General features: G+C 49.3%; 50 protein-coding genes and 9 pseudogenes (2 of these 59 running past the window's edge). 29 read left to right on the top strand and 30 right to left on the bottom strand.

The window, feature by feature from the left end; genetic code table 11:
* From uidA to uidC, 3 genes and pseudogenes are all read left to right on the top strand, one after another.
* Nucleotides 1–739: the 3' end of a beta-glucuronidase gene (gene uidA / locus CRI63_RS21340; protein ID WP_135520708.1), read on the top strand. The gene continues 1,073 nt to the left of window position 1, outside the view; the window shows 739 of its 1,812 coding nt (coding positions 1,074–1,812); its start codon lies beyond the left edge, outside the window; its stop codon occupies nt 737–739.
* Nucleotides 736–2,109, top strand: coding sequence for a glucuronide transporter (uidB, locus tag CRI63_RS21345; protein WP_135405871.1), 1,374 nt, complete (start codon nt 736–738; stop codon nt 2,107–2,109). Before uidA ends, uidB begins: the two co-directional genes overlap by 4 nt.
* Before the next feature lie 38 nt (nt 2,110–2,147).
* Nucleotides 2,148–3,415, top strand: a pseudogene (uidC, locus tag CRI63_RS21350) (glucuronide uptake porin UidC).
* 45 nt (nt 3,416–3,460) lie between these two features.
* Here uidC and CRI63_RS21355 read toward each other — a convergent pair.
* Nucleotides 3,461–4,969 carry a YdgA family protein gene (locus tag CRI63_RS21355; RefSeq protein ID WP_135520710.1) on the bottom strand — a complete coding sequence of 503 codons (1,509 nt, stop codon included), beginning with the start codon at nt 4,967–4,969 and terminating at the stop codon, nt 3,461–3,463.
* 100 nt (nt 4,970–5,069) lie between these two features.
* Complete coding sequence (gene manA / locus CRI63_RS21360; RefSeq protein ID WP_135520712.1) at nt 5,070–6,245, bottom strand: mannose-6-phosphate isomerase; 1,176 nt, start codon at nt 6,243–6,245, stop codon at nt 5,070–5,072.
* A gap of 198 nt (nt 6,246–6,443) precedes the next feature.
* Here manA and fumB point away from each other — a divergent pair, with 198 nt between their 5' ends.
* Together fumB and fumC are read left to right on the top strand one after the other, a co-directional pair.
* Nucleotides 6,444–8,090 (top strand): class I fumarate hydratase, encoded by a 1,647-nt coding sequence (gene fumB, locus CRI63_RS21365; RefSeq protein WP_135520714.1) that lies wholly within the window; start codon nt 6,444–6,446, stop codon nt 8,088–8,090.
* Between the two features lie 142 nt (nt 8,091–8,232).
* Nucleotides 8,233–9,636: a class II fumarate hydratase gene (gene fumC, locus CRI63_RS21370; protein WP_135405875.1), complete on the top strand. Its 1,404-nt coding sequence runs from the start codon at nt 8,233–8,235 to the stop codon at nt 9,634–9,636.
* Here fumC and tus read toward each other — a convergent pair.
* The 3 genes and pseudogenes from tus to rstA all read right to left on the bottom strand — a co-directional run bounded on the left by tus (nt 9,633) and on the right by rstA (nt 12,662).
* On the bottom strand, nt 9,633–10,562 hold the full coding sequence (gene tus, locus CRI63_RS21375) for a DNA replication terminus site-binding protein (RefSeq protein ID WP_130219049.1): 930 nt from the start codon (nt 10,560–10,562) through the stop codon (nt 9,633–9,635). The two genes, fumC and tus, sit on opposite strands and share 4 nt — an antisense overlap.
* 74 nt (nt 10,563–10,636) lie before the next feature.
* Nucleotides 10,637–11,939, bottom strand: a pseudogene (gene rstB / locus CRI63_RS21380) (two-component system sensor histidine kinase RstB).
* A gap of 3 nt (nt 11,940–11,942) precedes the next feature.
* Complete coding sequence (gene rstA, locus CRI63_RS21385) at nt 11,943–12,662, bottom strand: two-component system response regulator RstA (RefSeq protein ID WP_130209325.1); 720 nt, start codon at nt 12,660–12,662, stop codon at nt 11,943–11,945.
* Nucleotides 12,663–12,790: 128 nt separating this feature from the next.
* On the opposite strand from rstA, the gene CRI63_RS21390 reads away from it, so the two are divergent.
* Entirely contained in the window at nt 12,791–13,126 is a 336-nt protein-coding gene (locus tag CRI63_RS21390; RefSeq protein ID WP_130209323.1) for a GlpM family protein, read from the top strand.
* Here CRI63_RS21390 and folM read toward each other — a convergent pair.
* From folM to ydgH, 3 genes are all read right to left on the bottom strand, one after another.
* On the bottom strand, nt 13,123–13,845 hold the full coding sequence (gene folM, locus CRI63_RS21395) for a dihydromonapterin reductase (RefSeq protein WP_135405877.1): 723 nt from the start codon (nt 13,843–13,845) through the stop codon (nt 13,123–13,125). The two genes, CRI63_RS21390 and folM, sit on opposite strands and share 4 nt — an antisense overlap.
* Nucleotides 13,846–13,882: 37 nt before the next feature.
* The gene (locus tag CRI63_RS21400) at nt 13,883–15,265 is read right to left on the bottom strand and encodes an amino acid permease (protein ID WP_135520716.1); all 1,383 of its coding nucleotides are present in this window, start codon (nt 15,263–15,265) and stop codon (nt 13,883–13,885) included.
* 188 nt (nt 15,266–15,453) lie between these two features.
* The gene (ydgH, locus tag CRI63_RS21405) at nt 15,454–16,398 is read right to left on the bottom strand and encodes a DUF1471 family protein YdgH (RefSeq protein WP_135520718.1); all 945 of its coding nucleotides are present in this window, start codon (nt 16,396–16,398) and stop codon (nt 15,454–15,456) included.
* Between the two features lie 522 nt (nt 16,399–16,920).
* On the opposite strand from ydgH, the gene pntA reads away from it, so the two are divergent.
* A complete protein-coding gene (pntA, locus tag CRI63_RS21410) occupies nt 16,921–18,453 on the top strand; it encodes a Re/Si-specific NAD(P)(+) transhydrogenase subunit alpha (protein WP_130219055.1) in 1,533 nt (510 codons plus the stop codon).
* A 10-nt stretch (nt 18,454–18,463) separates the two neighbouring features.
* Nucleotides 18,464–19,852 (top strand): Re/Si-specific NAD(P)(+) transhydrogenase subunit beta, encoded by a 1,389-nt coding sequence (pntB, locus tag CRI63_RS21415; protein WP_135520720.1) that lies wholly within the window; start codon nt 18,464–18,466, stop codon nt 19,850–19,852.
* A gap of 24 nt (nt 19,853–19,876) precedes the next feature.
* Here the strand turns inward: pntB and tqsA are convergent, their stop codons facing one another.
* Nucleotides 19,877–20,911 carry an AI-2 transporter TqsA gene (gene tqsA / locus CRI63_RS21420; RefSeq protein WP_135385943.1) on the bottom strand — a complete coding sequence of 345 codons (1,035 nt, stop codon included), beginning with the start codon at nt 20,909–20,911 and terminating at the stop codon, nt 19,877–19,879.
* 406 nt (nt 20,912–21,317) lie between these two features.
* On the opposite strand from tqsA, the gene mdtJ reads away from it, so the two are divergent.
* Both mdtJ and mdtI read left to right on the top strand, forming a co-directional pair.
* Nucleotides 21,318–21,683, top strand: coding sequence for a multidrug/spermidine efflux SMR transporter subunit MdtJ (mdtJ, locus tag CRI63_RS21430; RefSeq protein WP_130219059.1), 366 nt, complete (start codon nt 21,318–21,320; stop codon nt 21,681–21,683).
* On the top strand, nt 21,670–21,999 hold the full coding sequence (gene mdtI / locus CRI63_RS21435) for a multidrug/spermidine efflux SMR transporter subunit MdtI (protein WP_130219061.1): 330 nt from the start codon (nt 21,670–21,672) through the stop codon (nt 21,997–21,999). Before mdtJ ends, mdtI begins: the two co-directional genes overlap by 14 nt.
* 38 nt (nt 22,000–22,037) lie before the next feature.
* On the opposite strand, the gene CRI63_RS21440 is transcribed toward mdtI, so the two are convergent.
* The 4 genes from CRI63_RS21440 to CRI63_RS21455 all read right to left on the bottom strand — a co-directional run bounded on the left by CRI63_RS21440 (nt 22,038) and on the right by CRI63_RS21455 (nt 25,110).
* Nucleotides 22,038–22,859, bottom strand: coding sequence for a serine protease (locus CRI63_RS21440; RefSeq protein WP_130209303.1), 822 nt, complete (start codon nt 22,857–22,859; stop codon nt 22,038–22,040).
* Between the two features lie 99 nt (nt 22,860–22,958).
* A complete protein-coding gene (locus tag CRI63_RS21445) occupies nt 22,959–23,042 on the bottom strand; it encodes a hypothetical protein (protein WP_000233091.1) in 84 nt (27 codons plus the stop codon).
* A gap of 92 nt (nt 23,043–23,134) precedes the next feature.
* Complete coding sequence (asr, locus tag CRI63_RS21450) at nt 23,135–23,443, bottom strand: acid resistance repetitive basic protein Asr (protein WP_240727875.1); 309 nt, start codon at nt 23,441–23,443, stop codon at nt 23,135–23,137.
* A gap of 413 nt (nt 23,444–23,856) precedes the next feature.
* Entirely contained in the window at nt 23,857–25,110 is a 1,254-nt protein-coding gene (locus tag CRI63_RS21455) for an MFS transporter (protein ID WP_130219065.1), read from the bottom strand.
* 106 nt (nt 25,111–25,216) lie between these two features.
* Between CRI63_RS21455 and CRI63_RS21460 the strand changes: the two genes are divergently transcribed.
* From CRI63_RS21460 to bioD, 3 genes are all read left to right on the top strand, one after another.
* Complete coding sequence (locus CRI63_RS21460) at nt 25,217–26,110, top strand: LysR family transcriptional regulator (protein WP_130219067.1); 894 nt, start codon at nt 25,217–25,219, stop codon at nt 26,108–26,110.
* A 134-nt stretch (nt 26,111–26,244) separates the two neighbouring features.
* Nucleotides 26,245–27,465 (top strand): sugar metabolism global transcriptional regulator Mlc, encoded by a 1,221-nt coding sequence (mlc, locus tag CRI63_RS21465; RefSeq protein WP_135520721.1) that lies wholly within the window; start codon nt 26,245–26,247, stop codon nt 27,463–27,465.
* A gap of 125 nt (nt 27,466–27,590) precedes the next feature.
* A complete protein-coding gene (bioD, locus tag CRI63_RS21470; RefSeq protein ID WP_130209293.1) occupies nt 27,591–28,286 on the top strand; it encodes a dethiobiotin synthase in 696 nt (231 codons plus the stop codon).
* Here bioD and clcB read toward each other — a convergent pair.
* The 4 genes and pseudogenes from clcB to CRI63_RS21490 form a co-directional block, all read right to left on the bottom strand.
* Nucleotides 28,239–29,531: a voltage-gated ClC-type chloride channel ClcB gene (gene clcB / locus CRI63_RS21475; protein ID WP_135520723.1), complete on the bottom strand. Its 1,293-nt coding sequence runs from the start codon at nt 29,529–29,531 to the stop codon at nt 28,239–28,241. The genes bioD and clcB overlap by 48 nt on opposite strands.
* Nucleotides 29,532–29,690: 159 nt before the next feature.
* The gene (gene dmsD, locus CRI63_RS21480; RefSeq protein ID WP_135520725.1) at nt 29,691–30,305 is read right to left on the bottom strand and encodes a Tat proofreading chaperone DmsD; all 615 of its coding nucleotides are present in this window, start codon (nt 30,303–30,305) and stop codon (nt 29,691–29,693) included.
* A 42-nt stretch (nt 30,306–30,347) separates the two neighbouring features.
* A pseudogene (locus CRI63_RS21485) lies at nt 30,348–30,452 on the bottom strand (dimethylsulfoxide reductase); the annotation flags it as partial.
* Between the two features lie 45 nt (nt 30,453–30,497).
* Nucleotides 30,498–30,803, bottom strand: coding sequence for a DUF1161 domain-containing protein (locus tag CRI63_RS21490; RefSeq protein ID WP_135520753.1), 306 nt, complete (start codon nt 30,801–30,803; stop codon nt 30,498–30,500).
* 106 nt (nt 30,804–30,909) lie between these two features.
* On the opposite strand from CRI63_RS21490, the gene CRI63_RS21495 reads away from it, so the two are divergent.
* A complete protein-coding gene (locus CRI63_RS21495; protein ID WP_130209287.1) occupies nt 30,910–31,620 on the top strand; it encodes a YnfC family lipoprotein in 711 nt (236 codons plus the stop codon).
* A 2-nt stretch (nt 31,621–31,622) separates the two neighbouring features.
* On the opposite strand, the pseudogene speG reads toward CRI63_RS21495, so the two are convergent.
* Nucleotides 31,623–32,184 (bottom strand): annotated as a pseudogene (gene speG / locus CRI63_RS21500) (spermidine N1-acetyltransferase).
* 34 nt (nt 32,185–32,218) lie between these two features.
* Nucleotides 32,219–32,560, bottom strand: a complete 342-nt coding sequence (locus CRI63_RS21505) for a DUF1283 family protein (protein ID WP_130219077.1) — start codon at nt 32,558–32,560, stop codon at nt 32,219–32,221.
* 134 nt (nt 32,561–32,694) lie between these two features.
* On the opposite strand from CRI63_RS21505, the gene CRI63_RS21510 reads away from it, so the two are divergent.
* The 5 genes and pseudogenes from CRI63_RS21510 to CRI63_RS24775 all read left to right on the top strand — a co-directional run bounded on the left by CRI63_RS21510 (nt 32,695) and on the right by CRI63_RS24775 (nt 38,462).
* Nucleotides 32,695–33,021, top strand: coding sequence for a YnfA family protein (locus tag CRI63_RS21510; RefSeq protein ID WP_064529976.1), 327 nt, complete (start codon nt 32,695–32,697; stop codon nt 33,019–33,021).
* Nucleotides 33,022–33,240: 219 nt separating this feature from the next.
* Nucleotides 33,241–34,455, top strand: a complete 1,215-nt coding sequence (gene rspA, locus CRI63_RS21515; RefSeq protein WP_135520727.1) for a starvation-sensing protein RspA — start codon at nt 33,241–33,243, stop codon at nt 34,453–34,455.
* Between the two features lie 11 nt (nt 34,456–34,466).
* Complete coding sequence (locus CRI63_RS21520; RefSeq protein ID WP_130224790.1) at nt 34,467–35,486, top strand: Zn-dependent oxidoreductase; 1,020 nt, start codon at nt 34,467–34,469, stop codon at nt 35,484–35,486.
* Nucleotides 35,487–35,543: 57 nt separating this feature from the next.
* On the top strand, nt 35,544–36,911 hold the full coding sequence (ydfJ, locus tag CRI63_RS21525) for an MHS family MFS transporter YdfJ (RefSeq protein WP_130219081.1): 1,368 nt from the start codon (nt 35,544–35,546) through the stop codon (nt 36,909–36,911).
* An 88-nt stretch (nt 36,912–36,999) separates the two neighbouring features.
* A pseudogene (locus CRI63_RS24775) lies at nt 37,000–38,462 on the top strand (mannitol dehydrogenase family protein).
* A gap of 39 nt (nt 38,463–38,501) precedes the next feature.
* On the opposite strand, the gene ydfZ reads toward CRI63_RS24775, so the two are convergent.
* From ydfZ to ydfG, 3 genes are all read right to left on the bottom strand, one after another.
* Nucleotides 38,502–38,705, bottom strand: a complete 204-nt coding sequence (ydfZ, locus tag CRI63_RS21535; protein ID WP_000214710.1) for a putative selenium delivery protein YdfZ — start codon at nt 38,703–38,705, stop codon at nt 38,502–38,504.
* 176 nt (nt 38,706–38,881) lie between these two features.
* Nucleotides 38,882–39,568: a DNA-binding transcriptional regulator rspR gene (rspR, locus tag CRI63_RS21540; RefSeq protein ID WP_130219085.1), complete on the bottom strand. Its 687-nt coding sequence runs from the start codon at nt 39,566–39,568 to the stop codon at nt 38,882–38,884.
* 88 nt (nt 39,569–39,656) lie between these two features.
* The gene (ydfG, locus tag CRI63_RS21545) at nt 39,657–40,403 is read right to left on the bottom strand and encodes a bifunctional NADP-dependent 3-hydroxy acid dehydrogenase/3-hydroxypropionate dehydrogenase YdfG (RefSeq protein WP_130224796.1); all 747 of its coding nucleotides are present in this window, start codon (nt 40,401–40,403) and stop codon (nt 39,657–39,659) included.
* A gap of 136 nt (nt 40,404–40,539) precedes the next feature.
* Here ydfG and dcp point away from each other — a divergent pair, with 136 nt between their 5' ends.
* A complete protein-coding gene (gene dcp / locus CRI63_RS21550; protein WP_135520729.1) occupies nt 40,540–42,585 on the top strand; it encodes a peptidyl-dipeptidase Dcp in 2,046 nt (681 codons plus the stop codon).
* Nucleotides 42,586–42,948: 363 nt separating this feature from the next.
* The gene (locus CRI63_RS21555; RefSeq protein ID WP_135520731.1) at nt 42,949–43,839 is read left to right on the top strand and encodes a diguanylate cyclase; all 891 of its coding nucleotides are present in this window, start codon (nt 42,949–42,951) and stop codon (nt 43,837–43,839) included.
* Nucleotides 43,840–44,057: 218 nt separating this feature from the next.
* Here CRI63_RS21555 and mgtS read toward each other — a convergent pair whose 3' ends face one another.
* From mgtS to ydeE, 3 genes and pseudogenes are all read right to left on the bottom strand, one after another.
* On the bottom strand, nt 44,058–44,153 hold the full coding sequence (gene mgtS / locus CRI63_RS21560) for a protein MgtS (RefSeq protein ID WP_135520733.1): 96 nt from the start codon (nt 44,151–44,153) through the stop codon (nt 44,058–44,060).
* Between the two features lie 107 nt (nt 44,154–44,260).
* Nucleotides 44,261–44,524 (bottom strand): annotated as a pseudogene (locus CRI63_RS21565) (helix-turn-helix domain-containing protein); the annotation flags it as partial.
* A gap of 65 nt (nt 44,525–44,589) precedes the next feature.
* Entirely contained in the window at nt 44,590–45,777 is a 1,188-nt protein-coding gene (gene ydeE / locus CRI63_RS21570) for an efflux MFS transporter YdeE (RefSeq protein ID WP_135520735.1), read from the bottom strand.
* A gap of 194 nt (nt 45,778–45,971) precedes the next feature.
* On the opposite strand from ydeE, the pseudogene eamA reads away from it, so the two are divergent.
* A pseudogene (gene eamA, locus CRI63_RS21575) lies at nt 45,972–46,872 on the top strand (O-acetylserine/cysteine exporter).
* Between the two features lie 30 nt (nt 46,873–46,902).
* Here the strand turns inward: eamA and marB are convergent.
* The 3 genes from marB to marR are packed head-to-tail and all read right to left on the bottom strand — an operon-like array spanning nt 46,903 to nt 47,990.
* Nucleotides 46,903–47,121 (bottom strand): multiple antibiotic resistance protein MarB, encoded by a 219-nt coding sequence (gene marB, locus CRI63_RS21580; RefSeq protein WP_130209257.1) that lies wholly within the window; start codon nt 47,119–47,121, stop codon nt 46,903–46,905.
* 30 nt (nt 47,122–47,151) lie between these two features.
* Nucleotides 47,152–47,535 (bottom strand): MDR efflux pump AcrAB transcriptional activator MarA, encoded by a 384-nt coding sequence (gene marA, locus CRI63_RS21585; RefSeq protein ID WP_130209255.1) that lies wholly within the window; start codon nt 47,533–47,535, stop codon nt 47,152–47,154.
* 20 nt (nt 47,536–47,555) lie between these two features.
* Complete coding sequence (gene marR / locus CRI63_RS21590) at nt 47,556–47,990, bottom strand: multiple antibiotic resistance transcriptional regulator MarR (protein WP_130209253.1); 435 nt, start codon at nt 47,988–47,990, stop codon at nt 47,556–47,558.
* Nucleotides 47,991–48,200: 210 nt separating this feature from the next.
* Here marR and marC point away from each other — a divergent pair.
* Nucleotides 48,201–48,867: pseudogene (gene marC / locus CRI63_RS21595) on the top strand (NAAT family transporter MarC).
* Nucleotides 48,868–48,891: 24 nt separating this feature from the next.
* On the opposite strand, the gene ydeA reads toward marC, so the two are convergent.
* The gene (ydeA, locus tag CRI63_RS21600; protein WP_135520737.1) at nt 48,892–50,082 is read right to left on the bottom strand and encodes an L-arabinose MFS transporter; all 1,191 of its coding nucleotides are present in this window, start codon (nt 50,080–50,082) and stop codon (nt 48,892–48,894) included.
* An 88-nt stretch (nt 50,083–50,170) separates the two neighbouring features.
* The gene (locus CRI63_RS21605) at nt 50,171–51,052 is read right to left on the bottom strand and encodes a LysR family transcriptional regulator (RefSeq protein ID WP_130219101.1); all 882 of its coding nucleotides are present in this window, start codon (nt 51,050–51,052) and stop codon (nt 50,171–50,173) included.
* A 100-nt stretch (nt 51,053–51,152) separates the two neighbouring features.
* Between CRI63_RS21605 and sad the strand changes: the two are divergent.
* The 6 genes and pseudogenes from sad to CRI63_RS21635 form a co-directional block, all read left to right on the top strand.
* Nucleotides 51,153–52,542: pseudogene (gene sad / locus CRI63_RS21610) on the top strand (succinate-semialdehyde dehydrogenase).
* Nucleotides 52,543–52,605: 63 nt separating this feature from the next.
* On the top strand, nt 52,606–53,532 hold the full coding sequence (gene glsB, locus CRI63_RS21615; protein ID WP_130224810.1) for a glutaminase B: 927 nt from the start codon (nt 52,606–52,608) through the stop codon (nt 53,530–53,532).
* Nucleotides 53,532–53,891, top strand: coding sequence for a DUF4186 domain-containing protein (locus CRI63_RS21620; RefSeq protein WP_001191034.1), 360 nt, complete (start codon nt 53,532–53,534; stop codon nt 53,889–53,891). Before glsB ends, CRI63_RS21620 begins: the two co-directional genes overlap by 1 nt.
* A gap of 138 nt (nt 53,892–54,029) precedes the next feature.
* Entirely contained in the window at nt 54,030–55,448 is a 1,419-nt protein-coding gene (locus CRI63_RS21625) for a diguanylate cyclase (RefSeq protein ID WP_135405891.1), read from the top strand.
* Between the two features lie 245 nt (nt 55,449–55,693).
* Nucleotides 55,694–57,145 carry a tagaturonate reductase gene (gene uxaB / locus CRI63_RS21630; RefSeq protein WP_135520739.1) on the top strand — a complete coding sequence of 484 codons (1,452 nt, stop codon included), beginning with the start codon at nt 55,694–55,696 and terminating at the stop codon, nt 57,143–57,145.
* 204 nt (nt 57,146–57,349) lie between these two features.
* Nucleotides 57,350–57,671, top strand: partial view of a bestrophin family protein gene (locus tag CRI63_RS21635; RefSeq protein ID WP_130224816.1) — the 5' end (the start) only. The gene runs 593 nt beyond the window's last position; 322 of the gene's 915 nt are visible here — the first part of the coding sequence; the start codon lies at nt 57,350–57,352; the stop codon falls past the right edge of the window.

Raw genomic sequence — 57,671 nt, forward strand, 5'->3', positions numbered from 1 at the left:
CCTCTCTTTAGGCATTGGATTTGAAGCGGGTAACAAGCCAAAAGAACTCTACAGCGAAGAGGCAGTCAACGGGGAGACTCAGCAGGCGCACTTACAGGCGATTAACGAACTGATTGCGCGTGACAAAAACCACCCCAGCGTGGTGATGTGGAGCATTGCCAACGAACCGGATACTCGCCCGCAAGGTGCACGGGAATATTTCGCACCACTGGCGGAGGCAACGCGTAAACTGGACCCGACGCGACCGATCACCTGCGTCAATGTAATGTTCTGCGACGCTCACACCGATACCATCAGCGATCTCTTTGATGTGCTGTGCCTGAATCGTTATTACGGTTGGTATGTCCAAAGCGGCGATTTGGAAACGGCAGAGAAGGTACTGGAAAAAGAACTGCTTGCCTGGCAGGAGAAACTGCATCAGCCGATTATCATCACCGAATACGGCGTGGATACGTTAGCGGGTCTGCACTCGATGTACACCGACATGTGGAGTGAAGAGTATCAGTGCGCATGGCTGGATATGTATCACCGCGTCTTTGATCGCGTCAGCGCCGTCGTCGGTGAACAGGTATGGAACTTCGCTGATTTTGCGACCTCGCAGGGCATTATGCGCGTTGGCGGCAACAAGAAAGGGATCTTCACCCGCGACCGCAAACCGAAATCGGCGGCTTTCCTGCTGCAAAAACGCTGGACTGGCATGAATTTCGGTGAAAAACCGCAGCAGGGAGGCAAACAATGAATCAACAACTCTCCTGGCGCACCATCGTCGGCTACAGCCTCGGTGACGTCGCCAATAACTTCGCCTTCGCAATGGGGGCGCTCTTCTTGTTGAGTTACTACACCGACGTCGCAGGCGTCGGTGCCGCTGCGGCGGGCACTATGCTGTTACTGGTGCGGGTATTTGATGCCTTCGCCGACGTCCTCGCCGGACGAGTGGTGGACAGTGTGAATACCCGCTGGGGAAAATTCCGCCCGTTTTTACTCTTCGGTACTGCGCCGTTAATGATCTTCAGCGTGCTGGTATTCTGGGTGCCGACCGACTGGAGCCATAGCAGCAAAGTGGTGTATGCATATTTGACCTACATGGGCCTCGGGCTTTGCTACAGCCTGGTGAATATTCCTTATGGTTCACTTGCTACCGCGATGACCCAACAACCACAATCCCGCGCCCGTCTGGGCGCGGCTCGCGGGATTGCTGCTTCATTGACCTTTGTCTGCCTGGCATTTCTGATAGGACCGAGCATTAAGAACTCCAGCCCGGAGGAGATGGTGTCGGTATACCATTTCTGGACGATTGTGCTGGCGATTGCCGGAATGCTGCTTTACTTCATCTGCTTCAAATCGACGCGTGAAAATGTGGTGCGTATTGTGGCGCAGCCTTCGTTGAAGATCAGTCTGCAAACGCTGAAACGTAATCGCCCGCTGTTTATGTTGTGCATTGGGGCGCTGTGTGTGCTGATCTCGACCTTCGCGGTCAGTGCCTCATCGTTATTTTACGTACGCTACGTTTTGAATGATGCAGGATTGTTCACGGTGTTAGTGCTGGTACAGAACCTGGTCGGTACAGTGGCGTCGGCACCGCTGGTGCCGGGGATGGTCGCCAGGATCGGTAAAAAGAATACCTTCCTGATTGGCGCGCTGCTGGGGACTTGTGGTTACCTGCTGTTCTTCTGGGTATCCGTCTGGTCGCTGCCGGTGGCACTGGTTGCGTTAGCCATTGCCTCAATTGGTCAGGGCGTTACCATGACGGTGATGTGGGCGCTGGAAGCCGATACCGTAGAATATGGTGAATACCTGACTGGTGTGCGGATTGAAGGACTTACCTATTCGCTATTCTCATTTACGCGCAAATGCGGCCAGGCAATAGGAGGATCAATTCCCGCCTTTATTTTGGGATTAAGCGGATATATTGCCAATCAGGTGCAAACACCGGAAGTTATTATGGGGATCCGCACATCAATTGCCTTAGTACCCTGCGGGTTTATGCTACTGGCATTTATAATAATCTGGTTTTATCCGCTCACGGATAAAAAATTCAAAGAAATCGTAGTTGAAATTGATAATCGCAAACAAATGCAGCAGCAATTAATCAGCGATATCACTAATTAATATCCCATAAAAATAATCAGAACATCAAAGGTGCAACTATGAGAAAAATAGTGGCCATGGCCGTTATTTGCCTGACGGCTGCCTCTGGCCTTACCACCGCTTACGCTGCACAACTGGCTGACGATGAAGCGGGACTACGCATCAGACTGAAAAATGAATTACGCAGGGCTGACAAACCTAGTGCTGGCGCGGGAAGAGACATTTACGCGTGGGTACAGGGAGGATTACTTGATTTTAATAGTGGCTATTATTCTAATATTATTGGTGTCGAAGGCGCGGCATATTATGTTTATAAATTAGGTGCTCGTGCTGATATGAGTACCCGCTGGTATCTTGATGGTGATAAAAGTTTTGGCTTTGCCCTGGGGGCAGTAAAAATAAAACCCAAGTGAAAATAGCCTGCTTAAATTAGGTCGCTTCGGAACAGATTATAGTTATGGCAGCTTACCTTATCGTATTCCGTTAATTGCTGGCAGTTCGCAACGGACATTGCCGACTGTTTCCGAAGGAGCATTAGGTTACTGGGCTTTAACGCCAAATATTGAATTGTGGGGAATGTGGCGTTCACGAGTATTTTTATGGACCGATTCAACAACCGGTATTCGTGATGAAGGGGTTTATAACAGCCAGACGGGAAAATACGATAAACATCGCTCACGTTCTTTTTTTAGCCGCCAGTTGGCATGATGATACCAGTCGCTATTCTCTGGGAGCATCGGTACAGAAAGATGTTTCCAACCAGATACAAAGTATTCTCGAGAAAAGCATACCGCTCGACCCGAATTATACGTTGAAAGGGGAGTTGCTCGGCTTTTATGCGCAACTCGAAGGCCTAAGTCGTAATACCAGCCAGCCCAATGAAACGGCGTTGGTTAGTGGACAATTGACCTGGAGCGCGCCGTGGGGAAGCGTATTTGGCAGTGGTGGTTATTTGCGCCATGCGATGAATGGAGCCGTAGTGGACACCGACATTGGCTATCCCTTTTCATTAAGTCTTGATCGTAACCGCGAAGGAATGCAGTCCTGGCAATTGGGCGTCAACTATCGTTTAACCCCGCAATTTACGCTGACATTTGCACCGATTGTGACCCGCGGCTATGAATCCAGTAAACGAGACGTGCGGATTGAAGGCGCGGGTATCTTAGGTGGCGTGAACTATCGGGTTAGCGAAGGGCCGCTACAAGGGATGAATTTCTTTCTTGCTGCCGATAAAGGGCGGGAAAAGCGCGATGGCAGTGCGCTGGGCGATCGCCTGAATTACTGGGATGTGAAAATGAGTATCCAGTATGACTTTATGCTGAAGTGAGAAAAAAACGCCGGAGTGAAAATTCTCCGGCGTTTTGGCCGTGAATTACTGCTGCGGAATTGCCGGTACAGCCGGAACGTTAAGAGCAGGCATCGCAAACATGCCAACAAAATCTTCTAACGACATTTTCTGTCCGTTTAACGTGATCTGACCGTTAGCATATTGCAGGCTGGTGGTGATGGTATTGTCCTGCAAGGTGGTCAGACGGAACATCTGCCCCATTGCTGACGCACCTTCAACTTGCTGTTTCGCCAGTTTTTTCGCTTGATCTTCCTGATATCCTTCCAGCTTCGCTACCTGAGTCATCAGCTCAGTTGCCATATCCACCGGAATGGTCAGTTTCGCATCCAGAGATTTGACCGAGCGGTCCACTTCCTGTGCCAGCGTTTGCGGCGCTTCTTTAGTCGTTGCCGGATCTTTCAGGAACAGCGACAGATTCAGCGCACTTTCACCCTGACTGTTTTTCCAGCTTAGTGGCGCGATAGTAATCACTGGATCGCCTTTCAACATCAGCGGCAGGGCGCTAAAGAAGACTTCCGTCACTTTCTCCTGATAAAGTTCGGGATTGTTGGCGATTTCTGGCTGTGCCAGCAGCGCCTGAGTTTGCGCGTTATACTGCTGGCTAAACTGATGCCAGGCTTCACCGTCGATCTGGCCGACTTTTAAGGTCAGCTTGCCACTGCCCAGATCCTGATTCTGAACCTTCAGGCTATTTAGCGAGTAATCCAGTTGGCTATTGATCGTTTTACCGTCATTGACCAGATCCGATTTACCGCTGATCTCCATGCCTTCCAGCAGTGCCAGTTCTTTGCCTTCCACTGAAATGGTCATTTTTTCCAGCGACATTTTTTGGTTTCCTACGCGCTCACCAAAACTTGCCAGCGTGCTGGAACCGTCAGTTTTCAGATTATTAAAGGTCAACTGTACTTTCTGGTTATACTCATTAACCGCATCCACCCGACCGCTTTGTGCTTCCCCGGACAGGGAGATGGCTTTGCCGTCTCTGTCAGCATTTAACTGGAACTCGCCGCCGCTAAAGGCGACCTTTTCATCCTTTTGCTCGTAATTCAGTGGCTTGAGTGAAATATCGGAACTGGAATCACCGCTGTAACCAATGCGGGAGTTAATCTCAAAAGGCGTTTCACCTTTTGCCATATCAAACAGTGGTTTGCTTACTTCGTTATTGACCAGCGTGGTTTGAATTGATGCCATCGACGGGATCAGGTTCAGTTTTTTAAGCTGGGCAAGGGGGAAGGGACCATGATCAACCGATTCGTTGAAGATGACGCTCTGACCGCTTTTAATCCACGGATTTTCTTTCCCGGCAATGGGTTTCACCACCAGTTGCAACTGGCTGCTGAATACGCCGCGATGATAGTTTTGATAACTTACTTCCAGGTTGGATTCAGGAGCTGTCAGTTTGAGTTGCGCGTTTGCCTGCGCGACCATGTCTTCGAGATGGGTTTCAATCTTCTTGCCTGTGTACCATGCGCCGCCTGTCCAGACTACGCCGAGCGCAACAATGACGCCTACCGCTACCAGCGATTTATTCATAATGATTATCCATAAAATAAAATCAGGCGGACTGGCCGCCTGAAGGTGTTATAAGCCTTTAATAAGCTTAGCAAGAGATGTTAATTTTTTCAGTAAGCTCTTACAGCTTGTTGTAAACACGGGCTAAACGGCCGTGGCCTATGACCGTCACCGGTGACTCGTTGGCGGCAATAAACGCTGATTCACCCGGTTTAAGCTGTAACTGCTGAGAACCTTTACACAGCGTTGCATCGCCCTCGACGCAGAACAAAATGGCGGCACTCTGCTGGCTGATGGTGGTTTCTTGATCGCTAAGGTCATGCAGCGAGAAGGCAAAATCATCCACCGGAATCGGGAAGTCCAGCTCTGAGCCTTGTTTCACCGGCTGGGTCAACAACTGGTTGGCCGGTTTGGCTGCAAACTTCACGTTGGCAACCAGCTCTGGAATATCAATGTATTTAGGCGTCAGACCCGCACGCAGCACGTTATCGGAGTTCGCCATCACTTCCAGAGCCACGCCTTGCAGGTAAGCGTGCGGTGTTTCAGCGAACAGGAACATCGCTTCGCCAGGATTCAATTTCACGACATTCAGCAACAGCGGGGAGAACAGACCGCTGTCATCCGGGTAAAATTCAGAAATTAAACGAATCGTTTGCCACGGTTCGCCCTGCTGACTGTCGAGCGCCGATTTCAAAATCGCCAGCGCGCGGGATTTCTCTTCACCCTGCATATTTAACAGGCTGGCAAACAGTTCGCTTAAACGTTCGGCATTGGGCTGCTGCAAAAAGTGAGCAATGGCCGGATGTGCGCCCGCGACGGGCTGAAGCAGGGAGACAATGTCGGAAAACTCACGAAACGCGTTCATCGCGAGGAAAGGGGTCAGGGCGAAAACCAGCTCAGGCTTGTGATTAGGATCTTTATAGTTACGCTCGGCGGCATTCATCGGAATACCGGCGGCATTTTCTTTGGCAAAACCGATTTCAGAATTGCGTTTGTTTGGATGCACCTGAATGGAGAGCGGCTGGGCTGCGCATAATACTTTGAACAGGAAAGGCAACTCGCCAAAGCGTTTGGCAACGGCATCTCCCAAAAGAGTCGCTTTATCACTCTCAATCACATCACGCAGTGAAACGATATCTCCTGCGGCATCGTGCACACGTGAACTGCTCTTTGGATGCGCGCCCATCCACAACTCGGCCATCGGCTGGCTGGACGGATTTTCCATGCCATAAAGTTCAGTCAACGCCGTTTTGCTGCCCCAGGCATAGTTTTGCACTGAGTTAATGAGTTTTTGCATGATCAATCCCTGTTTAAATGTGGAAATTAATCCCGCTATTAAAGCAAGAATCCTACGGGAAGTAACCTGGAGCCGCAAAAAGTCGTACTAGTCTCAGTTTTTGTTAAAAAAGTGTGTAGGATAATGTAACTCGCTTTTAACAGGGCAATGGAACACCCGCCCAAAGCATAACCAAACCAGGCAGTAAGTGAGAGAACAATGTCAAACAAACCCTTTCATTATCAGGCTCCTTTCCCACTCAAAAAAGATGATACCGAGTACTACCTGCTGACCAGCGAATATGTCAGCGTATCTGAATTTGAAGGGCAGGAGATTTTGAAAGTTGCACCAGAAGCGTTAACTCTTCTGGCGCGTCAGGCGTTTCATGATGCGTCATTCATGCTGCGTCCGGCCCATCAACAGCAGGTAGCCGATATTTTGCGTGACCCGGAAGCCAGCGAAAACGACAAGTATGTGGCACTGCAATTCCTGCGAAACTCCGATATCGCCGCAAAAGGCGTTCTGCCAACCTGCCAGGACACCGGCACCGCGATTATCGTTGGTAAAAAAGGACAGCGTGTATGGACCGGTGGTGGCGACGAAGCGGCGCTGGCGCGCGGTGTCTATAACACTTATATCGAAGATAATCTGCGCTACTCGCAAAACGCGCCGCTGGATATGTATAAAGAGGTGAATACCGGCACCAACTTGCCAGCGCAGATCGATCTTTATGCCGTTGATGGCGACGAGTACAAATTCCTCTGTATCGCCAAAGGTGGCGGTTCGGCAAACAAGACGTATCTCTATCAGGAAACCAAAGCGTTACTGACGCCGGGGAAACTGAAAAATTACCTGGTTGAGAAAATGCGCACACTGGGTACGGCGGCGTGTCCTCCTTATCATATTGCGTTCGTTATTGGCGGAACTTCTGCGGAAACTAACCTTAAAACGGTGAAACTGGCTTCCGCTAAATACTATGACGAACTGCCAACGGAAGGGAACGAGCACGGTCAGGCGTTCCGCGATGTGGAACTGGAAAACGAATTGCTGATTGAAGCGCAAAATCTCGGTCTGGGCGCGCAGTTTGGCGGGAAATATTTCGCCCATGACATTCGCGTGATTCGCCTGCCACGCCACGGCGCATCCTGCCCGATTGGTATGGGCGTCTCTTGTTCTGCTGACCGTAATATCAAAGCGAAGATTAACTGTCAGGGGATCTGGATCGAAAAACTGGAACATAATCCTGGCAAATACATCCCTGAAGAACTGCGTAAAGCGGGAGAAGGCGAAGCGGTACGCGTTGACCTTAACCGTCCAATGAAAGAGATCCTCGCACAGTTGTCGCAGTATCCCGTTTCTACACGCTTATCGCTTAACGGCACGATTATCGTCGGTCGTGATATCGCTCATGCCAAACTGAAAGAGCGGATGGATAACGGCGAAGGGCTGCCGCAGTACATTAAAGATCATCCAATTTACTACGCGGGTCCGGCCAAAACGCCGGAAGGTTATGCCTCCGGTTCTCTTGGCCCAACGACTGCCGGACGTATGGATTCTTACGTCGATCAACTGCAAGCGCAGGGCGGCAGCATGATCATGCTGGCGAAAGGTAACCGCAGCCAGCAGGTGACGGATGCCTGTAAAAAACATGGCGGTTTCTATCTCGGCAGTATCGGCGGCCCTGCGGCAGTGCTGGCGCAGGGGAGTATTAAGAGTCTGGAATGTGTTGAATATCCGGAACTGGGAATGGAAGCCATCTGGAAAATCGAAGTGGAAGATTTCCCTGCGTTTATCCTGGTGGATGATAAAGGAAATGACTTCTTCCAGCAGATACAACTCACGCAGTGTAGCCGCTGCGTGAAATAAGCAGAGCCGCCCTTCGGGGCGGCTTTTTTACATGGCACGAAATACCAAACATTTGTTATCAAATAGTAAATAATGAGTGAGCTAAAAGTTGCTTAACGAAAGCAAAACAGAAAGAAAAAATTAATCAGGTGAGGAGCAGGCCATGAAAACAGTACGCAGCGAAAAAGATTCGATGGGTGCGATCGATGTCCCGGCAGATAAGCTGTGGGGCGCACAAACTCAACGCTCGCTGGAGCATTTCCGCATTTCAACGGAGAAAATGCCCACCTCACTGATTCATGCGCTGGCGCTAACCAAGCGCGCAGCGGCAAAAGTTAATGAAGATTTAGGCTTGCTGTCTGAAGAGAAAGCGAGTGCCATTCGGCAGGCGGCGGATGAAGTACTGGCGGGGCTGCATGACGACGAATTCCCGCTGGCAATCTGGCAGACCGGTTCCGGCACGCAAAGCAATATGAATATGAACGAAGTGCTGGCCAATCGGGCGAGTGAACTGCTCGGCGGCGTGCGCGGGATGGAGCGTAAAGTTCACCCTAACGACGATGTGAACAAAAGCCAGAGTTCCAATGATGTCTTTCCGACGGCGATGCACGTTGCGGCGCTGCTGGCGCTGCGCAAGCAACTCATTCCGCAGCTTAAAACCCTGACACAGACGCTGAGTGAAAAATCGCGTGCATTTGCCGATATCGTCAAAATCGGTCGAACCCACTTGCAGGACGCCACGCCGCTGACCTTAGGGCAGGAGATTTCCGGCTGGGTAGCGATGCTGGAGCATAACCTCAAACATATCGAATACAGCCTGCCTCACGTAGCGGAACTGGCGCTGGGGGGGACCGCAGTAGGGACGGGGCTGAACACCCATCCGGAGTATGCCCGTCGCGTGGCGGACGAGCTTTCGGTCATTACCTGTGCGCCGTTTGTTACCGCACCGAACAAATTTGAAGCACTGGCGACCTGTGATGCGCTGGTTCAGGCGCACGGTGCGTTAAAAGGATTGGCGGCGTCACTGATGAAAATTGCCAATGACGTCCGCTGGCTGGCCTCTGGCCCGCGTTGCGGCATTGGCGAAATCTCAATCCCGGAAAACGAGCCGGGCAGCTCAATCATGCCGGGAAAAGTGAACCCAACGCAGTGTGAAGCATTAACCATGCTTTGCTGCCAGGTGATGGGGAATGACGTGGCAATCAACATCGGCGGCGCTTCTGGTAACTTCGAACTGAACGTCTTCCGTCCGATGGTGATCCACAATTTCCTGCAATCGGTGCGCTTGCTGGCAGATGGTATGGAAAGTTTTAACAAACACTGCGCGGTGGGAATAGAGCCAAATCGCGAGCGTATCAACCAATTACTCAATGAATCGCTGATGCTGGTGACCGCGCTAAACACCCATATTGGCTATGACAAAGCTGCGGAGATCGCCAAAAAAGCGCATAAAGAAGGGCTGACCTTAAAAGCTGCCGCCCTTGCGCTGGGCTATCTTAGCGAAGCTGAGTTTGATAGCTGGGTACGACCAGAACAGATGGTCGGCAGTATGAAAGCAGGGCGTTAATCTGCAACATACAGGTGCAGCCGGGGAATGATCAAACGAAGCGGCTGCGCCTGGGGTTTAAAACGATGCTGAACATTGTCGGCATCGTAATTTAACAGCTCACCAACGTCTGGCATGCCTGCGCCATTATCCCGATTAATCAGCGCGATAAGCGGTGTCGGGCAGGCGTGCTGAACTTGTTTTTGATCCCCCTTGTACCAGACACGGGCAATTGGCTGAACCTTCACCGGACGTTTGATTTTTAACTTCGCGTCCTGTGGCAGGGCGGCAATATCCTGATACTCGCGTTCCAGTTTTCCCTGCCACTCCTCGCGCGTCCACGGTGCAACGCTACGTGGCGATTTCAGGCTCTTTTCCAACTGCGCCAGCACCTCATCACGATGCAAATTTTTAATGATATGTTTATTCGCCCAGCCAAAACGTAAAGTGGCGGGGTCGTGCAGAACGGTGAGCGTGCGATAAGCATTAAGGGTAATCAGCCCCGGCAAATGACGATGTACCCATTCAAAACGCGCTGCCGTAGGCAGTTCTGACTCAACCGTGACGATATGTTCGAAAGTGGTTTTAAGTTGATTGATGCGCTGTATATGACTTGCCAGCGCCGTTTGTGAAAGGTTATCGACCTGATAGCACAACACGCCAGGCAGACGAACAGCTGCCTTGCTGCTGCGATTTTCGGACTGTTGTTGAATAAACAAATGGCGGAAATGACGCAGTGCCAGCGCCTGCGCTTCTTTCCCGAGATGTTGCTTAACCTCAATGCGATTAAGCGGATTATGCTCATCCTCCTTTTTGACCTCCGGTAACGAGAACACGCGGGCAACCAGCAACTTGTGCTGTTCAAGTTCAGCGGCAAACGCTGCCAGTTCTTGTTCCATCTGGCGAAAAGTCGTATTGAGTCGGTCAACAAGATCGTAACGGGCCATAAAATTACCACTTTAGTTACAACATACTTTATTTATAGCACATTGACGACAACTTAACCACCGTGCGTTTGGTGTCAGGCAGAAGTGAATTGCGGGATGTTGTGCCACAGTGGCCAGCTGAACGAGAAGCGGGCGCCCCCCAGTTCGCTAGTGTCACAATTGACCGTGCCGCCCATTGCCAGAGCGATGGAGTGGACAATCGCCAGCCCCAGCCCACAGCCACCAGTTGCACGGTCCCGGCTGGGATCGAGGCGAACAAAGGGTTCAAAGATATGCTCGCGATTTTCTGCCGCAATTCCCGGACCATCATCTTCAACAATCAATGTTGCTCTGTTTCCTGCCAGTAGCAGGCTGGTTTCAACGGTTGAATGGCAGTAGCGCAGGGCGTTGTTGAGTAAGTTATCCAGCACGCGCTCCATTAAGCGCATATCCAGTGCCGCGTAATTACCTGGCGTGATCGTCTTTATCCGTACCGTTTTGTCGGGGGTCACGGCCTGAATATCTTGCAGATGTGTTGACAGCCACAACGGCAGGTCTGGTTCGCTAAGATGCAGTTCATTTTGTGGGCGATCGAGCCGGGCATAAGTCAGCAGTTCTTCAATTAAGGCTTCCAGTTGACTGATATCGCGATTCAAGGCCTGGGACTCTATGGCGTTCAGGTTGTCGCTCATCTCCAGCCGATAGCGCAGGCGCACTAATGGCGTTCGCAGTTCATGGGCAATGCCATCGATAAGCTGCTTTTTACTGGCAATCAACGCGTTGATATTGTCCGCCATCTGGTTAAACGCCACGCCAAGTCGTTCAAAGCTTGAACCATCATCAAAGTGAATACGTTCATTGAGATGCCCATCGCCGAATCGTTGCGCCGCCGCTTCCAGTTTTAACATGTCTTTCCAGTGCGGACGCATCCAGATAAACACCGGAAAGGCGAGGGAGATGGCAATAAAGGCGATCAGCACGATATCCAGCAAACGCATTTGATGGAGGAAATAAAGATAAGGAACGGGACCCACGGCAAGCACGTAGTGGCTGCGCGGGATACGCTGTAAAAAAAGTGTACTGATCATCCAGAGCAACAATCTCTCCGCCACGCAATCGGTGCATGGCGTTATTATCGAGATGATATTTACTCAACGGCTCGACGCGCAGATCGAAAGAGAGATTTAAATCCATCTCTTTCAACGTTTTTCCCCAGTCGTGTGGAGGGATCTCGCGTAATTCGCTACGCATCAGATACAGCGAACTGTTCATCAAATCATCCAGCGACTGTTTGCCTGCACGTTCGGCGGTAAATTTGTACACCAGTCCAACCAGTAGAGACATCACCAGAAAGCAGACAAACAGCAAAAGATAAAACTGGATAAACAGTTTTTTCATCGTTTATTCCCACGCATGAGGCGCAAAAAGATAGCCTTTGTTACGCACGGTTTTAATGCGGTAGGGTTCGGCAGCGTTATCGAGCAGTTTTTTTCGTAACCGCGAAATAGCTACATCCACGCTACGATCCAGCCCGTCATAACTGACGCCGCGTAAATTCTTCAGCAGCGCATCCCGGTCCATAATTTGTCCGGCATGGGTGGCTAATTCCCATAGCAATTCAAAATCAGCCGTCGAGAGTGAAATCTCATGGTTAGCAAGTGTCACTACGCGGTTGATGGGGTCGATAGTTAACGTACCGAAATGCAATGGTTTGTAAGGTGTCAGAGACGTTTCCTGAATACCTTTGGTCAGCGTCGCTTGTTCGTTCTGACGCAAATGTAAACGTAAACGTGCCAACAGAACAGCCGGGGGCGTTGTTTTGAGAATATAGTCGCAGGCGCCCATTTCCAGCGCCAGAATGTGGTTCATATCGCTATCGAGAGAGGTCAGCAGAACAATCGGCCCGGACCACTTTGCGCGTAAATCGCGGCAGATGGACATTCCGTCTTTGCCAGGCAGCATGATATCGAGCAGCACCAGATCCGGATTTTCCCGCAGAATTGTCTCTTCGGCATGGTCGCCGCGCGGTTCCACGGTAACCTGCATATCATGCTTTGCCAGGTACGCGGCAATCAGTGAACCAACTTCTGTGTCATCTTCCACAAATACGATAGTGTTCATATTATTCACGGCAGATATAAAAACGTCACAATACACCGCGCTGATTTTACTTACTATCAATCGTTTCTAAACAAGGTTGCATCGGGTATTCTACAGATGACTTGTTATGGAAGTGTTAAGGTAAAACAATGGGGCTGGTAATCAAAGCCGCGCTTGGTGCGCTGGTGGTGGTGTTGATTGGTGTATTAGCAAAAACGAAAAATTACTATATCGCCGGGCTGATCCCGCTTTTCCCGACTTTTGCGCTCATCGCGCATTATATTGTTGTCAGTGAACGCGGCATTGAAGCTTTGCGCGCCACAATCGTTTTCAGTATGTGGTCGATTATTCCCTATTTTGTTTATCTGGCGTCGTTGTGGTATTTCACCGGAATCATGCGCTTGCCCGCTGCTTTTGTGGGTTCTGTTGCGTGCTGGGGGCTAAGCGCATGGGTGCTAATTATTTGCTGGATGAAACTGCATTAACGCAAATGACGACCGCCATCAAGCGGGAAACTACGCCCGGTTACAAAGCAACTGGTGAGTAAGTAATCGACAAGGTCGATAACTTCTTTCTCTCCAGGCGCGGTTTTCATCAGTGATTTATTCAGCGCCTGTTGGCGATACTCGGCATCATCATGCTCGTTAAACAGGATCAGCGATGGTGCAATAGAATTCACTTTCACTTCCGGTGCCAGTTTGCGGGCAAACGAACGGGTCATATTATCCAGTGCCGCTTTGCTTGCAGCATAGGCAATATGTTTGTCGCTTCCGCGCTCCACCACATAATCGGTGAAGTGAATGATATCGCTGGCAGCGTGTCCGTGACCGCGCAGTAATCTTTCCAGCGCATGGTTGAGCAGGTAAGGGGTATTAACATGGATCTGCATCATGCAGGCCAGAACATCAGTCAGTGGCGTACCTGGTTTTTCTGCCATCCACGCACTGGCGTTATGCAAAATGGCCCGCAGGCCGTGGGTGGTTTTTAACACTTCATCGGCAAACGCCATCACGCCGTCGTTCGTTGAAAAATCAGCCTGAATACACTGCGCACCCGCATTAATCAGTCCATCAATGGCAGGATAGTGCGTTCGATAGCTGACAATCACCGGTTGCTTTTGATGAATGAAATGCCAGGCGAGAGCGAGGCCGATACGACGGCCTCCACCAGTGATTAATATTGGCAAGGGCTGGGTTTTCCCCATCGTTAATCTCCTTTGCAAGCATACGATGGGACGAACGTTATCCCACCAGCATCCAGGTGGCCGGAACTGCGGCAATTAACAGCATGCCAATCAGCACCATTTCCTGACGATTCAGTACATTATCATGTGTATGCGTTTTACGCGCGTACAGGAAAACCAGCAGCCCTGGCGCATACAGAACGACGGACAACAACAGGTGCATTGGGCCTGAAGCGTATAATAACCATAAGCCATAAATGCAGGCGCCGACACCTACCGCTTTATGCAGCGGACGAGTAGCGATTTTCAACAAGAACGCGCCAACCAGGAAATAGGGCACCAGAATCATTTCTGAGGCGATGGTCAGCAACGTGTTGTAATCGGAACCCGTCAGCCAAATCAGCACCAGACAAATTTGCACGCAGATGTTGGTCAGCCACAGCGAGGCAGACGGCGCTGCTTGTGCATTCTGGCGCGCAAAAATACGCGGGAATGCCTTATGCGTCGCTGCCAGGAAGGGGACTTCTGCCGCCATAATGGTCCAGCTTAAATACGCGCCACAAACAGAAACGATCAATCCGGCAGCGATGATAATCTCGCCCCACGGCCCCATCATTTTCACCATCAGACCTGCCATAGACGGGTTACGAATCTCAGCCAGTTCAGGACGAGCAACCACCCCCAGCGAAAGCAGCGTGACTAATAAATAAACGCCCAGTGCAGAAAGCACCGCCAGAAGCGTTGCTTTGCCAACATCATGTTTATTCCGCGCCCGTGAAGAAACAACCACCGCACCTTCCACACCAATGAATACCCACAGTGTGATTAGCATGGTGTTTTTCACCTGTTCCCATACCGGCACGCCAAGCGCAAGGCCTGTAAAGTCGAGCTTGAAGGTGTTCAGTTTGAACATCATCATCGCCAGCACAATAAACAAACCAAGCGGCAATAATTTTGCCAGTGTCGCCACCAGGTTAATGCTGGCGGCGGTTTGTACGCCGCGCAGAATCAAAAAGTGAACAATCCACAACAATGCCGATGCACCGACGATCGATTGCCAGGTGTTACCATCGCCAAACAGGCGTAGTTCCGGCGTATCGGTGAAGAAACTTAATGCGGAAAAGACGATAACCAAATAAGAGACGTTGGCGATAACCGCACATAGCCAGTATCCCCATGCGGAGCAGAAGCCGATTAACTCGCCAAACCCTTCCCGTGCATAGGTAAAAATACCGCCGTCAAGGTCGGGACGAATGCGTGTCAGGATCAGCATGGCAAAGGCCAGCAATAAGATGCCAGCGCCAGTAATACCCCAGCCGATGAGCAGTGCTGCCGGGCTGGCAACCGCCGCCATATTTTGCGGCAGACTGAAAACACCCGCGCCCAGCATTGAGCTTAATACCAGCGCGGTGAGTGCGCTCAGTCCCAGTTTCTTTTCCATCGATATCCAGTATTTAAAACGTGTTCAGAAGAATAAATATTAGGGCAAAACGCATAAAAATGGTGAATGCCACTAAAGCGCGGGATTTTACGAAGAGAAGTGGCGGCATGCAATGGTTGCGGGAAAATTTGTAGCTAAAAATCTGAAAGGCGGCATAAAGCCGCCTTAATGTGATACTGAATAGTTATTTATTTATACAGGTCTGCACTGATGGTCAGGTTGTTACCACGTTCCTGCCACTGGCGGGTAATGTGGTAATACTTAGCACCTTTCTTCGCGGCACGTTTAGCAACCTGGTAGGAGACTTCGGTCATGTTGCCGTAGTTACCCGAGAACTTAATGCTATCGAACGGAACCATCATTGCTGCGGTCGCTTTGTTTAATTCTTCTACTTTGGTGCCGTCAGGAAGCGTGACAGTGTAACGTCCGCCTTTTGAGGACTGAGTTTCAAAGAAACGACCAACTTCAGCACTTGGTGATGCAGTGGTGGCAACGCCCGGGATTTCAACTTTCTTCGCGGCTTCGCCACCTGCGGCCAGTGCCGCGCGACCAGCATCAGAATCCGCAGGGATCACATCCGGGCTCTGTACGATGCGTTTTTTAGCATCTTGTTTGTAGATGAACGCAGTAATACGCTGGTTGCCGCCCTGGTTGGCATCTATCTGGCGAACGATGTAGTAAGAGTAGGCACCTTTCGCTTTTGCTGCTTTGGTGATGGCATCGTTCACTTCCGGTTGGCTGCGGAAGAAGCCCTGGACGGTAACGGTGTCATACGGTTCGATCAAAACAGCCTGGTCTTTAGGCAGTTCAATAACGCCATTAAAAACGCGATTCTTATCAGCTTCTGCTTTTGCAGCATCGGCTTTATAAAGATCGGCAACTACACGCCAGTTACCGCTGTTACCGAAATCTGAAGTGTCGACAACATAAAAAGAGGCGGCGCCTTCTTTATCAGCGCGACGGGAAACGGCTTTAACCGCTTCGCCAATGGCATTAAAACGACCGGTAACCACTACACGGTCAAAAGGTTTAACCGCTGCCGCTTGCTCCGGTGTCAGTTCTGTTGCTGCGTTAACGGAAAATGCCGTAGCAGAAAGCAGTGCCGACGCCAGGAGGGTGTTCTTAAGCTTCATAAAAATAATCCTTCGCCTTGCGCAAACCAGGTACTGGTATTGTTATTAACGAGAAACGTGGCTGATTATTGCATTTAAAGTGTGTAACTGTCTGCGTGATTTTTTCATATCAGACTTCTTGATTTGATTTTAAATCTGCTCGAATGAGCGTCCGTGCTTAAAAAATAGCCACAATAACAGAAGAATGACTGAACTGGCTGAATTGTATAAGTTAATTTAATGTTAACCGGTGGCTGGCGTCGGTGATATCTCATGTTTTACCTGATTATCAAAGACAATTATCGCCCATTATCCTGTGTTCTATGGTGTTTATCCCGCTATCAAGGCTGAATCGTTAATATTTTGCGAGTTCACGCCGAAATACTGATTTTTGACGCTAGATCACAGGCATTATTTTCAGTACGTTATAGGCGTTTGTTACTAATTTATTTTAACGGAGTAACATTTAGCTCGTACATGAGCGGCTTGTGTATCAAAAACACAGGCAAACCATCATCAATAAAACCGATGGAAGGGAATATCATGCGAATTGGCATACCAAGAGAACGGTTAACCAATGAAACCCGTGTTGCAGCAACGCCAAAAACAGTGGAGCAGTTGCTGAAACTAGGTTTTACCGTCGCGGTAGAGAGCGGCGCAGGTCAACTGGCTAGTTTTGACGATAAAGCGTTTGTGCAAGCGGGCGCCGAAATTGTAGAAGGGAATAACGTCTGGCAGTCAGAGATCATTCTGAAGGTCAATGCGCCGTTAGATGATGAAATTGCGTTACTCAATCCGGGAACCACGCTGGTGAGCTTCATCTGGCCCGCGCAGAATCCGGAGTTAATGCAAAAACTCGCGGAGCGTAACGTGACGGTGATGGCGATGGACTCTGTACCACGCATTTCTCGCGCGCAATCGCTTGATGCGTTAAGTTCGATGGCGAATATCGCCGGCTATCGCGCCATTGTTGAAGCGGCTCATGAGTTTGGGCGTTTCTTTACCGGGCAAATCACTGCAGCAGGTAAAGTTCCTCCGGCAAAAGTGATGGTGATTGGTGCGGGTGTTGCAGGTCTGGCCGCCATTGGCGCAGCAAACAGCCTCGGCGCAATTGTGCGTGCATTCGATACTCGCCCGGAAGTGAAAGAACAAGTTCAAAGTATGGGCGCGGAGTTCCTCGAGTTGGATTTTAAAGAGGAAGCCGGTAGCGGTGATGGTTACGCCAAAGTGATGTCGGAAGCGTTCATCAAAGCAGAAATGGAACTCTTTGCCGCCCAGGCAAAAGAGGTCGATATCATTGTGACCACCGCGCTTATTCCAGGCAAACCAGCACCGAAACTGATTACCCGTGAAATGGTTGATTCTATGAAGTCGGGTAGTGTGATTGTCGACCTGGCAGCCCAAAACGGTGGTAACTGTGAATACACCGTGCCGGGTGAAATCTTCACCACGGAGAATGGCGTCAAAGTGATTGGCTACACCGATCTTCCTGGTCGCCTGCCGACGCAATCCTCACAGCTTTACGGCACCAACCTTGTCAATCTGCTGAAACTGTTGTGCAAAGAGAAAGACGGCAATATCACGGTTGATTTTGATGATGTGGTGATTCGCGGCGTGACCGTGATCCGTTCTGGCGAAATTACCTGGCCGGCGCCGCCGATTCAGGTTTCAGTCCAACCGCAGGCAGCACAGAAAGCGGCACCTGATGTTAAAACCGAAGAAAAATGTGCCTGCTCACCGTGGCGTAAATACGCGCTGATGGCGCTGGCAATCATCCTTTTCGGCTGGTTGGCAAGCGTAGCACCGAAAGAATTCCTCGGGCACTTTACCGTTTTCGCGCTGGCCTGCGTCGTAGGTTATTACGTGGTGTGGAATGTCTCCCACGCGTTGCATACGCCGCTGATGTCGGTTACTAACGCGATTTCAGGAATTATTGTTGTCGGAGCTCTATTGCAGATTGGCCAGGGCGGCTGGGTTAGCTTCCTTAGTTTTATCGCGGTGCTTATCGCCAGCATTAATATTTTCGGTGGCTTTACCGTGACTCAGCGCATGCTGAAAATGTTTCGCAAAAACTAAGGGGTAACATATGTCTGGAGGATTAGTTACAGCTGCATACATTGTTGCCGCGATCCTGTTTATCTTCAGTCTGGCCGGGCTTTCTAAACATGAAACGTCTCGCCGTGGTAACAACCTCGGTATTGCCGGGATGGCGATTGCGTTAATTGCAACTATCTTCGGGCCGGATACTGGCAATGTTGGCTGGATCCTGGTTGCGATGGTCATTGGTGGCGCGATTGGTATCCGTCTGGCGAAGAAAGTCGAAATGACCGAAATGCCGGAACTGGTGGCGATCCTGCATAGCTTCGTGGGGCTGGCGGCGGTGCTGGTTGGCTTTAACAGCTATCTGCATCATGACGCGGGAATGGCACCGATTCTGGCCAATATTCACCTGACGGAAGTGTTCCTTGGCATCTTTATTGGTGCGGTAACCTTTACCGGTTCGGTTGTGGCGTTCGGTAAGCTGTGCGGAAAGATTTCGTCTAAACCGTTGATGCTGCCAAACCGCCATAAAATGAACCTGGCTGCATTGGTCGTTTCCTTCCTGCTGTTGATGGTGTTTGTTCGTACCGATAGTGTTGGCTTGCAGGTGCTGGCATTACTGATAATGACCGCTATTGCGCTGGTATTCGGTTGGCATTTGGTGGCTTCCATCGGTGGTGCAGATATGCCAGTGGTGGTGTCGATGCTGAACTCCTATTCCGGTTGGGCGGCGGCAGCGGCGGGCTTTATGCTCAGTAATGACCTGCTGATTGTGACCGGTGCGCTGGTCGGTTCTTCTGGTGCCATCCTTTCTTACATTATGTGTAAGGCGATGAACCGTTCCTTTATCAGCGTCATTGCGGGCGGTTTCGGCACTGATGGTTCCTCTACCGGCGATGATCAGGAAGTGGGCGAGCACCGCGAAATCACCGCAGAAGAGACGGCGGAGCTGCTGAAAAACTCGCATTCAGTAATCATTACTCCAGGGTACGGCATGGCGGTAGCGCAGGCACAGTATCCGGTCGCAGAAATCACCGAGAAACTGCGTGCGCGCGGTATCAACGTGCGCTTCGGGATTCACCCGGTTGCGGGCCGTTTGCCTGGGCATATGAACGTGTTGCTGGCGGAAGCGAAAGTACCGTATGACATCGTGCTGGAAATGGACGAAATCAACGATGACTTCGCTGATACCGATACCGTACTGGTGATTGGTGCCAACGATACGGTTAACCCGGCGGCACAGGACGATCCGAAGAGCCCGATTGCTGGCATGCCTGTTTTGGAAGTGTGGAAAGCGCAGAACGTGATTGTCTTTAAACGCTCGATGAACACCGGCTATGCTGGCGTGCAAAACCCGCTGTTCTTCAAGGAGAACACCCACATGCTGTTTGGTGACGCCAAAGCCAGCGTGGATGCAATCCTGAAATCACTGTAACCCTGACGGCCTCTACGGAGGCCGTCACTCTTTATTGAGATCGCTTAACAGAACGGCGATGCTTTGGCCTCCCGCCGTTTGCTCAAGTGCAATTTTGACAATAATCGTCAACGGCACAGAAAGCAGCATTCCCACGGGGCCTAACAACCATCCCCAAAAAATTAATGACAAAAAAACCACCAGTGTGGAAAGTCCTAACCCGCGCCCCATAATGCGTGGCTCCAGAATATTGCCGAAGACCAAATTAATCAGCAGATATCCAGCCAGTACAAGTAACGCCTCGTAGAAACCATTAAACACCAGTACCTGAGCGATAGGGGGAATCGCTGCCAGCACTGAGCCAATATTGGGTATGTAATTAAGCGCAAAGGCCAGCAATCCCCAGACAAAAGCAAAGCGAACATCCAGTGCAGCGAGCATCGCCCAGGCGACCAGTCCGGTGATGATGCTGATAGCCGTTTTTAGTACCAGGTAATGCGACACACTGTCAATCGCGCGCTGAATTGCCGCCATCCCTTCAACCGGGCGCGCCATCATTTGCTGGAGTTTACCGGGCAGTTGCGGCACTTCGAGCAGCATAAACAACACCGTCAGCAACAATAAAAATATTGACGACATGGCATTAGATAACTGAGTCAGTAAGTTGGTGAGCAACGTCATTGCCGAGTTCGGATCAATGTAATGAGCCAGTTGGTCAACTGAGACATCAATACCCACGCGCTGTAATAAAGGTTCCAGAGCTTGCAGGGGTTTTATGATTGAGCTGCGATACTGTGGCAAAGTGCGGGTCAGTTCATTGAGTGTTGAACCGAGATAGGCCAGCATTAACACCATCGCCATCACGATAATGGTCATCAAAATTGACACCGCCAACACGCGCGGCACTCGCCAGCGAACCATGCGTTGTACCAGCGGGTTAAGAATTACCGCGATAAATAGAGAGAGGATAAAGGGGACGATGATATCGGCGGCAAACCGGATACCGCACAGAATAATGACCAGCATTCCCAGCATAATGACGATTTTTAAGCCATTGAGCGTGATGATCGGCTTTGCCATGTTTATCCTCGTTTTTTCTTCCTTCGCTAATAATATTTTCTTTTTTGCTGCGGCATTATAACGAAAATCAAACCACTCAGGTAAAGAAGTGAAAATGTTTTGAGTTAATTCTTAAGCTATGATACAAATCAGACGTGTTCAACTACCGAGGACAATTATCATCCGCGATGACGAGAAGCAACACTGCGGATAATTGTAATTTTATGGACAATTTGTTCAGGACGTTATTTTCTACATTTACCCATTTTCGTACCTCATCCACTATCTTGCTCGCAGGTGAGCAGCACTGGCGCAACGCGCTTTAGTCCTTTCTTCTGCCGAAGCTTACGCTATGCGCTAGGCTTGACCTCTTTACTTTCGCTGAATTAAGCGAATATTAAAATAATTCTCTTGCAGGAGAAGGGTAATGTATTTTTATTGGTTTTTATTAGGTCTGGCTATTGCCACAGAAATTACCGGCACGTTATCTATGAAATGGGCTAGCGTCAGTGATGGAAACAGCGGGTTTATTTTAATGCTGGTGATGATTTCTCTGTCATATATACTTCTCTCTTTCGCCGTTAAAAAAATTGCGTTAGGTGTAGCCTATGCGCTGTGGGAAGGTATCGGTATTTTATTTATTACGCTGTTTAGCGTTCTGTTATTTGATGAAAGTTTATCGCTGATGAAAATTGTCGGGTTAACAACTCTGGTTGCCGGGATTGTATTGATCAAATCGGGTACACGTAAAGTGCGTAAATCTACGCTGGAGCAGAATCATGGCTCAGTTTGAATGGATTCACGCCGCCTGGTTGGCACTGGCGATAGTGCTGGAAATTATTGCTAACGTCTTTTTGAAATTTTCTGATGGCTTTCGCCGTAAAGTCTATGGCTTGCTGTCGCTGGCGGCGGTACTTGCTGCTTTTAGTGCACTATCCCAGGCAGTGAAAGGGATCGACTTGTCAGTGGCGTATGCGCTGTGGGGTGGGTTTGGTATTGTCGCCACATTAGCAGCAGGTTGGGTCCTGTTTGGTCAGCGGTTAAACCGCAAAGGCTGGGTTGGTCTGGTCCTGTTGTTAGCCGGAATGATCATGGTGAAACTCGCCTGATGTTTATGCTGCCCGTATTTTCGGGCAGCATTTAAACGCTATTGCCGGGATAACTCTTCCAGTTTGTCGCGAAAGCCGGTAACAGAGATAGCCCGGTTATCAGCCCGCCAGCGATCCTTAGCCGCAGGCGCCGAACTTTGCACGCCAATCAACTGCCAGCCGTCATCAGTATGCAGCATTAGCGGCGAACCGCTGTCACCCGGTAGGGTATCGCACTGATGCGACATCACCGATGTTTGTGCCCAGCCAGTCACTTCGCAATTTTTATGACTGTACAACGTATCCAGGTGATCCTCGGGATAGCCTGCCTGGGTCACTTTACGACCTGCCGTTTTTAATGCGGCGGTGAGTGCTGCTTTGTCTCCCTCGAAAAGTGGTAAGGGTGTAATGCCAGAAGGCGGATTGCGCAGCACAATCAAACCAAAATCCCACGGCGCGGCAGCAGGCGGGACAATCCAGCCATCTCCATTAGCCTTTAACCGTTTACCTAATGTCGGATCAACGCGTCCTTCAATGTTGTGGATCTCATAGCGCCATAGCCCCTTATTCGACACAAAACGCAGCGCAATTGCTTTGTCTGGTTTGCCTTTTGGCGGCGTTAATAAACAGTGACCCGCCGTTAATGCGAGATTGGGCGCAATCAGGGTGGCCGTGCAGAGATTTCCACTGGCAGTCTCCAGTTGCCCAACCGCATCCCACGGAGATTGGGTCGTGTTAATTACTGGCACTCGATCGTCATGACCAAAAAACAGGGTGCTGACTTCATCATTAGCCGATTCAGGACTGTCAGGTTTATCCGCAAATACCAATGCAGATGTCAAACTAATTGCACCCAGTACTACAGCAATGGTTGTACGCATATCACACTCTGGTGGGTAATTATGATTATTAAAAGCAAACCCTCATAAATACTATAGCCGGGACGGGATTAAAGTGGGAGTGAAATCAGATAACTACGATCAGAAAAGATAAAAGCGAGTGGCAATCAGTGCACATAAAATAAGGATGATAAGAATGAACTCAAAGCGATAACGGCCCACCATAGTACCCTCCGCTTAAGGCGGCGCTAAACGTTATCCGTCTAGCGCCGTAATTTTCAGGCGCGAGGGGGCGCGCCATTATTGCTGTTGAAAACTTAAGCTGCTGGTTGGGCAGCTGGTTTTGCAGGTTGCTGATGGCTATGTTTCTTGGTGTGTTTTTTCGCGGCTTGTGCTTTTTGTTCCGGAGCTTTCTGTTCAGTTGTCGCTTTTTTATGATGCTTTTTAGCCGCCTGCGCTTTTTGGGCAGGTGCTGCTTTATGCTGTTTTTTATGATGCATGGTTTTTGCAGGTGCAGCTTTGGTGGCAGTAGTTGCAGGGGCAGGTGTGGTCGCAGTCTCTGCGGCAAAAGCGGCAGAAGAGAGACTCATCGCAGCGGCAACAACCAGAGCTAATACTTTTTTCATTGTCATACCCTCAATTTGGTTTTTTTATGCAACCCCACTACGGGGCCGATGTAATGACTATATCTCGGGTAATGAGAGGCTTCCGTGAGTGGTTGGTTTCGGCATGTAACGATATGTACAAAGTAAATTGGTAAATAATAACGCGATGTGACTTAAGGTAAATTCCCTACTAATATCAGTAGTCTTGATCGAGTTTACTATTTCTCTGTTCCCAAAACGGTAGAATTACTTTGCATCATCAATAAATGACACACAGTAAATGAATCCGCTAATTTGGGTATTTATTATCCTGATGACATTAGATGCGCTGCGGGAATTGGCTGGCGCTTCGTCTATTTTAGGATGGTTATTAACGTTGAGTTGAGCAGACAATAAGCCCGGGTGGGTATTTTACTCAGCCCGGGCTTATTTTTTCAGGCGTGCAATCGATGGTGCAAACGTGTACCCACTATAATCGCGACCACCAGCATCGACGCAATAAAGGCGCCAACGCCGTTCCAGCCGTAGTTATGCCAGAAGACCCCACCTAATGTTCCGGCAATACTTGAACCCACGTAGTAACTGAACAGATACAGCGAGGAAGCCTGGCCTTTGGCGCGTTTAGCACGGGGGCCAATCCAGCTGCTGGCGACCGAGTGAGCAGCAAAGAATCCGGCGGAGAAGAGCAACATCCCGGCAAAAATCAGCCATATCGAACTGAACAATGTCATTAACAAGCCAACAAGCATGACACCTGTCGAAGAGAGCATCACCGGACCGCGTCCGAAGCGGGTGGTCATGGTTCCGGCTTTTGGTGAACTCCAGGTACCGGTCAAATAGGCCAGCGATAATAAACCCACCACCGCCTGGCTGACATGCCACGGGGAAAGCATCAAGCGATAGCCAATATAATTAAACAGGGTGACGAATGAGCCCATCAGCAAAAAACCTTCTGCGAATAATAAAGGCAATCCCTGGTCGCGCCAGTGCAGACGGAAGTTGATAAACAGTGTTTTAGGGCGCAGTGAGGAAGGGCGGAAATGGCGAGATTCTGGAAGAATTTTCCAGAACATTAACGCCGAGGCCAGTGCGAAACAGCCAATCGCTGCCAGTGCAATTCGCCAGTTGAAGAAATCGGTGAAGACACCGCTAATTAAGCGTCCGCTCATGCCGCCAATCGAGTTACCGCTGATGTACAACCCCATCGAAAAGGCGACAAAACTCGGGTGGATCTCTTCGCTAAGGTAGGTCATGCCCACCGCAGCCACGCCGCTTAATGAAAGGCCAATCAAGGCGCGCATCACCAAAATGCCGTGCCAGCTGGTCATCATCGTCGAAAGTAACGTGCAGATGGAGGCCAATAACAGCGCCGTAACCATCACTGGCTTGCGACCAATGGCATCGGAAAGCGGGCCAGTAAACAGCAATCCGATAGCCAACATTGCCGTTGAAATTGACAGTGAAATACTACTGTTTGCGGGTGTTAAGCCAAACTCCTGCGAAAGAACCGGAAGGATAGGTTGCACACAATAGAGAAGAGCGAAGGTTGCCAGTCCGGCAGAAAAAAGCGCCAGGGTCACGCGCATAAATTGCGGCGTACCGCGTTTGATGAATAGGTTTGGCTGGGAAACGTTTTGCTTGTCAGTGGCGCTTGCCGGAGCGCCATCAACAGTTGTGGTACGACTCACTTGAAATCCTTACTAAATATGCGCGTTGTGTTAGCTCAGGAATAGAGTAGGAAAATCGAATTGTTATGTCTAATATATTAATAGTCTCAAATAATATGTATGAAATATGAATATCGAATTGCGTCACCTACGTTACTTCATCGCTGTTGCAGAAGAATTGCATTTTGGTCGTGCTGCTGCGCGCCTGAATATTTCTCAACCGCCACTAAGCCAACAGATTCAGGCGTTGGAGCAACAAATTGGCGCGCGCCTGCTGGCCAGGACCAATCGAAGCGTTGCGCTCACCGCTGCGGGCAAACAATTTCTTGCCGATAGTCGTCAAATTCTTTCTCTGGTAGACGATGCCGCAGCGCGGGCAGAACGACTGCATCAGGGGGAGGCGGGAGAGTTACGCATTGGTTTTACCTCATCGGCGCCATTCATTCGCGCAGTGTCAGATACCTTATCGTTATTTCGCCGCGAATTTCCCGATGTCCATTTGCAGACGCGCGAGATGAATACCCGCGAGCAAATTGCGCCCCTTATCGAAGGGACGCTCGATATGGGACTGTTACGCAATACTTTGCTGCCGGAGACGTTGAACCATGCGGTAATTGTGCATGAACCGCTTATGGCGATGATTCCGCACGATCATCCGTTAGCCAGTAAATCTGTAGTTACGTTGGCGGAACTGGCAAAAGAGCCGTTTGTTTTCTTTGATCCTCACGTTGGGACAGGGCTTTATGATGACATTCTGGGCCTGATGCGACGCTACAATCTTACACCGGTTATTACCCAGGAAGTGGGCGAGGCGATGACCATCATTGGCCTTGTGTCTGCCGGTTTGGGCGTTTCGATTTTGCCCGCCTCATTTAAGCGTGTTCAGCTTAATGAAATGCGTTGGATACCTATTGCTGAAGAAGATGCGGTTTCTGAAATGTGGTTGGTCTGGCCGACGCATCATGAACAAAGTCCGGCAGCGCGAAACTTTCGTATTCAGCTGCTGAATGCTCTCAGGTGAGGTAAAATTCAGCTAAAAAACCCGAAAAGTGTGCTGTTAATCACATGGCTAAGTAAAAATTTGACGGCACGCATTGAAGTGTTTCACCATAGCCTACAGATTATTTCGGAGCGCGAAAATATAGGGAGTATAAGGTGGTTGCAGAAAACCAGCCTGGACATATTGATCAAATAAAGCAGACCAACGCGGGTGCTGTTTATCGCCTGATTGATCAGCTTGGTCCCATTTCGCGTATCGACCTTTCCCGCATGGCGCAACTGGCTCCCGCCAGTATCACCAAAATTGTCCGCGAAATGCTAGAAGCGCACCTGGTGCAAGAGTTAGAAATTAAAGAAGGGGGAAACCGTGGCCGCCCTGCGGTGGGGTTGGTGGTGGAAACAGAAGCCTGGCATTATCTTTCTCTGCGCATCAGTCGTGGTTTAATTTTTCTTGCCCTGCGTGATTTAAGCAGCAAGCTGGTGGTGGAAGAGACACTGGAGCTGGCGCTTCAGGAAGAATTGCCTTTGCTGGAACGTATCATTGCGCATATTGATCAGTTTTTTATCCGTCATCAGAAAAAACTCGAACGCCTGACATCCATCGCCATTACTTTGCCGGGAATTATTGATACGGAAAATGGTATTGTGCACCGGATGCCGTTTTACGAGGATGTGAAAGAGATGCCGCTCGGCGAAGCGCTGGAGCAGCACACAGGTGTACCGGTTTACATTCAGCATGATATTAGTGCATGGACGATGGCCGAGGCATTATTTGGAGCCTCTCGCGGGGCGCGCGATGTGATTCAGGTGGTAATTGATCACAATGTTGGCGCGGGCGTGATTACCGACGGTCACTTGTTACATGCCGGAAGCAGTAGCCTGGTAGAAATTGGTCATACCCAGGTGGATCCGTATGGTAAACGCTGTTATTGCGGTAACCACGGTTGTCTGGAAACCATCGCCAGTGTGGACAGCATCCTCGAACTGGCGCAATTACGCCTTAATCAGTCAATGAGTTCGATGTTGCACGGGCAGCCTTTGAGCGTGGATTCATTATGCCATGCGGCGTTGCAGGGTGACTTGCTGGCAAAGGATATTATCACTGGCGTAGGCGCGCATGTTGGGCGCATTCTGGCCATCATGGTGAATTTATTTAACCCACAAAAAATACTGATTGGCTCGCCGTTAAGCAAAGCGGCAAATATTCTGTTCCCTGTGATTTCTGACAGCATCCGCCAGCAGGCGCTTCCAGCATACAGCCAGCATATTAGCGTTGAGAGCACTCAGTTCACCAATCAGGGGACAATGGCAGGGGCCGCGCTGGTAAAAGATGCGCTATATAATGGATCTTTGCTGATTCGTCTGTTGCAGGGTTAACATTTTTTAACTGTTCTACCAAAATTTGCGCTATCTCAAATTGAGTGCAGAAAGCATAACTTAGACTTTCCACGTTGAATTATTTTCCTGGCTTATATTAGTGAAGCATAACGGTGGAGTTAGTGATGCTGAAGCGTTTCTTTATAACAGGTACAGACACTTCTGTAGGGAAAACGGTGGTTTCCCGCGCATTGCTACAAGCGTTAGCCTCCCAGGGAAAAACGGTTGCGGGATACAAACCCGTAGCGAAGGGGAGCAAAGAGACACCTGAGGGGCTGCGTAATAAAGATGCCCTGGTGTTGCAGAGTGTTTCATCAATTGAACTGCCTTATGAAGCAGTCAATCCCATTGCGTTAAGCGAAGAAGAAAGTAGCGTGGCGCACAGTTGTCCAATCAATTACACGCTCATTTCAAATGGTCTGGCTAACCTGACTGACAAAGTTGATCATGTTGTCGTTGAGGGGACTGGCGGATGGCGCAGCCTGATGAATGATCTGCGTCCGCTCTCTGAATGGGTGGTCCAGGAGCAGCTACCGGTGTTGATGGTGGTGGGCATTCAGGAAGGCTGTATTAACCATGCGCTTCTGACCGCACAAGCGATTGCGAACGACGGTCTGCCGCTCATTGGCTGGGTGGCTAATCGTATTAACCCCGGGTTAGCGCATTATGCTGAAATCATTGATGTGCTGGGTAAAAAACTCCCGGCACCGCTCATTGGTGAACTGCCTTATCTGCCTCGAGCTGAACAGCGAGAACTGGGTCAATACATCCGCTTAGCCATGCTGCGTAGTGTGCTGTCGGTAGATAGAGTCAGGGTGTAAGGTCCGCGACATTACCGACGCGATCACGCAGGCAATCAATAAACCGGGGAGTAGCTGATACTCCCCGGTCATTTCACATATCATCAATGTTGACATAATTGGCGCATGCGTGGTCGCAGCCAGCAGTGTTGCCATCCCTGTTAGTCCGAGTAGAAGCGTCATTTCTTCGCCGCCTGGAAGCCATAACCCCAGGCTACGTCCATACAGCATGCCAATTGCAAGCCCGATAAATAGCGTTGGCGTAAATACGCCGCCAGGCGCGCCGGAACCGCTACTGGCCAGCACGGCAAAAAGTTTGCAGATGAAGATCGCAGCAATGACCGTAAACAGTGGTGGGGTGGTTAAAAAGGATTGCACCGTACTATAACCATTGCCCCATACGGCAGGTGTGAGCAGGGAAAGCAGGCCGACGATCAACCCCCCTAACGCCAACTGCCAGGGCGGCGTCAGTTTTAGGTGAACAAAACCTTGATGACTGGCGCTCATCATTTTCAACAGTAATGGTCCGCAAAGACCAGCCAGTACGCCGGTACTGATAATTAGCGCATAGTCCCGCACATGCAGCGTCACCTCGAGTTGAACGCTGTAGAGCAATGCATCGCTGTGATTAATAAGATTGCTGACAAGCAATGCCACCACGGCTGAAATCACCACTGGGCCAAGAGAGGCAAGCATCATGGTGCCAAACAGCACTTCGGCAATAAATAAACTCCCGGCAAGCGGTGCGCGATAGGCTGCAGCCATGCCTGCCGCAGCACCGCAGGCAATCCATAATTTCCACTCTTCACGCGGCGTAAAACGTTGGGCAAACCAGCATGCAGCAAGAGCCGCCAGCAGAATCATCGCCCCTTCACGGCCAATTGCGCTACCGCTTGTCACCACCAGCAGAGAGGCAAGTGATTTTACCAGGCTTGCTGCGTAATCGAACTGCCCCTCGCTCTGCAACGCTTCCATATAATCGGTCGGCGCATGGGGGCGTTGCTGCGTAACTCTCTGCCAACCCATGAGCAATAAACCTGCCACCAGACCGCCGAGCGCAGGAGTTAACAAGCGTCGCCACGGAGAAAGGTTTGTTGCAGCATTGACCAGACTCCCGGAATCATTGCTCAGGAACAACCACTCCAGCAACAGCATGGCATGACGGAATCCGGCAACGGCAAACGCCGCGAGAATACCGATTATCGTTGCGATAAGCAGACGACGAAACAGGGTGCGCAGATCCGGGTAAAGGTGTAGATGATGCATGAGTAGAAATGGCAAGTTAAACACGGGCATCTATTTTGCGGGAAAAGACGTCAGGCGCAAAAGCTGTACGTGCTTTAAGTGGGGAAATGGTGTGACACTGTAACTTATTTAATATGGGATGGCGCGCTAATGTCGCCATCCGGTAATGCTACGGGAACCTTAACGAAACAGCGGCTTAACTGCGACGGGAATCAGCAATTGTGACTGCCACTCAGCCAGCGTTAAGCGGGCCAGTTCACCAAGCGTGCGGTAAAAAGGGTGTTCTGCTTTTTCGATAAACACCTCGAGAAAGCGCGTCGACCACGGTAAAAGATGCCACGCCAGCAACTCTTCGCACTCAGTCTGACGACCGTTCTCCGCCAGCCAGGCCACCATCAGTAGCAAGGAACCAAAATGATCTTCAGGTTCGTTTTGCTTCATCTCAAACTGAATGCCTTTTTCGCGCATCCATTGACGAAGCGCCAACGTTGAATCGCCAAACAGTACCGATTCACGATCCAACCAGACCGATCCCCACGGCGGGGACGGCAACGCCCACGGGCCAACGAATAAACGCTGCCAGGCCTGCGTACGCGACTCTTCACTCTGTTGCTGAAAAGCCGTTACCAGCGGTACTAAAGACATTTGCGGTAGAGGCCACTGAGTTTCCCACCCATCGTTGGTCATTGCAGAAACCAGAGGCGCGGCTTCCTCGCTTTCTGGGGCGTAATAAAACAGCGCCCCCAGCACACGCGCCGCGACAGAAAAATTATCTTGTTGTGAAAAATGCGTCATTCCTATCATCCTGAAACGTGCGGCTTACTCCGCACCAAGTTGTTAACCTGCGACGGCCATTCCGACAGTCATATGCAGGCCATAAAATAGCGCTCGCCCGATCATCTCACCGCCCGGTTTGAGAGTTAACCCTAACACAAGCACGTTGCAGAATGTAGACCTGATAAGACGCGCCAGCGTCCATCATACTTTTTACTGCGGTTCGGCAGTTGCACCATCCTGAGTCGGTTGTGCAGGGGCAGAATTGTTACCGCTGGTGGTGCGGTTATAGAGAATTTTATGCGTATCATTGGCACAATGGCCAACCACCCTGGTGTCAGGCTGATCGACCTGATCATTCGGCACAATACTTAAAGTAAAGCTACTTTCTGGCACACCGTTATTGATAATACGCTGTGAAATATCGCTCTTTATCCGTTCACAAGAATCTGGCGCGGCCAGCACGGCGGGTGAGGCAATTGTGAGCAGTAGTGCGGCGCAATAAGTTGAGATTTTCATCATTGGCTCCTTAAATGAATATTACTCACTAAGCATAGCATTTCACGTGTAAAGTACTGTATTTACTACTATGATTGATAATAATCTCTACTGTCTGGTGACTAAAGTGAATTTCAAATTACTGCCATGTTTGCTCGCGATAATGCTTACAGGATGCGATCGCGCAGAAGTGACGTTTTCTTTTACGCCAGAGATGGCCAGTTTCTCTAATGAATTTGATTTTGATCCGCTGCGTGGTCCGGTTAAAGATTTCACCCAGACATTGATGAATGAACAAGGGGAAGTGACGAAACGTGTTTCAGGCAGCTTATCGGAAGAAGGTTGCTTCGATTCGCTTGAATTATTGGATCTGGAAAATAATACCGTGGTTGCCTTAGTGCTGGATGCGAATTATTACCGTGACGCGCAGACACTGGAGAAAAAAGTACGTTTACAGGGTAAATGTCAGTTAGCAGAATTACCTTCCGCCGGAGTGAGTTGGGAAACCGACGATAATGGCTTTGTAGTTAAAGCCAGCAGCAAACAGATGAAGGTGGATTATAGGTATGATGAACAGGGCTATCCGCTGGGTAAAACCACAGTAAGCAACGATAAAACGTTATCAGTCACTGCAACACCGTCAACTGATCCGATCAAAAAACTCGATTACACGGCGGTTACTTTACTGAATAATCAACAAGTGGGTAATGTTAAGCAAAGCTGTGAATATGACAGCCACGCCAATCCGGTGGACTGCCAATTGATCATTGTTGATGAAGCGGAAAAACCCGCCGTCGAACGGGTTTACACAATCAAAAATACCATTGATTATTATTAACGCTATTGCGCGGTCGGCTTCAGCATTGCCTGACCCGGCGTTTTATGTTCCGCCAGATACTGATGCTGGAATATACACATGCGAATGGCATTGCGATATTGACCATTAATAAAGAATTCATGCATCAGTTCACCTTCGACCGTAAAACCGAGCTTACGGTAAATGTGAATCGTCTTTTTCATTTTCTTTATCGACAATCAGATACAGCTTATAGAGATTAAGAACAGTGAAGCCATAATCCATTGCTAATTTTGCTGCGCGTGTTGCCAGACCTTTACCCTGGTATTCCGGGGAGATGATTATCTGAAATTCTGCGCGGCGGTGGACATGGTTAATTTCAACCAGTTCCACCAGACCCGCTTTTTCACCATCGCACTCCACCACGAAACGACGCTCACTCTGATCGTGAATATGTTTATCGTACAGATCAGAGAGTTCAACAAAGGCTTCGTAGGGTTCCTCAAACCAGTAACGCATCACACTGGCGTTATTGTCGAGTTGATGCACATAGCGTAAATCTTCACGCTCCAGCGGACGTAGCTTAACACTGTGGGCGCTTGTCATAACGTGTCCTTACATTCCTTATATCAATAACAGTTTAGGGGGTAATTACGCGGCCAGTACGACGGTCCAGGCAACGTAAAGTATTCGGTTCCCAGTAGGCATTAATGTTGGCACTTTGTTCGCATTTATCGCGGCTATCGAATGCGGCGTCAACCTTATCCCATTCTTTCTCGGTGCGTTTATTGACTTTTTGACGCAGATTGCGAGTTTCATTCCATTGCTCTTTTTGCATTGTCGCCTGTTGGCGACTCTGTGCGCTGTCGCCAGACTCAATCACCAGTTTATTGGTTTCTGCATGAGTCGTTGCGCTAAATGCCAGTGCGCAAGGTAGCAGAAAAGCGAGCAGTCCGAGCCGTTTGCAGAAAGTAATATTCATGATTCATTCCTTACATGAATGTTTAAAGGGGATTTTACACGATCCACTGCGAACGCAAAACGTACCAGAAGGATGTATAGGGTGATGATATTATGTCGAGCCATAAATATACATGATGTCAATGAGTGACAAAGATGATTAAAACAACGTTACTGTTTTTTGCTACCGCCTTGTGTGAAATTGTCGGATGCTTCCTGCCCTGGCTATGGCTTAAACGGAACGCCAGCGTATGGCTGCTGGTTCCGGCGGGGATTTCCCTGGCGCTTTTCGTCTGGCTGTTAACATTGCATCCGGCGGCCAGTGGGCGAGTGTATGCAGCTTATGGTGGCGTTTATGTTTGCACGGCGCTGCTGTGGCTGCGGGTTGTGGATGGCGTAAAACTCAGTCTCTACGACTGGACTGGAGCATTGGTCGCGCTATGTGGGATGTTGATTATTGTTGCTGGCTGGGGGCGAGCTTGATTTTGTCGGGAATGACCAATGTCTTTTATTATTAATAAGATATGCTCTACCCGGTGTCCAGGATAACAGCAAAGTCTGGTTTTTTTTAGATTTATTCACTGCGCAAATACACTCTTTTTTTTGTGATCACGCTTCCCTTTTCCAATATTTATACTTGTATGGTAGTAGCTCAGTTGCGTAGATTTCATGCATCACGACAAGCGATGCAAGGAATCGAACATGAAGATCGTAAGGGCTGAAGTTTTTGTTACCTGTCCGGGGCGTAATTTCGTCACCTTAAAAATCACCACCGAGGACGGTATTACCGGTCTTGGCGATGCCACACTGAATGGACGCGAGCTTTCCGTTGCGTCTTATCTGCAAGATCACCTTTGTCCGCAGCTTATAGGCCGCGATGCTCACCGTATCGAAGATATCTGGCAGTTTTTCTATAAAGGGGCGTACTGGCGTCGCGGTCCAGTCACCATGTCGGCCATTTCGGCTGTTGATATGGCGCTGTGGGACATTAAAGCCAAAGCCGCCAACATGCCGCTTTATCAGTTACTGGGTGGCGCGTCTCGCGAAGGGGTTATGGTTTATTGTCACACAACCGGTCACTCCATTGATGAGGCACTGGATGATTATGCTCGTCATCAGGAACAGGGATTCAAAGCCATCCGCGTACAGTGCGGCATTCCAGGTATGAAGACCACCTATGGCATGTCCAAAGGCAAAGGTTTGGCTTATGAACCTGCGACAAAAGGGCAGTGGCCGGAGGAGCAGTTGTGGTCGACGGAAAAATATCTCGACTTCATGCCAAAACTGTTCGACGCGGTACGTAACAAGTTTGGTTTTGATGAACATCTGCTGCATGACATGCACCATCGTTTAACGCCTATTGAAGCGGCGCGTTTTGGTAAAAGCATTGAAGATTATCGCATGTTCTGGATGGAAGACCCGACGCCTGCGGAAAACCAGGAGTGTTTCCGCCTCATTCGCCAACACACCGTCACGCCAATTGCGGTGGGTGAAGTCTTCAATAGCATTTGGGACTGCAAACAACTGATAGAAGAACAACTCATCGACTATATCCGCACTACGCTGACTCATGCGGGCGGCATCACCGGTATGCGTCGGATCGCTGATTTCGCATCCCTGTATCAGGTACGCACTGGCTCACACGGTCCTTCTGATTTGTCGCCTGTCTGCATGGCTGCGGCGCTGCACTTTGATCTGTGGGTGCCGAATTTCGGTGTTCAGGAATATATGGGCTATTCAGAACAAATGCTCGAAGTCTTCCCGCATAACTGGACTTTCGATAACGGCTATATGCATCCGGGCGACAAACCGGGTCTTGGCATCGAGTTTGATGAAAAGCTGGCAGCAAAATACCCCTACGAACCCGCTTATCTGCCAGTCGCACGTCTGGAAGATGGCACGCTGTGGAACTGGTAAGGAGAAAAATAATGAAAAGTATTTTAATTGAAAAACCAAATCAACTGGCAATTATCGAACGTGAAATACCCAACCCGTCTGCGGGTGAAGTACGGGTAAAAGTGAAACTGGCCGGTATTTGTGGCTCTGATAGCCATATTTATCGCGGTCATAATCCGTTTGCGAAATATCCGCGCGTCATTGGCCACGAATTTTTTGGCGTGATTGATGCCGTCGGCGAAGGTATTGAAAACAGCCGGATCGGTGAACGTGTTGCGGTAGATCCGGTAGTGAGCTGTGGGCATTGCTATCCGTGCTCAATTGGTAAACCGAATGTTTGTACAACGCTAGCTGTATTAGGTGTTCACGCTGACGGTGGTTTCAGTGAATATGCCGTTGTTCCGGCAAAAAATGCGTGGAAAATCCCCGATGCAGTGGCAGATAAATTTGCGGTAATGATCGAGCCCTTTACCATTGCGGCGAACGTAACCGGACACGGTAAACCTACTGAAGATGACACCGTGCTGGTTTATGGCGCAGGTCCGATTGGCCTGACTATTGTTCAGGTATTAAAGGGTGTTTATAACGTCAAAAACGTGATTGTTGCCGATCGCATTGATGAACGACTGGAAAAAGCGAAAGAGAGCGGGGCGGATTGGGCGATTAATAATGGTCAGACTCCGCTTGGTGAAATATTCGCTGAAAAAGGAATCAAGCCAACATTAATTATTGATGCTGCTTGCCATCCGTCAATTTTGAAAGAAGCGGTTACATTGGCTTCTCCAGCGGCACGTATTGTGTTAATGGGCTTCTCCAGTGAACCGTCTGAAGTCATTCAGCAGGGAATTACCGGAAAAGAACTTTCTATTTTTTCCTCCCGGTTAAATGCTAACAAATTCCCGGTCGTGATCGACTGGTTAAGCAAAGGGTTAATTAAACCAGAAAAATTAATTACCCACACGTTTGATTTTCAGCATGTTGCTGATGCCATAAGTTTATTTGAACAGGATCAAAAACATTGCTGCAAAGTCTTACTTACTTTTTCTGAATAATACCAATAACAGCGAGTAAGTAGTACGCATCTTACCTCTTATTTAGAGATATCCATTATGACAATAGAAAAACACGAAAGAAGCACTAAGGATTTGGTGAAAGCAGCAGTGTCGGGATGGTTGGGGACTGCGCTTGAATTCATGGATTTTCAGCTATATTCGCTCGGCGCAGCGTTAGTGTTTCATGAAATATTTTTCCCGGAATCATCAACCGCAATGGCGTTAATTCTGGCAATGGGAACCTACGGTGCAGGCTATGTGGCACGTATTGTCGGAGCATTTATTTTCGGCAAAATGGGCGACAGAATAGGGCGTAAAAAAGTACTCTTTATTACCATTACCATGATGGGGATCTGTACCACCCTAATTGGCGTGTTGCCGACCTATGCGCAGATTGGTGTTTTTGCGCCCATCTTGCTGGTGACGCTGCGTATTATTCAGGGGTTGGGAGCTGGCGCGGAAATTTCTGGGGCTGGTACTATGCTTGCTGAATATGCACCAAAAGGAAAGCGCGGGATTATCTCCTCGTTCGTCGCGATGGGAACGAACTGCGGAACCTTGAGCGCAACAGCAATCTGGGCCTTTATGTTCTTTATTCTCAGTAAAGAAGAACTGCTGGCATGGGGATGGCGTATACCGTTCCTGGCGAGTGTGGTCGTGATGGTCTTTGCTATCTGGCTGCGTATGAACCTGAAAGAAAGCCCGGTATTTGAGAAGGTTAATGACAGTCAGCAACCTGCGCCAAAAGCTGTGCCTTCTGGTAGTATGTTCCAGAGCAAATCTTTTTGGCTGGCAACGGGTCTTCGTTTTGGGCAGGCAGGAAACTCCGGCTTGATTCAAACATTCCTTGCAGGTTATTTAGTACAGACGTTGCTGTTTAATAAAGCGATTCCGACAGATGCCTTAATGATCAGCTCAATTATCGGTTTTATGACTATTCCATTCCTGGGATGGTTGTCCGATAAAATTGGTCGTCGTATTCCCTACATTATTATGAATACTTCAGCCATTGTGCTGGCGTGGCCAATGCTGTCTATTATCGTCGATAAAAGCTATGCCCCGAGCACCATCATGGTTGCGTTGATTGTGATTCATAACTGTGCGGTATTGGGATTATTTGCCCTGGAAAACATTACTATGGCAGAGATGTTCGGCTGTAAAAACCGCTTTACCCGGATGGCAATTTCTAAAGAAATTGGTGGTCTTATTGCCTCCGGTTTCGGTCCTATCCTGGCGGGTATTTTCTGCACCATGACTGAATCCTGGTATCCCATTGCGATAATGATTATGGCTTATTCTGTTATCGGTTTAATCTCCGCGCTGAAAATGCCAGAAGTTAAAGACCGCGATTTGAGTGCGCTGGAAGATGCGGCAGAAGATCAACCGCGCGTTGTAAGAGCTGCGCAACCTTCAACAAGTCTGTAAATCCAGAATCCCTTCTCTTAGTGAGGAGGGATTTTTTATTCATATAACAAACCATTCAGCTTGCCATATTGAAATTAAAGGAATTGTCATGGGAAATAATTTGTTATCAGCAAAAGCGACACTCCCTGTTTATGATCGTAATAACCTGGCGCCCAAAATTGTTCATTTAGGTTTTGGCGCATTTCATCGCGCGCATCAGGGAGTGTATGCCGATATCCTGGCTGCCCAGCATCACAGCGATTGGGGCTACTATGAAGTGAACCTGATTGGCGGTGAACAACAAATCGCCGATCTAAAACAGCAAGATAATCTCTATACCGTTGCGGAAATGTCGGCCGATGCCTGGACCGCTCGTGTTGTGGGGGTAGTGAAAAAAGCGTTGCACGTGCAAATAGACGGTTTAGAAGCTGTGCTTGCTGCCATGTGCGAACCGCAAATTGCAATTGTTTCTCTGACTATTACAGAGAAAGGCTATTTTCACTCTCCGGCGACCGGGCAGTTAATGCTGGATCATCCGATGATCGTTGACGATCTAAATAACTCCCCACCAGCCGAAAACGGCAGGCAGGGGTTATTGTGGAGGCGCTGGCCCGGCGCAAGGCCGCAGGCTTACCGGCATTTACGGTAATGTCGTGCGACAATATGCCGGAAAATGGTCATGTGATGCGTGACGTTGTCACTTCTTACGCGCATGCAGTCGATACAGAACTGGCGCAATGGATTGTCGAAAACGTGACTTTTCCTTCGACAATGGTTGATCGCATTGTTCCGGCGGTGACGGCAGAAACGCTGAATAAAATTGAGCACCTTACCGGCGTGCGCGATCCAGCAGGTGTTGCCTGTGAACCGTTCCGTCAGTGGGTTATTGAAGATAACTTTGTTGCCGGACGTCCGGAATGGCAAAAAGCCGGTGCTGAACTGGTCAGCGATGTGCTGCCTTATGAAGAGATGAAACTGCGTATGCTCAATGGCAGCCACTCATTCCTGGCGTATCTGGGCTATCTGGCCGGATATCAGCATATTAACGACTGCATGGAAGATGAAAATTATCGCCGTGCGGCACATGCCTTGATGTTGCAGGAACAGGCGCCGACGCTGAAAGTGCAGGGCGTGGATCTGCAAAATTATGCGGATCGACTAATTGAACGCTACAGTAATCCAGCGTTACGCCATCGAACCTGGCAGATTGCGATGGATGGCAGTCAGAAACTCCCACAGCGTATGCTGGATTCCATTCGCTGGCATCTGAAACAGGGCAGCGCGTTCGATTTGTTGGCGCTTGGCGTCGCTGGTTGGATGCGATATGTCGGCGGTGTTGATGAGCAGGGTAATCCCATCGAAATCAGCGACCCGTTATTACCGGCCATTCAGAAGGCCGTGCAAAGTAGTGCAGAAGGGAAAGCGCGCGTGCAGTCCTTGATGGTGATTAATGCGATATTTGGTGATGATTTGCCGAACAATGCATTGTTCACTGCAAAGGTGACGGAAGCGTATTTGTCTTTATTAGCGCATGGTGCGAAAGCGACCGTGGCGAAATATGCGGTGAAGTGATAAGTGACAGCAATGCCGCCGATGGCGGCATTCACACGCTTAGTTCATGCCGAGACGAATCAGGTCCAGAGGTGCGAGTTTTTCATCACAACCTTCAACTACTACGGTTTTACCGCGGCGGATTTGCTCTGCGGTCAGACCTTCAGTATCAATCGACAGGATCTTGCCAGTGTGACCGGTGCCGCTAACCATAACACGGCTGCCAGTAGTGATTGCGTTACGGTTACGATCGTAGGTCGTCATAGGTGTTTTCTCCTTTCTGATTTACAGTCGAAGCCCACGTAACGGGCGCAATATAAATACTCCTGTCGAGTGAATTTTTTTTTTGTTTATGATCAAGTTCACATCTTTTTTGATGCTTGCATAAACCAGAAGAAGGGGAATGAACTCTCACCCCGAATGGGATGAGAGGTAAAGAATTACTCTTCGCTGAACCAGTCGCTATTTTCCTGGCGTATTAGCTGTACGGACTCGCTAATCTCCTGCAAGTGCAATGCCATTGCCTTTTCAACGGCGTCACCATCATGTGTTTGCAGCGCAGAGAAAATATCCATGTGCTGGCGAAGCAGCATTTCCGGCGGCGAAACGTGGTCAAAACTCATGTAGCGCACCCGGTCAACGGTCGCTTTCAGGTTTTCAATGGTGTCCCACGCGAGCTGACAGTCAGCAATATCGGTAAGGAGTTGATGGAAGTTGTCATCAAGTTCAAAAAAATCATCCAGTTGTTTGCGCTCAATGGCAATGCGTTGCTGGTGAAGATTTTGCTCAAGTTGGTAGCACTGGCTTTCAGTGATCATGCTCGCTGCCCGCCGTGCCACCGCACACTCAATGGCCTGTCGAATAAAACTGCCATTGCGAACCTGGGTCATGGAGATTTTATTGACGTAGCTGCCACGCTGCGGGCGAATTTGAATCAGGCCGTTTTCAGCCAGTTTAATGAAGGCTTCGCGAACCGGCTGGCGTGACACATTGAAACGAACAGAAACTTCTTTTTCCGACAATGGCGTACCTGGTGCAATCAGACAATGCACAATGTCGCGGCGAAGAATACGGTAAATTTGCTGATTGACAGGCTGTGTGGGATTAAGTTGTGTTTCGACGGTCATTCGTTATTGCTTTTGAGTGGGTTAACTGCAAGAGTCTACCACTTTTTTGTGACAAGCAATAACCCGGCGGTGAGGCCGGGTATAAAAATTAATGCCGATGGACATTCAACCCGGCATAGCTTTGGGTAACCGGCATCATTTCCAGGGTATTGATGTTAACGTGAGCGGGGAGAGTGGCTACCCACCAGACGGCTTCGCTGACATCTTCTGGCGTCAGTGCAACGGTATTTTGATAGGTTTTTTCTGCTTTGCCGTCATCGCCTTTAAAGCGGACATTGGAAAATTCGGTGCCACCCACCAGCCCTGGTTCGATGTCTGTGACACGTACTGCCGTACCGTGCAGATCTGTGCGTAAATTCAGGCTGAACTGACGAACAAACGCTTTTGTCGCGCCGTAGACGTTGCCACCTGCATATGGCCAGCTACCCGCCGTTGAACCAATGTTAATAATGTGACCACGATTGCGCTCAACCATGCCCGGCAGGACTGCGCGCGTCATATACACGAGGCCCTTATTGTTGGTATCAATCATGGTTTCCCAGTCTTCAACGCTCGCTTTATGTGCAGGTTCCATACCCAGCGCCAGTCCAGCATTGTTCACCAGAATATCAATGTCACTCCACTCGGCAGGAAGCAATGCCAGCATTTCTTCAATGGCGGCGCGGTTACGGACGTCCAGTTGGGCAATATACAGATTATCGCCCAGCTCGTCTTTTAACTCCTGCAACCGCTCCTGACGACGACCAGTGGCGATAACTTTATGCCCTTGTTGAATAAAACGACGAGTAATGCATTCACCAAAACCTGCCGTTGCTCCAGTTACTAAAACGATCATCTCACTGTTCCTCAACGCTTTTGTGTGTCACTAACATAGCACGTGATGCTTAAGAGCGGGTAATACTGGTTTGCAACATTGCACTCCGTTATCAGTAAGCCTACGCTATGGAACACCTCGTTTTCAGGAGTAGAAAATGTCAACGACGAATCCTTTTCTTACGCAGAGCACGCTGCCTTATATGGCGCCCCATTTTGATCAGATTGCAAATCATCACTATCGCCCGGCATTCGACGAGGGGATGCGGCAGAAGCGGGTTGAGATAGAAGCGATAGCGTTAAACCCACAGACGCCCGATTTTACTAACACTATTCTGGCTCTTGAAAAGAGCGGGGAATTACTCACACGTGTCACCAGCGTCTTCTTCGCTATGACCTCGGCGCATACCAACGATGAATTACAGCGTCTTGATGAACAGTTCTCGGCAGAACTTGCGGAACTGGCTAATGACATTTACCTGAACGGCGAATTGTTCGCTCGGGTCGATGCCATCTGGCAGCGCCGTGAATCTCTGCGTCTTGATAGCGAATCTATTCGACTGGTCGAGGTGATTCATCAACGTTTTGTTCTTGCCGGGGCCAAACTTGCAGAGGCCGATAAGGCAAAATTAAAAGTGCTGAATACAGAGGCGGCGACCCTTATCAGTCAGTTTAACCAGCGGTTATTAGCGGCGAACAAATCCGGTGGGCTGGTGGTTGACGATATTGGGCAACTGGCCGGGATGAGTGAGCAAGATATTGCCCTGGCGGCGGATGCAGCGCGCGAGAAAGGTCTGGATAACAAGTGGCTTATCCCACTGCTGAATACCACCCAGCAACCGGCGCTAGCCGAACTGCGCGATCGCGCGACGCGTGAAAAACTGTTCACTGCGGGCTGGACTCGGGCAGAAAAAAAAGACGCTAACGATACCCGAGCTATTATTACACGGCTGGTGGAGATCCGCGCGCAGCAGGCGAAACTGCTTGGTTTCCCTCATTATGCTGCGTGGAAAATCGCTGACCAGATGGCAAAAACACCCGAAGCAGCACTTAACTTCATGCGTGAAATTGTCCCGGCCGCGCGTAAGCGAGCAGACGATGAACTGGCGTCTATTCAGGCGGTTATCGAAAAGCAGCAAGGCGGATTTAGCGTCCAGCCGTGGGACTGGGCATTTTATGCCGAGCAGGTAAGACGCGAGAAATTCTGTCTCGATGAAGCGCAGCTCAAGCCTTATTTCGAATTGAACACAGTGTTGAATGAGGGGGTATTCTGGACTGCAAATCAGCTTTTCGGCATTAAATTTGTCGAGCGCTTTGATATACCGGTCTATCACCCGGATGTGCGCGTATGGGAAATATTTGACCATAACGGAGTCGGTCTTGCGCTATTTTACGGTGATTTCTTTGCCCGTGATTCCAAAAGCGGCGGCGCGTGGATGGGGAATTTTGTTGAGCAATCTACGCTCAATGACACACGTCCCGTTATTTACAATGTTTGCAATTATCAGAAACCAGCGACAGGCGAACCTGCATTGTTATTGTGGGACGATGTTATAACCTTATTCCATGAATTTGGTCATACGCTGCACGGCCTGTTTGCCAGCCAACGTTATGCGACGCTTTCTGGCACCAACACGCCGCGTGATTTCGTCGAGTTCCCTTCACAAATCAACGAACACTGGGCGACAAATCCGCAGGTATTCTCTCGCTATGCGAGGCATTACCAAACCGGAGAAACCATGCCGGAAGAGTTACAACAGAAAATGCGCAATGCCAGCCTGTTCAATAAAGGCTACGAGATGAGCGAGTTACTTAGCGCTGCGCTTCTTGATATGCGCTGGCATTGTCTGGAGGAGAATGAAGCACGCCAGGACGTGGACGATTTCGAGCTTCGGGCGCTGGCGGCGGAAAACATGGATCTTCCCGCTGTACCGCCGCGTTATCGCAGCAGTTATTTCGCTCACATTTTTGGTGGCGGATATGCGGCGGGTTACTACGCGTATCTGTGGACGCAAATGCTGGCAGACGATGGTTATCAATGGTTTGTCGAGGAGGGGGGGTTAACGCGTGAAAATGGGCAACGTTTTCGCGATGCTATCCTTTCCAAAGGTAATAGCGAAGATTTAGAACACCTGTATCGCCAATGGCGAGGTAAGGCACCACAGATTACACCGATGCTGCAACATCGCGGCTTGAACGTATAATTCCTCCATATAGCACCGGGCTACATCCAGTCCGGTGCTATATTATAATATGCTGTTCATTTCTTTTTTAGTTATCCGGGATCTGCGTACATTTGCAGAAATAATTGGATTTATAATACTGCCAAAAGACCTAATCTTTCAGGCCATTACCTTCTTCCCTTTGGCATAATCGGTATTATATCTTCTGGCTTGAATTTAACGTGTTCTGACAGATTTAATCACTTTTTTCTGTTTATTTTGTTTTAAATCACGCCGTTATATTTTTATCCATTAATTAATGTTTTTTCTATGGAATTGTTGACATAAATTTTCTTTTCTTTCGTTACAATAGAACGCATAAAGAATTGTGAAAAAGGAGTGGTAATGATCAAGAAGACAACGGAAATCGATGCTATCTTGTTAGATCTCAATAAGGCTATCGATGCCCATTACCAGTGGCTGGTGAGTATGTTCCATAGCGTGGTAGCGAGAGATACCAGTCAGCCAGAAATTACGGATAACCATTCTTATGAACTGTGCCAGTTTGGTCGGTGGCTTGATCATCATGGACCACTCGATAGTGATGAATTACCCTATGTTCGGATAATAGACTCTACCCATCAGCATATGCATAACTGTGGTCGGGAATTAATGCTGGCTATTGTCGAAAATCGCTGGCAAGAAGTTCATTTTGACGAATTTCAGGAAGGGTTGCTTTCTTTTACCGCAGCATTAACAGATTACAAAATTTATTTGCTGACTATTCGCAGCAATATGGATGTATTGACGGGATTACCTGGCCGTCGGGTGCTTGATGAATCCTTTGATCATCAATTACGTAATGCTGAACCATTGAATCTTTATTTAATGCTGCTGGATATAGACCGATTTAAACTGGTTAATGATACCTACGGGCATTTAATCGGTGATGTGGTATTACGAACCCTGGCGACTTACTTAGCCGGTTGGACGCGTGACTACGATACGGTTTATCGCTATGGTGGTGAAGAGTTTATTATTATCATCAAAGCGCAAAATGATGATGAGGCGTGTCGTGCTGGGCTACGTATTTGTCAGTTAGTTGATAACCATGCCATAGCGCATCCTGGCGGACATATCCCAATAACAGTGACCGCTGGCGTGAGCCGCGCATTTCCTGAAGAACCGTTGGATGTGGTTATTGGAAGGGCTGACAGAGCAATGTACGAAGGCAAGCAGACCGGGAGAAATCGCTGTATGTTTATTGATGAGCAGAGTGTGATAGCCCGAGTTTAAGCTCTGTTTAACATTCATTGAGAAAAATAATGCTACTGTGTCAAAGAACCGTTACCAGCGCAGAGAAATGCCTGATAGCGTAAAAGCAAAACACAAATCGATCCATGCAAGCATTCACCGCCGGTTTACTGGCGGTTTTTTTTCGCCGTCAAAAAATCAGGCCCCTTGCACGCAACTGTAACAAGGGGGCCGGTTAGGTGAGGGATTATCTCCGTTCATTAGTCATCCCATTTGTAGCTGAAATATGTGGCCAGAAAGCCAGAAAATAAAATTATTCCCAGAACAGCTATAAAAACATTCATATTACCCAACATTATTTTCCTCCGTTTATTGTGTGGTGTGTTTCCTCGCTTACCTTAATTTTCATTTCAATGAGAAAGATATTAGCAGAGGTTACCTAAACAAAGGCTGAATCAGGCGGTTATTGTGATGGGGAACGGCTGTTTTTACGATATTGAGAAGGGGATAATAAAAAACGTTGGTGAAAGTGATGACGCAATAACGCTGAATTGCCAAAACCCGTCAGCTCGGCAATTTTATCGATGTTAAAAGCCGAATTTTGCAGATAATCCTGTACTCGTATTAAGCGCTCATTGAGCAGCCAGCGGGCGGGCGTCATGCCGGTTAACGCCTCAAAACGTCTCAAAAAAGTGCGCGGACTCATATTTACCCGCTCGGCGAGGGAAGGCTATGCCTTTGCCTCAGAATAATAATTAGCAAAACCGTGCCAGTAGTGGCACGGCACGAATGTCAACAGAGTGCTGGCTGCCCCTGGGGTCTGGCATTAATACCTTTTAACATCAGCGCCCACGCGGCAATGATGACTACCGCCAGGATGATAAACAGCGAGGAAGACGGGAGAGTGGTCAGTACCACACCACTCACTAATGGATTTACCGCTGCACCCAACCAGCCTAATGACTGAGCGGAAAAATAGCTGGCTTTCATTCCAGGCGGCGCAATATGGTCAATCAACATATACTCACCGGGAGCATAAATAATTTCACCAACAGTAAATACCGCGGCTGAAATTCCCCACAATAGCAGGCTGTTTCCGGAAAAAATAAAACCGACCAGCCCGACGACAAAACAGAGTGTGCCTACCGTCATCAGCGCGCGGATGTTGGTCGGGTTAATTCGTCGCCCAACGGAATACTGCAACGTAACCACCATCGCGGCATTAACAGGCAGGACCACTGCGACCACTTTTTCAGCAAAACCACTATCCGCTATGACCATCACATATTGCGAGATACAAGAGGCAAAGGCACCGCTCACGAAAGAAGCCAGAAAGGCCGAGCAGGTGAACCACAGCAGCGCTTTATCCCGTAACAAAACCTTTGGCGACCAGACGCTGCCTGTTTCTGTGGCGATGATTTTCTCGCTGCGCTTTACCCAAATTTGAATGAAAACCACGGGAAACGCTGAGCAGATAGCTGCCAGCCAAAAGGGCAGATTGATGCTCTGCATGACTAACAGGGTGCCGAATGGTGGGCCGACGGTCCAGCCAATGTTGAGCATGGTGTAGTTGATCGAGAAGATCTTCGTTTTGCTGGTGGATGAAAGATTGTCGGCAAACCAGGCTTTCAATACAGTGGCAAAAACGGAATAGGCACAGTTGATGAGTGCGAAAAAAAGTACCACCAGTGTGACGCTGTCCACCAGGGGAATGGCGATAAAACCGCTGGCGAAGGCCGTAATTGCCAGTAACATATAGCGTTTCTTGTCGAACTTATCCGCCAGGATACCAAAACCGAGGCTAAAAACGACGCCAATAGTGAGCGCAATTGTCATCGCATAACCAATGAGATCGACACCCAGGCTGTACTGGCGACTCAAGTAAATAGTCATAAATGGCAGCGTAGCGCCGCGTCCGATAGTTAATAACAACGACGAGGCGAGAAGGGCGCAAGTAGAGCGTCTCAGAGATAAGTTCATTTGGCTGTCCGACAATGCATTTCGTTATGTTTTGTTTTTGAGATGTAAAGAAATAGCATGGCAAAAATCCGAAGTATAGCGACTTATTTGCCATTAATGCCGTGGTAAACGGTGATTAACGAATGAACTGTTAAAGAAAAGTAAATTCAGCTAAGTTGATTGCTGACAAAAAATGAAAATTCAGAGGCGGGAAAATGTCGCGGAAAGATGGGTTGTTGGCGCTATTAGTCGTCGTTGTATGGGGGCTTAATTTTGTGGTCATCAAAGTGGGGCTCCATAACATGCCACCGCTGATGCTGGCCGGTTTACGCTTTATGCTGGTCGCCTTCCCGGCAATCTTTTTCGTGGCGCGGCCAAAAGTACCGCTGAATTTACTGCTGGGGTATGGTTTAACCATCAGTTTTGCGCAGTTTGCCTTTCTCTTTTGCGCCATTAACTTCGGTATGCCGGCAGGACTAGCCTCGCTGGTCTTACAGGCTCAGGCGTTTTTTTACTATCGTGCTCGGTGCTTTTACTTTTGGCGAACGGCTGCACGGTAAGCAACTGGCGGGGATTGCGTTAGCGATTTTTGGCGTACTGGTGTTAATCGAAGATAGCTTTAACGGTCAGCATGTGGCGATGCTCGGTTTTATTTTGACCCTGGCGGCGGCATTTAGTTGGGCGAGTGGCAATATCTTCAATAAAAAGATCATGTCTCATTCATCCCGTCCGGCAGTGATGTCTCTGGTCGTCTGGAGCGCATTAATCCCTATAATCCCGTTTTTTGTCGCCTCGCTCATTCTCGATGGCTCGGAAACAATGATTCACAGTCTGGTCACTATCGACATGACCACCATTCTGGCGTTGATGTATCTGGCATTTGTGGCGACGATAGTTGGTTATGGGATCTGGGGTACGCTGCTTGGACGCTATGAAACATGGCGTGTCGCACCATTATCATTACTGGTGCCGGTAGTCGGTCTGGCAAGTGCAGCGTTACTGCTGGATGAACGCCTAACAGGCCTGCAATTCTTAGGTGCCGTGCTTATTATGACCGGACTGTATATCAATGTGTTTGGTTTGCGGTGGCGTAAAGCGGTGAAGGTGAGAGGCTAACAAGCCCCGATATGCCGGGGCCTGAATAAACTACATGGCGTGTTGGTTATAATAGGGCACGCCCAGCGCATCCGATTTGTCACTGCCTGTACCCATGTGATTTAAATCGAACGGTGGTTGTTCCTGCGATGGGGGAACAATCACCACATCGCCACAGGAAGTAACGACCGGTTGCGAGGTTTGCTCCGCAAAGCTCTGCGCGGAAAAGAGAATAAGCGCGGTTACCATTGCGGATAAAAGTGGTTTCATGATTGCCTCAGTGACGTTGTCACATTTTTATTAACTGTTGTAATGATTCAATGGATGCAAATACCGCGACTCGCACTGCATATTGGTCATCCGATATTTATGTGGCGGAACATCAAAGTAATTTTTGAAGGTGCGAGTCAGCGTTTGCTGTGACTCGAAACCATAACGTTCTGCCAGATAGAGGATGGGCTCGTTGCTTTCTTTCAGCTTTTGCGCGATTTCTGTCATCTTACGGCTGCGGATGTATTGACCTAATGAATGGCCGGTTTCTTTTTTAAACATCCGTTGCAGGTGCCATTTGGAATAACCTGAACGCTCTGACACTTTTTCCAGTGACAGTGGTGATTCCAGGTTGTCCTCGATCCAGTCCAAAATGCTATGAATGGTAATAGCGTCAGTATTGCGTCTGGACATCGTCATACCTCTTTTTTTGTTTACGGCAGGACTTTCTTAAGCAAATGCTCAAGCGTTGCCACTTCGTCCGCCGTCAGGTTTTTTGTTAATTCTTGATGCAGGTCCTGGCCAACTAATTGATGGCATTGTTCACATATTGCCGCGCCGCTGCTGGTAAGTTTCACCAACACGCCACGCTTGTCATTCGGGTTCGGCAACCGCTCAATCCAGCCTTTGCAAACCAGGCGATCCAACATGCGGGTCAGCGCGCCAAGGTCAACCGAAAGGACTTTTTTCAGCTCAACGGGAGTAATGCACGCCGCGCAGCGGATAGAGCAGAGCACCTTAAACTGTGCCGCGGTGATATCGAGCGGTGACAGATAATCGTTAAGCAGACGGTCTTTCTTCTGATTAACCATATGGATTAAGCGACCTAATGGGATGATTTCATTGAACAGGTCGCTGGTACTTTTCACAATGGTTGCCCTGGCAAGTAATTAGTTGCAGGGGATAATATTGCCCAGGCAAGTATAAGTCAAACGAATGAATCCCTTGATGCCACGATTTGCTAAATCGGTTCAAGTATTGCGCAGTGTGCTGCAAGATTAGTTAAAGAGTGAAACTTTCTCCTTGTTTACCCTTTATACTTTTCGCAGATAACTAGCGACACAGGATGACAACCACCAATGTTAGATTTGTTTAAAGCGATAGGCCTGGGGCTGGTGGTGTTATTGCCGTTAGCTAACCCGTTAACTACCGTAGCGTTGTTTCTCGGGCTTGCGGGTAACATGAACACCGCCGAACGTAATCGTCAGTCATTAATGGCCTCGGTATATGTTTTTGCCATCTTGATGGTGGCGTACTATGCCGGACAACTGGTGATGGACACATTCGGGATTTCGATTCCCGGTCTGCGTATTGCTGGCGGCTTAATTGTCGCTTTTATTGGTTTCCGTATGCTCTTCCCCCAGCAAAAAGCGATTGACTCACCGGAGGCGAAAAGCAAATCCGAAGAGCTGGAAGATGAACCCAGTGCCAACATCGCCTTTGTTCCACTGGCAATGCCAAGTACCGCTGGACCGGGGACCATTGCGATGATCATCAGTTCGGCGTCCACAGTACGTCAGAGTTCAACCTTCGCAGACTGGGTACTGATGGTTGCGCCGCCGCTGATCTTTTTTTCTGGTTGCGGTCATTTTGTGGGGAAGCCTACGTAGCTCTGGCGCAATTATGCGGCTGGTGGGCAAGGGGGGAATTGAAGCGATCTCCCGCCTGATGGGCTTCTTACTGGTGTGTATGGGGGTGCAGTTTATTATTAACGGCATCCTGGAAATCATTAAAACGTACTATTAAAAAAGGCCCGAATGGGCCTTTCAACTATTGTGTCTGTTCTTCGAGTTTCACTGGCCAGCGGCGGAATATGACGATTGACCATATTAACGCGGCGAGAGCAGGCACCGCGCCAACATAGCCAATCATCGACATCGACCAGTGAAGACTCACCTGATTACCCACCAGCGCCCCGGCGCCGATACCAATATTGAATATCCCCGAAAATAGCGCCATCGCAACGTCGGTAGCATCCGGTGCCAGCGCCAGCACTTTTACCTGCATCCCAAGGCCGATGATCATCATCGCAATCCCCCAGAAAACGCTCAGTACGCCGAGGTGCATCTCACTGTTCGCCGCAGGTAACAGTAGCGCCAGGCACACCAGCAATAACGCAATTGCCGCACTCACCAGCGTAGACGCATACTGATTGCCGAGTTTGCCGAAAATCAGGCTACCAATGATGCCTGCGCCTCCGAGCATTAACAGCAATGCGGTGGCAAAATTGGCGCTGAACCCAGCTACGTTTTGCACAAAAGGCTCGATATAGCTGTATGCCGTGTAATGCGCGGTAACCACCACTACCGTCAACAAATAAATGCTCATCAATGCCGGGCGGCGGAACAGTTGCGGAAGACTTTTCAACGACCCGGAATGCTCGCTGGGGAGTAATGGAAGTAACTTAATCAGGCATAGCAGGGTGATAAGCGCTCCAATACCAATGGCAAAAAACGTCGTTCGCCAGCCGAAATATTGCCCCACAATTCGACCAATGGGTAAACCTAATACCATTGCCAGAGCTGTACCGGTAGCAATTAAACTCAACGCCTGCGCTCGTTTACCTGCTGGCGCCATGCGAATCGCCAGAGACGCCGTTATCGACCAGAAAATAGCATGTGCGAAAGCAACGCCGATTCGACTGATCACCAGAACGGTAAAGCTCCACGATACAAATGACAGCACATGGCTGGCAATAAACACCACAAACAGGCAGATCAGCAATTTGCGGCGTTCAACCTGACTGGTCATTAGCATAAAAGGCAATGACATTAGCGCTACTACCCATGCATAAATGGTCAACATGATGCCGACTTGAGCAGTTTGCATGTGAAAACTTTGCGCAATGTCAGAAAGCAAGCCAACAGGGACAAATTCGGTAGTATTGAAGATGAAGGCGGCTACTGCCAGCGTAACTACCCGTAGCCACGCCACTTTGCGGGAAACAGTGTTTGTTGTCATAACAGATTATCGGGTGAGTTGCAAAAAGGTGATGAAATGATCTTAAAACGGTTAATGATGTGAATACAATGACTTTGTGATCCACATCTCATTTTGCCGCTTCATGCTGTTCCAGCGATGTGTCAAGCAGCTCAATAAACGCCTCAAGCTGACGAGTCTTCGCGCCACGACGCCAGACCAGCCATGTCGTTAACCAACGCCATTGCTCACCTAATGGCCAGGCTTCTACCTGATGATGCCCCGGCATACTTTCCAGCATGGAGCGAGGAATAAGCGCAATTCCCGCTCCGGCGATTACACAGGCCAGCATACCGTGATATGACTCCATCTCATGAATTGTCCCCGGCGCTGCGCCGTCGGCATGAAACCAGCTCTCAAAGTGGCGGCGATACGAGCAGTTAGCGCGGAAGGCATAGATATTACAACCATTAACCTGACTGGCGCGGGTAACGGGAGTATGTCCTTGCGGCGTAACGATCATCAACTCCTCGCGGTACACCGGCATCCCGTCAATGGCGGTATGGTTAATCGGACCATCAATAAATGCCGCATTCAGTTTTCCCTCAAGTACACCGTCCAGCATAGTTCCGGAAGGGCCAGTGGAAAGGGAAAACTGAATTTTAGGATAACGACGGTTAAATTCTGCCAGTGTAGCTGGGATGCGTACCGCTGCGGTGCTTTCCAGCGAACCGAGAGAAAACAAGCCTTGTGGCTCATCGCCAGCAACAACATTTCGCGCTTCGTCGACCAACGCGAGAATTTGTTGGCTATAGCGCAAAAAATTATGCCCGGCAGGAGAGAGACGTAAACGCTGATTCTCGCGAATAAACAGTTCAACGCCGAGTTCTGTTTCCAGCTGGCGGATACGGGTCGTCAGGTTAGATGGCACACGATGCACTTTTGCTGCCGCCTGGGTAATGCTGCCAGCCTCGGCAACGGCGTTAAACATCTCCAGTTGGGTCAGATCCATAACATTCTCGATTCGTGAACAAGTGGCTTAATATTATTCATTTTCACGAAAGAGTAAATCTGCGTATCTTCAGACCATAACTCACGAAGGAGATACCCGGATGACCATTACTCCGCTTACCCATGCTATTTCAATAAATCCAGCCAATGGCGAACAACTTTCTGCACTGCCGTGGGCTGGCGCTGACGATATTGAACACGCACTTCGGCTCGCGGCGGCAGGCTTTCGCGACTGGCGCGTAACAAACGTAGATTATCGCGCAGAAAAAACTGCGTGATCTCGGTAAGGCTTTGCGCGCCCGTAGCGAAGAGATGGCACAAATGATCACTCGAGAAATGGGGAAACCGATCAAACAGGCGCGTGCCGAAGTGGCGAAATCAGCAAACTTGTGCGACTGGTATGCAGAGCATGGCCCGGCAATGCTGAAGAGCGAACCTACGCAGGTAGAAAATCAGCAAGCGGTTATTGAATATCGTCCTATGGGGACGATCCTGGCGATTATGCCGTGGAACTTTCCGTTATGGCAGGTGATGCGAGGGGCTGTTCCCATTATCCTGGCAGGTAACGGTTATTTGCTTAAGCATGCGCCAAATGTGATGGGCTGTGCACAGTTAATTGCTCAGGTCTTTAACGATGCAGGTATCCCACAAGGCGTATATGGCTGGTTGAATGCCGACAATGACGGTGTAAGCCAGATGATTAAAGACCCGCGCATTGCTGCGGTTACAGTCACCGGAAGTGTCCGTGCGGGAGCAGCCATTGGCGCGCAGGCTGGGGCGGCGCTGAAAAAATGTGTGCTTGAATTGGGCGGTTCCGACCCATTTATTGTGCTTAACGATGCCGATCTGGACCTGGCCGTGAAAGCCGCGGTTGCCGGGCGTTATCAGAATACCGGGCAGGTTTGTGCAGCAGCAAAACGCTTTATCCTCGAAGAGGGGATTGCCTCTGCATTTACCGAACGTTTTGTGGCGGCGGTATCGGCGTTGAAAATGGGCGATCCGAGTCATGAGGAAAACGACCTCGGACCGATGGCGCGTTTCGATTTGCGTGATGAGCTACATCATCAGGTTGAAAAATCACTGGCACAGGGCGCCCGTCTGTTACTCGGAGGGGAAAAGGTAGCAGGCGCAGGAAACTACTATCCGGCAACGGTTCTGGCAGACGTCACGCCAGAAATGACCGCGTTTCGTGAAGAATTGTTTGGACCCGTCGCGGCAATCACCATTGCGAAAGATGCTGAACATGCGGTTAAACTGGCTAATGACAGCGAGTTTGGACTTTCTGCAACCATTATTACCTCTAATGAAGCACTGGCGAAACAAATGGCAGCACGTCTGGAATGTGGAGGGGTGTTTATCAATGGTTTCAGCGCCAGTGATGCACGGGTAGCGTTTGGCGGTGTGAAGAAGAGCGGCTTTGGTCGTGAACTTTCCCATTTTGGGTTACATGAGTTCTGTAATATCCAGACGGTATGGAAAGACCGGATCTGACGTCACATATTTAGCTCTGTTATACTCGCAGGTCTTTTCAGACCTGCGAGCAAGGAGCAGAGAGTGGCAGTCGCCATGGATAATGCAATTTTAGAAAACATTTTGCGGCAAGTACGTCCGCTAATTGGTCAGGGGAAAGTCGCGGATTATATTCCGGCACTGGCAACGGTAGAGGGTTCCCGACTGGGCATTGCTATCTGTACCATTGACGGGCAGCTTTTTCAGGCCGGAGACGCGCAAGAGCGTTTTTCAATTCAGTCTATTTCCAAAGTGCTCAGCCTCGTTGTTGCAATGCGTCATTACTCCGAAGAAGAGATTTGGCAACGTGTGGGCAAGGATCCGTCGGGATCGCCTTTCAATTCCCTGGTGCAACTGGAAATGGAGCAGGGTATTCCACGAAATCCTTTTATTAATGCCGGTGCGCTGGTGGTCTGCGACATGCTGCAAGGGCGATTAAGCGCCCCACGGCAACGTATGCTGGAAGTGGTGCGTGGACTAAGCGGTGTGTCTGATATTGCCTACGATACGGTGGTAGCGCGTTCAGAGTTCGAGCATTCTGCGAGAAATGCGGCGATAGCCTGGCTGATGAAGTCGTTTGGCAATTTCCATCATGATGTGACAACAGTACTGCAAAACTACTTTCACTACTGTGCACTAAAAATGAGCTGCGTTGAGCTGGCCCGAACGTTTGTCTTTCTGGCAAATCAGGGGAAGGCTATTCATATCGATGAGCCCGTGGTGACGCCAATGCAGGCGCGACAAATTAACGCGCTGATGGCAACCAGTGGTATGTACCAGAACGCGGGCGAGTTTGCCTGGCGGGTGGGACTTCCGGCGAAATCTGGCGTTGGTGGCGGTATTGTGGCGATCGTCCCACATGAAATGGCCATTGCGGTCTGGAGTCCGGAACTGGATGACGCAGGTAACTCTCTTGCCGGTATCGCAGTACTTGAACAATTGACGAAACAATTAGGACGCTCGGTTTACTAATGCAGTCTCTTGATCCACTCTTCGCGCGTTTATCCCGTTCAAAATTTCGCTCCCGCTTTCGTTTAGGCGTGAAGGAGCGTCAGTATTGTCTGGAGAAGGGCGCGCCGGTTATCGAACAACATGCGGCAGATTTTGTCGCTAAACGTCTTGCCCCGGCCTTACCGGCGAACGATGGCAAGCAAACTCCCATGCGCGGGCATCCGGTGTTTATTGCCCAGCATGCTACAGCAACATGTTGTCGCGGCTGTCTGGCTAAGTGGCACAACATTCCGCAGGGTGTTTCGTTAAGTGAGGAACAACAACGTTATATTGTGACGGTTATCTACCACTGGCTGGTTATTCAGATGAATCAGCCATAAGAATGTCAGATTTCGACAAAGCCGTATCGGATTAATATCTTTATTTGTCACCGCTGCCAGTGAACATGCTATCCTTTATGAGAATTTACTTATTGCGTTAAAATAATTGCAGCCTGCAATTGTATGGACAGATAATTAATGCGTGTACACCCCATCTCAACTTTCCATTTGTTCCTGGAAGGCCATTTGCTACGTAATAGTATCGCGATTTTTGCGCTAACCACGCTGTTCTATTTTGTTGGTGCAGAGTTACGTCTGGTTCATGAACTCTCTCTCTTCTGGCCGCTGAATGGCGTGATGGCAGGGGTTTTTGCCCGGTATGTCTGGCTCAATCGACTGCATTACTATGCAATCAGTTACGTGGCGATGCTGGCTTATGATGCGATGACTACCGAATGGGGTTTAGTGTCACTGGTCATCAACTTGTCCAATATGATGTTTATTGTGACCGTGGCTCGGTTAGTGGTGAGGGATAAGCGACTGGGGAAAAATAAGTATGAGCCAGTAAGTGCCTTACGCTTGTTTAATTATTGCCTTATAGCCGCATTATTATGCGCAATTGTCGGGGCGGTTGGTTCAGTAAGTATTGATAGTCTGGATTTCTGGCCCTTACTTGCTGACTGGTTTAGCGAACAGTTTTCGACGGGCGTGTTAATTGTTCCGTGTATGTTGACGCTGGCGATCCCCAGGGCGTTGCCACGCTTTAAAGCAGAACAGATGATGCCGTTTATTGCGCTCATTGTATCGGTCATTGCCTCGGTAGTGATTGGCGGTGCGGGGAGTCTGGCGTTCCCATTGCCTGCATTGATCTGGTGTGCGGTACGCTATACCCCGCAGGTAACGTGTTTGCTGACTTTTTTGACGGGAGCGGTGGAAATCGTGCTGGTGGCAAATTCGGTGATAGATATCGCCGTCGGTTCGCCGTTCTCTATCCCACAAATGTTCTCCGCTCGTCTGGGGATTGCTACCATGGCAATTTGCCCAATCATGGTTTCCTTTAGCGTGGCGGCAATTAATTCGCTGGTTAAGCAAGTTTCTCTGCGTGCCGATTTTGATTTTCTCACCCAGGTTTACTCGCGCTCAGGTCTTTTTGAGGCGTTAAAAAATCCGTCACTACAACAGACACAACATCTGACGGTGATGCTGCTTGATATCGACTATTTCAAAAGCATAAACGACAACTATGGTCATGAATGTGGCGATAAAGTTTTAAGCGTGTTTGCCCGGCATATACAGAAGATAGTTGGTGATAAAGGGCTGGTGGCGCGGATGGGCGGCGAAGAATTTGCGGTTGCAGTGCCTTCAGTGAATCCTGTGGATGGTCTGCTGATGGCGGAAAAAATCCGTAAAGGCGTAGAAATGCAACCGTTTATCTGGCAACAAAAAACGCTTTACTTGACGGTTAGCATTGGTGTCGGAAGTGGAAGTGCAACATTTCGTACGTTAATCGATGATTTCAACAAACTAATGGTAGAAGCCGATACTTGTCTTTATCGCTCGAAAAAAGACGGGCGAAATCGTACCAGCACTATGCATTATGGCGAGGAAGTTGTCTGACAAATTTGCGAGTTTTTGTGGGGAACATCTAATTTGTTCTACCAATTTGGACATTTTCCACTTTTACCGGGAATCATGATTACAAGCTTTCACTTTCCGGAACCTTGACCAACAGCACATTTTTCGCCAAAAAACGTGAATTGTTCGCCGCGAGTTGATCAAAACAGGGGTTCAGCGTATCAAAGTTTGCTAACCTGTCGTACCAATTCAAACAGGTTGTATGACTAATCAAAAGGGAACCCATTGTGAAAACACTAAATCGTCGCGATTTTCCCGGTGCACAGTATCCAGAACGTATCATTCAGTTTGGTGAAGGTAACTTCCTGCGTGCCTTTGTCGACTGGCAAATTGATCTCCTGAATGAGCACACCGATCTGAATTCTGGTGTGGTCGTAGTTCGTCCGATTGAAACTTCATTCCCGCCGTCATTGAGCACTCAGGATGGTCTGTACACCACCATCATTCGTGGTTTGAATGAGAAGGGCGAAGCGGTTAGCGATGCGCGTCTGATTCGTTCTGTTAATCGTGAAATCAGCGTCTACAGTGAATACGATGAATTCCTGAAACTGGCGCACAACCCGGAAATGCGCTTTGTTTTCTCTAACACCACCGAAGCAGGTATCAGCTACCATGCAGGCGACAAATTTGATGACGCGCCAGCGGTAAGCTATCCGGCAAAACTGACTCGCCTGTTGTTCGAACGTTTTAGCCATTTCAACGGTGCGCTGGATAAAGGTTGGATCATCATCCCGTGTGAACTGATCGACTATAACGGCGATGCGCTGCGTGAACTGGTTCTGCGCTACGCGCAGGAGTGGGCGCTACCAGAAGCATTTATTCAATGGCTGGATCAGGCTAACAGCTTCTGTTCAACGCTGGTGGACCGTATCGTTACCGGTTATCCGCGTGATGAAGTGGCGAAACTGGAAGAAGAACTGGGGTATCACGATGGTTTCCTCGATACCGCTGAACACTTTTACCTGTTTGTAATTCAGGGGCCGAAATCTTTAGCAGCAGAACTCCGTCTGGACAAATATCCGCTCAACGTATTGATTGTAGATGATATTAAACCATACAAAGAGCGTAAGGTTGCAATCCTGAACGGTGCGCATACGGCGTTGGTGCCAGTTGCGTTCCAGGCAGGGCTGGATACTGTAGGCGAAGCGATGAACGATGCTGAAATTTGCGCATTCGTTGAGAAAGCCATCTACGAAGAAATTATTCCGGTACTGGATTTACCACGTGATGAACTGGAATCTTTCGCCAGTGCGGTAACCGGGCGTTTCCGTAACCCGTACATTAAGCATCAGCTGCTTTCCATCGCGCTCAACGGTATGACCAAGTTCCGCACCCGCATCCTGCCGCAGTTGCTGGCAGGGCAGAAGGTGAACGGTAAACTTCCGGCCCGACTGACCTTCGCGCTAGCGGCATTGATTGCATTCTATCGTGGAGAACGTAACGGGGAAGCGTATCCGGTACAGGATGATGCCCACTGGCTGGAACGTTATCAGCAACTCTGGAGCCAGCATCGTGACCGTATCATCGACACCCAGGAGCTGGTCGCCATTGTGCTGGCAGAAAAAGACCACTGGGAACAGGACCTGACGCAAGTGCCTGGCCTGGTCGAACTGGTTGCTAATGACCTGGATTCCATTCTGGAAAAAGGGATGCGCGAAGCTGTACGTCCGTTGTGCTAAATAGCTTCGTTATCTGAACCCGGTTTCGACCGGGTTTCTTATTTTACTATATTAGTTACAACATCCTATGTGCTTTATCATTAACAGGTGCCACATGCAACACCTGTTAATGTTGTAAGCTTGTAGGTAATTTGTAAGTACTGTCTTGAGAATGTGATCGTAATCACGTTTAATAGGGCGACTTGTCCACGCCTGAAGATAACCATGATTGTTCGTCCACAACAACACTGGCTGCGCCGTATTTTTGTCTGGCACGGTTCAGTATTATCCAAGATATCCTCGCGCTTACTACTCAATTTTCTCTTTTCTATCGCTGTTATTTTCATGCTGCCCTGGTACACACATCTGGGCATCAAATTCACCCTCGCACCGTTCAGCATTCTTGGTGTCGCCATCGCCATCTTTCTGGGGTTTCGTAATAACGCTGGTTACGCCCGTTACGTTGAAGCGCGCAAACTTTGGGGGCAGTTGATGATTGCTTCGCGGTCATTATTGCGTGAGGTAAAAACGACATTGCCGGATTCGG

The sequence above is a fragment of the Escherichia sp. E2661 genome (assembly GCF_004745185.1).
Taxonomy (GTDB): domain Bacteria; phylum Pseudomonadota; class Gammaproteobacteria; order Enterobacterales; family Enterobacteriaceae; genus Escherichia.

Bases quoted from the DNA above. Each gene is read 5' to 3' on its own strand.
- rstA (WP_130209325.1), bottom strand. From the start codon at position 12,662: ATGAACACTATCGTATTTGTGGAAGATGACACAGAAGTTGGTTCACTG.
- tus (WP_130219049.1), bottom strand. From the start codon at position 10,562: ATGGCCCGTTACGATCTTGTTGACCGACTCAATACGACTTTTCGCCAG.
- CRI63_RS21445 (WP_000233091.1), bottom strand. From the start codon at position 23,042: ATGGTGGGCCGTTATCGCTTTGAGTTCATTCTTATCATCCTTATTTTA.
- CRI63_RS21505 (WP_130219077.1), bottom strand. From the start codon at position 32,560: ATGAATATTACTTTCTGCAAACGGCTCGGACTGCTCGCTTTTCTGCTA.
- fumC (WP_135405875.1), top strand. From the start codon at position 8,233: ATGAAAACAGTACGCAGCGAAAAAGATTCGATGGGTGCGATCGATGTC.
- CRI63_RS21440 (WP_130209303.1), bottom strand. From the start codon at position 22,859: ATGCGTACAACCATTGCTGTAGTACTGGGTGCAATTAGTTTGACATCT.
- CRI63_RS21520 (WP_130224790.1), top strand. From the start codon at position 34,467: ATGAAAAGTATTTTAATTGAAAAACCAAATCAACTGGCAATTATCGAA.
- mgtS (WP_135520733.1), bottom strand. From the start codon at position 44,153: ATGTTGGGTAATATGAATGTTTTTATAGCTGTTCTGGGAATAATTTTA.
- pntB (WP_135520720.1), top strand. From the start codon at position 18,464: ATGTCTGGAGGATTAGTTACAGCTGCATACATTGTTGCCGCGATCCTG.
- uidB (WP_135405871.1), top strand. From the start codon at position 736: ATGAATCAACAACTCTCCTGGCGCACCATCGTCGGCTACAGCCTCGGT.
- CRI63_RS21400 (WP_135520716.1), bottom strand. From the start codon at position 15,265: ATGGAAAAGAAACTGGGACTGAGCGCACTCACCGCGCTGGTATTAAGC.
- CRI63_RS21605 (WP_130219101.1), bottom strand. From the start codon at position 51,052: ATGGATCTGACCCAACTGGAGATGTTTAACGCCGTTGCCGAGGCTGGC.
- manA (WP_135520712.1), bottom strand. From the start codon at position 6,245: ATGCAAAAACTCATTAACTCAGTGCAAAACTATGCCTGGGGCAGCAAA.
- clcB (WP_135520723.1), bottom strand. From the start codon at position 29,531: ATGCATCATCTACACCTTTACCCGGATCTGCGCACCCTGTTTCGTCGT.
- ydfG (WP_130224796.1), bottom strand. From the start codon at position 40,403: ATGATCGTTTTAGTAACTGGAGCAACGGCAGGTTTTGGTGAATGCATT.
- bioD (WP_130209293.1), top strand. From the start codon at position 27,591: ATGCTGAAGCGTTTCTTTATAACAGGTACAGACACTTCTGTAGGGAAA.
- ydfZ (WP_000214710.1), bottom strand. From the start codon at position 38,705: ATGACGACCTACGATCGTAACCGTAACGCAATCACTACTGGCAGCCGT.
- rspA (WP_135520727.1), top strand. From the start codon at position 33,241: ATGAAGATCGTAAGGGCTGAAGTTTTTGTTACCTGTCCGGGGCGTAAT.
- asr (WP_240727875.1), bottom strand. From the start codon at position 23,443: ATGAAAAAAGTATTAGCTCTGGTTGTTGCCGCTGCGATGAGTCTCTCT.
- tqsA (WP_135385943.1), bottom strand. From the start codon at position 20,911: ATGGCAAAGCCGATCATCACGCTCAATGGCTTAAAAATCGTCATTATG.
- pntA (WP_130219055.1), top strand. From the start codon at position 16,921: ATGCGAATTGGCATACCAAGAGAACGGTTAACCAATGAAACCCGTGTT.
- ydeA (WP_135520737.1), bottom strand. From the start codon at position 50,082: ATGACAACAAACACTGTTTCCCGCAAAGTGGCGTGGCTACGGGTAGTT.
- CRI63_RS21510 (WP_064529976.1), top strand. From the start codon at position 32,695: ATGATTAAAACAACGTTACTGTTTTTTGCTACCGCCTTGTGTGAAATT.
- marA (WP_130209255.1), bottom strand. From the start codon at position 47,535: ATGTCCAGACGCAATACTGACGCTATTACCATTCATAGCATTTTGGAC.
- CRI63_RS21460 (WP_130219067.1), top strand. From the start codon at position 25,217: ATGAATATCGAATTGCGTCACCTACGTTACTTCATCGCTGTTGCAGAA.
- ydfJ (WP_130219081.1), top strand. From the start codon at position 35,544: ATGACAATAGAAAAACACGAAAGAAGCACTAAGGATTTGGTGAAAGCA.
- dcp (WP_135520729.1), top strand. From the start codon at position 40,540: ATGTCAACGACGAATCCTTTTCTTACGCAGAGCACGCTGCCTTATATG.
- CRI63_RS21620 (WP_001191034.1), top strand. From the start codon at position 53,532: ATGCAGTCTCTTGATCCACTCTTCGCGCGTTTATCCCGTTCAAAATTT.
- CRI63_RS21355 (WP_135520710.1), bottom strand. From the start codon at position 4,969: ATGAATAAATCGCTGGTAGCGGTAGGCGTCATTGTTGCGCTCGGCGTA.
- ydeE (WP_135520735.1), bottom strand. From the start codon at position 45,777: ATGAACTTATCTCTGAGACGCTCTACTTGCGCCCTTCTCGCCTCGTCG.
- dmsD (WP_135520725.1), bottom strand. From the start codon at position 30,305: ATGACGCATTTTTCACAACAAGATAATTTTTCTGTCGCGGCGCGTGTG.
- CRI63_RS21625 (WP_135405891.1), top strand. From the start codon at position 54,030: ATGCGTGTACACCCCATCTCAACTTTCCATTTGTTCCTGGAAGGCCAT.
- mdtI (WP_130219061.1), top strand. From the start codon at position 21,670: ATGGCTCAGTTTGAATGGATTCACGCCGCCTGGTTGGCACTGGCGATA.
- ydgH (WP_135520718.1), bottom strand. From the start codon at position 16,398: ATGAAGCTTAAGAACACCCTCCTGGCGTCGGCACTGCTTTCTGCTACG.
- mdtJ (WP_130219059.1), top strand. From the start codon at position 21,318: ATGTATTTTTATTGGTTTTTATTAGGTCTGGCTATTGCCACAGAAATT.
- CRI63_RS21390 (WP_130209323.1), top strand. From the start codon at position 12,791: ATGGGGCTGGTAATCAAAGCCGCGCTTGGTGCGCTGGTGGTGGTGTTG.
- rspR (WP_130219085.1), bottom strand. From the start codon at position 39,568: ATGACCGTCGAAACACAACTTAATCCCACACAGCCTGTCAATCAGCAA.
- folM (WP_135405877.1), bottom strand. From the start codon at position 13,845: ATGGGGAAAACCCAGCCCTTGCCAATATTAATCACTGGTGGAGGCCGT.
- fumB (WP_135520714.1), top strand. From the start codon at position 6,444: ATGTCAAACAAACCCTTTCATTATCAGGCTCCTTTCCCACTCAAAAAA.
- CRI63_RS21490 (WP_135520753.1), bottom strand. From the start codon at position 30,803: ATGAAAATCTCAACTTATTGCGCCGCACTACTGCTCACAATTGCCTCA.
- marB (WP_130209257.1), bottom strand. From the start codon at position 47,121: ATGAAACCACTTTTATCCGCAATGGTAACCGCGCTTATTCTCTTTTCC.
- CRI63_RS21555 (WP_135520731.1), top strand. From the start codon at position 42,949: ATGATCAAGAAGACAACGGAAATCGATGCTATCTTGTTAGATCTCAAT.